This is a genomic window from Candidatus Profftia sp. (ex Adelges kitamiensis) (genome assembly GCF_020342455.1).
GTDB lineage: Bacteria > Pseudomonadota > Gammaproteobacteria > Enterobacterales > Enterobacteriaceae > Profftia.
In genome coordinates this window covers 346,029-403,699 of the sequence record NZ_CP080506.1, presented here as the reverse complement: position 1 = coordinate 403,699, position 57,671 = coordinate 346,029, and the positions used below count along the sequence as shown (strand labels likewise).

Below are 57,671 nucleotides of genomic sequence, written 5' to 3'. Positions count from 1 at the left end.
TTTACATTCAAGTAGTGTCTATAAATAAAATTGATAACGTAAAATATAAAAATTACAAATTAATATTTGTAAAATAGAAAATTTTACTATAAAACTTAAAATTGGTAATAATAAAGATAGAACTTCTATAAAAAATAATACAATACCGCTGAATAAGAATACTCATTATATAATATACTACTATAATCAGTATATATCTAAAATTTAATTTTTTTAATTAAATCTTTTATTTAAAATATATATAAATAATATTATATAGGTACACAAAATTGTACTTCATATTCCTATGATATCCATAATTTTATTTTACTATGCCATCTGCATGATATCTTGATTAAAATAAGACCGTTTAACATTATTTATTAATCCTCTTAGGAGGACTTCTAGTGGAATGAATAGCTCAACTATACATATAAAAATTGCCAATAAAATTCAAGGACGTTCACATATTATGATTGCATTTAGTGGCGGTCTTGATTCTACTGTACTGCTACATTCATTAGTACAGTTGCGTATGCATATTACACCTTATTTGCAATTATACGCAGTACACGTCCATCACGGAATCAGTAGATATGCTGATTTATGGGTTGATCACTGTGAATTAGTATGTCGTAAATTACTAGTAACTTTAAAAATATTACGCGTAAATATTATTTCTAAACATATTGGCATTGAAGCTGCATCTCGCAACGCTCGCTATGGTGCTATTGCCAGTATAATAAGCAGTCAAGAAACATTAGTGACAGCTCAACATCTAGATGATCAATGCGAAACATTTTTACTGGCATTAAAACGTGGCAGTGGTCCCACTGGATTATCTGCTATGGCTAGCCATATGCCTTTTTATAATACCGAACAAATACGTCCACTACTAGATATAAGCCGAGAACAATTAGAGCAATATGCAATGTACTATGATCTAAAATGGGTTGAAGACGATAGTAATAAAGACAAGCGTTTTGATCGCAATTTTCTTCGATTGAAAGTACTTCCTAATCTATGTTATCGTTGGCCACATTTTACTAAAGCTGTTGCTCGAAGCGCTAGTCTATGTGCAGAGCAAGAACAGTTATTAGATGAATTATTACTAAGTTCTCTACAATCACTAATGAGCAAGGATAATTCTCTTAGTATTAATGGATTATTATCAATATCTACAGCTAAAAGATCTGCGCTATTACGTCGTTGGATTGCTCACTTTCAAGTGATGATGCCAACTAGAGAACAACTTCAAAAAATATGGGTAGAGGTTGCTATGGCTAAAAAAGATGCCAATCCGATATTTCAATTAGGCAAAAAGCAGATCCGTCGTTACCGTCAACATCTTTATTTATTACCATTACTATCCTCTTTAAAAGAAAAGATTATATTTTGGCATTCAGGTGTATTTTTACAACTACCTGATGGACTTGGAAATTTACAACTTGATAATCAAAAAAGAGGAATATGTATACGTGCACCAAAGTATAATGAAGTTGTATCGCTTCGTTTTACTGCACGTGGCAAAATACACCTTATTGACCGCCCACGCTCACAAACAATAAAAAAAATATGGCAAGAATACAATATTCCACCATGGAAGAGAGATAGAATTCCTATGATATATTACAATGAAACTCTTATTGCAGCTCTAGGTATTTTTATTACTCAAGATGGGCAAGGTATTAATGGTGAATCATTATGGAATATATACTGGAAAAAAATGTGTACAAATATTTCTAATAAATAAGTAGCAAACTGTTAAATAGTTAATAATAATTTTAAAATCTATTAATTTATTAGATAATAATTAAAATCAGAATGTATTTTAAGATCATTTTATTATATATCCCTTTCAAACTAAATATTATAAATATCTAAAAATACAACTGATCTAATTATATCTCAAGTACAGACATTCATCCCTTAAATAGTAAAATAAAAAGAGATCAATGTCTGTACTATATTATATCCTTTGTACAGGTAATCAGACAAAATTACATAAAAAAATATATCTACATAATTGTGTTATTATACAACCCTAATAATACCAGACATTGTAATTATTTGATTACCCAATTTTTTATATAATTACTGATTAGTAGATTTAATATAGTCAATTGCTGCTTGAACAGTAGTAATCTTTTCTGCTTCTTCATCTGGAATTTCAGTATCAAACTCTTCTTCGAGAGCCATTACCAGTTCAACTGTGTCAAGAGAATCAGCGCCTAGATCGTCAACAAAGTAAGCATCATTCACAACTTCATCTTCCTTAACACCTAACTGTTCAATAATGATTTTCTTAACGCGTTCTTCGATAGTGCTCATGATCTTAAATTTCCTATCAAAAATCGCTTGCGCGATTGTTTTCGTATGTACTGAAAATTGGGTAAGATACACCTTAACTATATAGGATTATCAAACCACAATATTTCATTATTTTACAGTCATTTATTCCACAAAATTTTTTTTATACTTTTTAAATCATATACATACCGCCATTAACATGTACGCTCTCACCGGTAATATAACTAGATTCATCTGAAGCTAAAAATGCAACAGCACTAGCAATTTCTTTTGCATTACCTAAACGATTTATTGGAATCTGCGATAGTATACTGATACGCTGTTCCTTCGTTAATGCGTGTGTCATATCGGTTTCAATAAAACCAGGCACTACGACATTAACAGTAATACCACGAGAAGCAACCTCTCGTGCTAGCGATTTACTAAAGCCAAGTAAACCAGCTTTAGCTGCTGCATAGTTTGATTGTCCTGCATTACCCATAATACCAATAACAGAACCAATAGTAATAATACGGCCGTAACGTTTTTTAATCATATCTCTTAAAACTGCTTTTGATAAATGGAATACAGAAGTTAAATTTGTGTCTAAAATATCATTCCATTCATCCTCTTTCATACGTATTAAAAGGTTATCACGAACAATGCCGGCATTATTAACTAGAATGTCTATTTTACCAAATTTAGAACGAATATCCTTTAAGACTAAATGAATAGACGCTAGATCAGTAACATTTAAATTATATCCTTTACCATTTTCCAGTAAGTAAGTGCTAATATTTGCAGCGCCATGATCACTGGTTGCTGTACCAATAACACATGCACCACGAGATAATAAAATTTCAGCAATAGCTTTACCAATACCCCGGCTAGCACCTGTAACTAATGCAATTTTTCCTTCTAAACTCATTATATTTCTCTTTGTACTTGCGCAAGCGCAAATGATAGTGATGAAGAATCGTTTATTGCTATTGCTGTAGTAGTTGTGATAGTACGCTTAGCTAAGCTAGTTAGAATATTTCCTGGACCAACCTCTAAGATATACTTAACACCTAGACTTGCTATCAATTCTATTGAATCATTCCAGAGAACTGGATTATACATCTGACGAACTAATGCGTTACGAATTTCAGAAGGAGAATAAGATACCTTTACATCTACATTATTAATAACTGCAAACTTTGGTACATTGAATTTTATTTTTTTTAAAGTAATCAATAATTTCTCTGCAGCAGTTTTCATCATAATACAATGAGATGGTACATTTACTGGAAGTCTTATTGCGCGTTTTGCTCCTATAGACATACATAATATACTTGCACGTTCAACAGCATCTCTGTCTCCAGCAATAACAACCTGACTAGGAGAATTAAAATTTACTGGAAAAACCATTTCTTCTGGCATTAACTCTAAGCAAACCTTGATAATTTTTTCTTTATTTAGACCAAGAATTGCAAACATTGCACTGTTTTCTGCAGGAACTGCTTCATTCATTAATTTTCCACGTAACTCAACTAATAGAATAGCCTGTTGGAAATCTAAAACGTTAGCACAAACTAGCGCAGAATATTCACCTAAGCTATGACCAGCAACGATTATAGGTTGTGGTCCATGATGCTGCTGCCATACAGAATAAATAGAGATAGAAGCAGCTAATAGCGCAGGTTGTGTCTTCCATGTTTGATTTAGTTTTTTTGCTGGACCATCCTGTACTAACTTCCAAAGATCATATCCTAATACAATAGAAGCTTCGGAAAAAATATGCTTCACAATAGAAAATTTATTAGCTAAATCGGCCAGCATACCGACAGTCTGAGCACCTTGTCCTGGAAATATCATTGCTACTTTAGGCATGTTTATATTCTTGATATGTTGTATACTAATAAAATATTGAAACTACGTAGATCATGTAACTTTAATTATTTTACCTAATAAATATTAAAAATACTAAAAATTAAAAGCGTAATAAAGCAGCACCCCAAGTAAAACCACCACCAAAAGCTTCAAGAAGAATTAATTGACCACGCTGTATGCGACCATCTCGTACTGCTTCATCTAACGCGCAAGGTACTGAAGCAGCAGAAGTATTACCATGACGATCCAACGTCACCACTACATTATCTAATGTCATACCTAATTTTTTAGTTGTAGCAATAATAATACGTAAATTAGCTTGATGCGGAACTAACCAATCTAAATCACTTAATGTTAAGTCATTAGCATAAAGAGATTCATCCACTATACGAGTTAATTCTTTGACTGCTATTTTAAAGACCTCATTACCAGCCATTGTCAAGTAAGCATGATCTTTTGTACCACGCTGGCAATTTGGTAAAGTTAATAATTCCCCATAGTATCCATCGGCATGAATATGTGTAGATAGAATACCAGCTTTTTTAGAAGCACCTAGCACTACCGCTCCAGCTCCATCACCAAATAAAATTATAGTACTACGATCTTGAGGATCTAACGTACGGCTTAACGTATCAGAACCAATGACCAACGCATATGTGACTGCGCCATTCTTGATATATTGCTCAGCAATACTTAACGCATAAGTAAAACCAGCGCAAGCTGCTGCTACATCAAAAGCCGCACAACCTTTAATTCCCAGCATATGCTGTATTTGGCAAGCAGCACTTGGAAACGCATGAGTGGCAGATGTAGTAGCAACAATGATTAAGTCAATATCATCTTTATCAAGACCAGACATCTCGATTGTATTTTTCGCTGCTTCAAACCCCATCGTTGATACATTTTCATTAAGAGCAGCAATACGGCGTTCACGGATACCAGTACGTGAAATAATCCATTCATTAGAAGTTTTAACCATAAGTTCTAAATCAGCGTTAGTACGTACTTTTACCGGTAAATAGCTACCAGTTCCTAAAATGCTTATATACATGTACGATTATCTATGCCTCTTGAGTATATATCCTCAAGGCGCATAGAAATTCGCTGAGAAATGTGCTTTTGTGCTGCTTGTTTAATAGCGATAGTAAATGCTTTTTGATTAGCTGCGCCGTGGCTTTTAATTACTACACCATTTAATCCTATCAAACATGCTCCATTATAATAATCAGGGTTAAAGAGTCCTAAACGATTTATAATTATTTCTTGAAGCCAGTACCTATATAACATTAACCACCAAGATTTCTTATCCTTATCTATCGGTGATGTTAGAAGAGATAAAAACATACGCACTACCCCTTCCATTGTTTTTAATGTAATATTACCCACAAAACCATCACAAACCAAAACATCTGTTTTGCCGGTTAACAAATCATTTCCCTCTAGATATCCGATATAGTTAATTGTTGGTTTACTTTTAAGTACGGCGGCTGCTTCACGAATATTATCTAAACCCTTATAATCCTCTTCACCAATATTTAGAAGAGCAACACGTGGCATTGTAATACCAAACACTTCTTCTGCTATTATCGAACCCATCACAGCAAACTGAACTAACATAGAGCTACTACTTGTAACATTAGCACCTAAATCTAAGAATATTGTTTTACCTTTTTTCTGATTAGGCAACACCGTCATTAAAGCTGGACGTTCAATACCTTTTAAAGTTTTAAGAATCATTTTTGCTAACCCCATTAAAACTCCGGTATTTCCAGCACTAACAACAGCTTCAGCTGCACCACTGTGAACTAATTCTAGAGCAATACGCATCGATGTTCCTTGACTAGCACGGATAGCTATTGAAGGCTTGATGTCGTTTAGAATAACGTATTCTGCAGGAATTACGCGCAAACGTTTTTGAAGTAACCTATCTGCTTTTATAAGATAAGGTGCAATAGCATCGGGCTGTCCAACAATAAGAAGACGTAGAGATGAAATCGATGCCAGTGCCTGCAATGCAGCAGGAACTGTTATACATGGACCAAAATCCCCACTCATAGCATCTAACGCTAGTGTTAGGCTAGTCAAATTATCTCCTTGTAAGTAACTAGAGTATTTACCTTACAATAATCTTACGACCACGATAGAAACCATCTGAAGTAATATGATGGCGTAAATGAGTTTGACCAGAAACTTTATCACAAGATAAAATCATCATAGTCAACTTATCATGTGACCGTCGCATACCGCGACAAGAACGGGTTTTTTTATTTTGTTGTACGGCCATAATTCTTATTCCTTAATATAATTATATTTTAAATATCAGTAATGTGCAAATGTACTTAATCATCTAATCTATTAAATAATATGTTATATGATATACTACTATAAACATTTTACATTATTTAGATTTATGTATAAAAAGTACTATTAATAATAAATTTAATAAATTATCAAAATAACTAAATTTATAAAACTTTATATAATGTACTTATAAGACGAAGCATAAAATATTATATAAAATTTACTATTTTAACATATGATCAATAATATGCAATATTGATATGGTGTCAAAATAGCTAATGAATAATTATTATTAATAACCTTTAAATAATAAGATTATATAGGGATATACTTTAAGTTAAGTAACAATAGATATATTTTTATTTATTTAATACAAATATACAATAAATAAAAATATCGTAAATATAACATTAATCCTCATTAAATCTCACTAGGTTATAATATAGATACACAACTAATGATATAAATAAGGATGTATTAATAATCTATTATTATAAATACAAATTAAGACAAAAAATAAAAATAAAAAATTCATACTTTCTTTGGTTTATTTTAAAATTTTTTACTACTACTGTTAATACAAATGCTTACCTTGCTTTAATAATATATTAAATAGTTTGAAGTACTTATAAGTAAAATGTATCGTAAGTAAAACTTAATTGATAGATATCTTGTACATAGATGAGATTATACAATTAATATGTATTATTCTCCTATATAAAAATATAAAATACAAAGAGTATATAATTAAAGTTTATTAATCTAAGATAAAATACTTAAATAATTTACATTAAATGTTAAATATCCATTTAAAAACACATTAAAATTTAAATTAAGCAAATAAAATTTAATAATAAATTTCTTAAATTATTTCTTGACTTAAAAAAAAAGGGGTGTATTATACCTACAATAATCAAAGTAAAAAACTATGTTTCAGCTCTCTGCTCTTTAAAAATTTTATTAGACAATCTCTTAAGATTATTATCTTAACCTATTTATATTTTTAGATAAATAAACATAATGCTATTTTTTAAATAGAAACATAATAATCAAAATTTTTAATTTAAATACTAGCTTAAATATTTACAAAAACTAGTATTGTTTATTTTATAAACATAACTGATTACATAAATAAATATACATAACTTAAAATTCCTTTAATATTTAAAATAAAAATTAAAGGTAGTCTGATAAAATACAACAAAATATTTATAAAAATTATTTATCTGGTATTTGCAAAATAAGTAAAAATAATTTACTTCAATAATTATCATCCATACAAACTTTTTTAAAATAAAAGTACTACCCTAGTATATAAAATTTTACTAAAAATATCTTAAAATGTGATTCTAAGATAATTGCTCTTTTAAAAATTTGGAATAAGCTAAAATTTTAAATCAACTTAAGCGACTTGAATTAGGTAAAAGTCTTTCAAGCTAGTTTCTCAATTTTACAATTTTAAAAACTGTCTTTAACTGTTTTATAAGCAGAATAATATATAAGAGACATCTTCGGGTTGTGGGGTTAAGTGACTAAGCGTACACGGTGAATGCCTAGGCAGTCAGAGGCGATGAAGGACGTGCTAATCTGCGATAAGCGTCGGTAAGCTGATATGAAGCACTATTAACCGATGATCTCCGAATGGGGAAACCCAGTGCAATATTGCATTATCATTAAGTGAATAAATAGCTTAATGAAGCGAACCAGAGGAACTGAAACATCTAAGTACTCTGAGGAAAAGAAATCAACCGAGATTCCCTTAGTAGTGGCGAGCGAAAAGGGAACAGCCCAGAACCTTCAGCAAAGCATATGTCAGAGGAAATGTCTGGAAAGACATGCGATACAGGGTGATAGCCCCGTACTTTAAAATATATGCATTGTGAGTTCAATGAGTAGGGCGGGACACGTGATATCCTGTCTGAATACAGGGGGACCATCCTCTAAGGCTAAATACTCCTGACTGACCGATAGTGAACAAGTACCGTGAGGGAAAGGCGAAAAGAACCCCGGTAAGGGGAGTGAAATAGAACCTGAAACCGTGTACGTACAAGCAGTGGGAGCACATTAATAGTGTGACCGCGTACCTTTTGTATAATGGGTCAGCGACTTATATTTTGTAGCAAGGTTAACCGATTAGGGAAGCCGTAGGGAAACCGAGTCTTAACTAGGCGTTTAGTTGCAAGATATAGACCCGAAACCCGGTGATCTAGCCATGAGCAGGTTGAAAGTTAGGTAACACTAACTGGAGGACCGAACCGACTAATGTTGAAAAATTAGCGGATGACTTGTGGCTAGGGGTGAAAGGCCAATCAAACCGGGAGATAGCTGGTTCTCCCCGAAAGCTATTTAGGTAGCGCCTCGTGCATTCATCTTCTGGGGTAGAGCACTGTTTCGACTAGGGGGTCACCCCGACTTACCAACTCGATGCAAACTACGAATACTGAAGAATGTTATCACGGGAGACACACGGCGGGTGCTAACGTCCGTCGTGAAAAGGGAAACAACCCAGACCGCCAGCTAAGGTCCCAAAGTCATAGTTAAGTGGGAAACGATGTGGGAAGGCATAAACAGCCAGGATGTTGGCTTAGAAGCAGCCATCATTTAAAGAAAGCGTAATAGCTCACTGGTCGAGTCGGCCTGCGCGGAAGATATAACGGGGCTAAACTATGCACCGAAGCTGCGGCAACAGCACTTGTGCTGTTGGGTAGGGGAGCGTTCTGTAAGCCTGTGAAGATAAGCTTGTAAAAGCTATTGGAGGTATCAGAAGTGCGAATGCTGACATAAGTAACGATAAAGCGGGTTAAAAACCCGCTCGCCGAAAGACCAAGGTTTCCTGTCCAACGTTAATCGGGGCAGGGTAAGTCGACCCCTAAGGCGAGGCCAAAAGGCGTAGTCGATGGACAACAGGTTAATATTCCTGTACTCAATGTTACTGCGAAGGGGGGACGAAGCAGGCTAGGCTATCCAAGCGACGGTTGTCTTGGTTCAAGCGTGTAGGGGGTTAGAGTTGGCAAATCCGCTCTTTCGTTAACCCTGAGGCGTTATAACGAATTACTTAGGTAATGAAGTAGTTAATGCCACACTTCCAAGAAAAGCCTCTAAGCTCTAAGTAACATAGAATCGTACCCCAAACCGACACAGGTGGTTAGGTAGAGAATACTAAGGCGCTTGAGAAAACTCGGGTGAAGGAACTAGGCAAAATGGTGCCGTAACTTCGGGAAAAGGCATGCTGGCATGTAAGTGAAAATTCCTTGCGAATATAGCTGAAGCCAGTCGAAGATACCAGCTAGCTGCAACTGTTTAATAAAAACACAGCACTGTGCAAACACGAAAGTGGACGTATACGGTGTGACGCCTGCCCGGTGCTGGAAGGTTAATTGATGGGGTTAACCGCAAGGTAAAGCTCTTGATCGAAGCCCCAGTAAACGGCGGCCGTAACTATAACGGTCCTAAGGTAGCGAAATTCCTTGTCGGGTAAGTTCCGACCTGCACGAATGGCGTAATGATGGCTAGACTGTCTCCACCCGAGACTCAGTGAAATTGAAATCGCTGTGAAGATGCAGTGTACCCGCGGCAAGACGGAAAGACCCCGTGAACCTTTACTATAGCTTGATACTGAATATTGAATATTGATGTATAGGATAGGTGGGAGGATTTGAAGTGTGGACGCCAGTCCACATGGAACCAACCTTGAAATACCACCCTTGAATGTTTAATGTTCTAACTCCGATCCCTTAGCGGGATCGAGGACAGTGTCTGGTGGGTAGTTTGACTGGGGCGGTCTCCTCCTAAAGAGTAACGGAGGAGTACTAAGGTTAGCTAATCACGGTCGGACATCGTGAGGTTAGTGCAATGGCATAAGCTAGCTTAACTGCAAGAGTGACTACTCAAGCAGGTACGAAAGTAGGTCATAGTGATCCGGTGGTTCTGAATGGAAGGGCCATCGCTCAACGGATAAAAGGTACTCCGGGGATAACAGGCTAATACCGCCCAAGAGTTCATATCGACGGCGGTGTTTGGCACCTCGATGTCGGCTCATCACATCCTGGGGCTGCAGTAAGTCCCAAGGGTATGGCTGTTCGCCATTTAAAGTGGTACGCGAGCTGGGTTTAGAACGTCGTGAGACAGTTCGGTCCCTATCTGCCGTGGGCGTTGGAAGATTGAGAGGGGCTGCTCCTAGTACGAGAGGACCGGAGTGGACGCATCACTGGTGTTCGGGTTGTCATGCCAATGGCATTGCCCGGTAGCTACATGCGGAAAAGATAAGCGCTGAAAGCATCTAAGCACGAAACTTGCCTCAAGATAAGTCTTCCCGAGACCTTGAGTCTCCTAAAGGAACGTTTAAGACTAAGACGTTGATAGGCTGGATGTGGAAGCGTCGTGATACGTTGAGCTAACCAGTACTAATGATCCGTGAGGCTTAACCTCACAACACCAAAGATGTTTTAATTAAAAAATTGAATAAAATTAGCTTGTTTAATAAATTTAATAAAATAATAAAATGTAGTAAATTAATAATAATTAGCTTGGCGGCAATAGCGCGGTGGTCCCACCTGAACCATGCCGAACTCAGAAGTGAAACATCGTAGCGCCAATGGTAGTGTGGGGTTTCCCCATGCGAGAGTAGGAAACTGCCAAGCCTTAAATTAGTAAGTAGGTGTGGAGCGGTAGTTCAGTTGGTTAGAATACCTGCCTGTCACGCAGGGGGTCGCGGGTTCGAGTCCCGTCCGTTCCGCCACTTATCAAGTTTTATTGGTGATATTACTTCTTGTTTTATGAAAAATACTTCAACTATTAAATACAATGATTTTGTTACATAAATTATTATAAATTATAATTCATAACATAATATCTAATCAAAATCATATGAACTTAATATCTCTTAAAAATATTACGGTAAATTTTAATAACAGTAATATACTCTCTGATATATCACTAAAGCTAAAATATGGGCGTATTATAACTATAATAGGGCCTAATGGTGCTGGAAAATCAACTTTAGTACGCGTAGTATTAGGTTTAATTAAACCTACATCAGGATCAATAATTACCACAGGTAATTTAACTATTGGTTATGTACCACAAAAAATATACTTAAATAACATGCTACCATTAACAGTTAACCGTTTTATTCGACTGCGTCCTGATGTACGTAAACAAGATGTTTTACCTGCTTTAAAACGAGTTGATGCAGCACATCTTTTAAATATACCTATGCAAAAACTATCAGGAGGAGAAAATCAGCGTGTTTTATTAACACGCGCCTTGATTAATAAACCTGCTTTATTGGTATTAGATGAACCAACTACAGGAGTGGATCTTAATGGTCAGCTTGCGCTATATGATTTAATTAATCAATTTAGAAAAGAGGTACGTTGTTCTGTTTTAATAATTTCTCATGATTTACATTTAGTTATGGCTCAAACAGATGAGGTATTATGTCTTAATCAGCATATTTGTTGTTCAGGAACACCTGAAGTGATTTCAATACATCCTGAATTTATTGCTATGTTTGGTCGCTATGGGGCTGATAAACTAGCTATTTATCGTCATCATCATCAGCAATTACCCTTATAATCTATTAATTTGGCTCTTATAACTTAATACGAATGAAAATACTAATACTGAAAATTAATTATATCATTCTAAATAAATTAGCACCTTTTTATTTAGAATGATTATTTAGCTGATGATTAAACCAACTTTCTAAAATAATAGCTGCTGAAATAGAATCTACTTTACCTTTTTTTAGGGTACGATAGCCCTCACTAGCAAAAAGATGTGTATAAGCCTCTACAGTACTAAATCGTTCATCATGTAAAACTACCTGTACTCCAAAACGACCATGAATACAACTAGCAAATTTACGTGCTTGAGTAGTAATAAACTGTTCGGTACCATCTATATTTAATGGTAGTCCTACTATAACTAAATTTATATGCCATTCTTTTAAAATTTTTCCTATTTTAGACCAATCTGGTAATCCCTTTTCAGTTTTAAAAAAATCAAGAGGATGAGCTATACCTATCACTTCTTGCCCTACTGCAACACCAATATTCTTAGTACCAAAATCAAAAGCAATAATATCTCTTCTATTTCTCATTAGGCATGTCCAATTGAAGTAACTATCTGACGAATATCTATACCTATTTTTTTAGATGCATTTATCCAACGCTCTGCAATAGGTGAATAAAAAAATAAATTAGTATATGCTTCAACTGTTAGCCAACAATTATCTAATAACTCTTGTTCTAATTGACCATAATCCCAACTACAATAACCTAAAGAAATAAATATATCTTTTGGTTGATTTTTTGTGCCTAATGTTTCTAATATATCACGAGATGTAGTTAGCATACACTCAGAGGATATCTCTATACTAGAGTTGAAATATAATTGTGGTGTATGTAATACAAAACCTCTATCTTCAGCTAACGGACCACCATACATAACTGGTTTATCCAGGTTAATCTTAAGATCCATTAATCCTGGAATAATATTTAACTTTTGTAAAAATATTGCCAAAGTAAGTTGTTCTATGGGTTTATTAATTACTAAACCCATTGCTCCTTCGCTATTGTGCTTGCATATATATATAACCGTGCGCTTAAAGAGATGATCATGCATAGAAGGCATTGCTATAAGAAAATGATGTGCTAAATTCATTATATGGATTCAACTCACTAGTATTTATTAATATATATAACATTTAGTTTTTTAGAGAGCAGTACTTTTATACTATAATTTGATTATACTTATTTTAAATGGATATTACTAATCAAGTAAAAACGATTTTACTCTAAAATTAATTAGTATTTTAGTAAAAAAAAATTTAAATTAATAACAAGATCAAGATTATCTTACCTGATACTTAATTAAACATAAAAGAATAATAAAATCTTTATAAATATATAATACTACAATATAAAATACTTTTATTGTTTCTATTTCTATTCTTAATAATAAAATATAGATATTTATAACACATTACATCTAAAAGATAACTATACAGAATGATTACTTAATAAACTAAGCACTGTACGTAAACTACATAAATCAGAATAATATTCTCTAAGTAATTTACTCATAAGCAATATAAAACTATATTCGTATTATTAATATGTATTCATGTAATATTAAGAATAGAATTCTATATTTATTATTTAAATTAATATCTTTATTTTATAAAAAATATATAATTTAGTAAATATTTTTATTATATATTATAACTTTATAGTACTGAACTAATTTTAGTGATGTTGATTAAAGCATTATTATATTTTGATATTTAATTTAAAAATATAGATATAGTTAGTTTAACTACCAAAATATTTATAATATTTCTTACATGATTATAATGTAATACAATATTTAATAAAAACTAACTGTAATAAAAAATTATTTAATAAGTAATATTGTATTCTAAGTATATTATTAAACTAAGTATTTTTTATAGTAAAATTTTGAGGTTAATATAAAATTTTTTTAAAACCAGTTAAGGATACTATTACATTAAATAGACATGCAAAAAATTATATTAATATAATAAGTAAAAAGATTCTTACTTCTAGATTATTTAGTAAATTATATAATAATTTAAAGACTATCTTTTAAATAAGAAGATAAAATACTCTATTGATATAGAGTAAAAGATATTAAATATATTTAAATATCATAATATATTAAAATTACTTAAAGAAAGAATTTATAAGGATTTTTTTTGGCGGCATTTTTTAAAGAAATTATCTAATACATTAGTACACTCATTCACCATTGTTCCTGCAGTAATCTCAATCTGATGTGTTATTCCTAAATTATTAAAAATATCAAAAAAATTCTTAGTTGCTCCCATTTTTATATTACTTGCACCATATACTAAACGCTTAATACGACTATGAACTATTGCCCCAGCACACATTATACATGGTTCTAACGTGACATATAACGTAGTATTAATTAAGCGATAATTATGTAATATTTTACCACCCTGTCTTAAAGCTATAATCTCGGCATGTGCAGATGGATCATGATTAGTAATAGGACAATTCCATCCCCACCCTATTACCTTCAAATCTAGAATCAAAACAGCTCCTATAGGAACTTCACCCTGATACAAGGCATTATAAGCCATTAATAAAGCCTGCTGCATCCAGTAAGCATCATTTAATTTACTCATATTATGAATTACCTTATTTGCTCAAAGAGAGTTATTATATTTACTTTAAAATTAGTGTAATTAAATTACAATATATAAGTAAATTTGTTACATTTGTTTGTTAAATTAATAGGAATTAAATTCTATTTTGCAAAAATTCTACGCTGTCTCTCTGTTCTATCACTTAGTATTATCTGACTTACTAAAACTAAAATTAATGATATAGTTAGTAATATAGTTGCTAATGCATTAACAACGGGAGAGACACCTAATTTTACCATTGAATATATTTTCAATGGTAAAATTTCATAACTAGGACTACTCACAAAAGAAGAAATCACCACATCATCAATAGAAAGAGCAAAACTTAATAACCAACCTGCTATCACTGCAGGCATAGTAAGTGGAAAAATTATTTTTTGTAGAATAATAATTTCGCTAGCACCTAAATCTTTAGCCGCTTCTAACATGCGCACATCGAAACATTTTAGACGTGAATATACAGTTACTACTACAAATGGTAAGCAAAAAGTAATATGCGAAAATAGAAGAGACCAGAAACCCAAAGAAACTTCTAGTAGGATAAAAAGTACTAGAAAAGAAATAGCCATAACTATATCCGGTGATACCATTAATACAAATAACATACCACTGATAAATAACTTCCCCCGAAAATGATAACGGAATAAAGCTACTGCCATTAAAGAGCCAATTAATGCAGCAAAAGTTGAAGAAAAAACTGCCATTGTAACAGAATTACTAGCTGCCTGAAGTAGGATTTCATTATTTATTAACTTTCCATACCAATCAAGAGTAAAACCTTTCCAGTTAATACCAAAACGAGAACTATTAAAAGAATTAGCGATCAAAATAATAATAGGAATATATAAATAGGCGTATATTATCAACATAAATGTACTACGCAGTAAAACTCCAATCACTAAAGTCCCACCTTATTACTCATTAAATTACCGACACGGTAATAAATATACATTAACATTCCCATTAATATATTTAACACGATACTAGTTGCTGCACCAAAAGGCCAATTACCAATATTTAAAAATTGATTTTTTATTACATTACCAATCAGTAAATTATGTGCTCCACCAAGAAGATCAGAAACATAGAACATTCCTAAAGAAGATAACATAACCAACATGGAACCTGCAATAATACCCGGTAGTGTTAATGGTATTATAATGCGTATAAATATCTGTATTTTGTTAGCTCCTAAATCACGAGCTGCTTCTATAACCGAATTATCTAGTTTTTGAATACTAGAATAAAGAGGAATAACCATAAATGGTTGTAAAATATAAATCAATCCTAGAATAACTGCTTCTGGTGTGTATATAATTCTTAAGGGTGTATCGATAATTCCCATCCATAAGAGAAATTCATTTAGATATCCTTTAGTACTTAAAAATATCTTTAATCCGTAAATACGTACTAATGAGCTAGTCCATAAAGGCGCTATTAATAAAAATAGTGAAATAAAACGTAATTTGTCGGGCATATGCACTAAAATAAAAGCAAAAGGATATCCACACAATAAACAACAGATTGTAGTAAAGATAGCAATACTTAAAGTATGTAGTAATACTTTAGTATATAATGGATCAAATAAACGTATATAACTATCAAAAGTTAATACCATCTTCACTAAAGTAGTGTCATCTTTAGTCATAAAACTAGTTACAATAATTATTAAATTGGGTATCAAGACAAATAATACTAACCAAAAAAATACAATTAAGATGACTATTTTCTTAAAATACTTATGCATTTTATTCATCAGCAAGTACTACTTCCCAGCGTTCAACCCAAGTTATAGCCATTTTTTGATTCAATAAATAATTTAAATCAGGATCATCTTCGTTAAAGAATTCACTTACTAGAACTATCTTGCCATTTTCTAATTCAACGGTATATTCAAGTGTCATACCTTTGTAGTTACGCTCTCGTATATATCCTATAATTCCATTAACTTTTTGACCGTAATATATTTCCTTTACGCGTATATCTTCTGGGCGTAATAATACATTTAACTTATCTCCTATCACGACCTTTCTTGTTGTACTCATATAAATATTACACTCATAACCCTCAACATTTGCCCGAACACGATAATCATCGATACGATATAAAACCTCAGCATTAAAAATATTAATTTCACCAATAAAACTAGCAACAAATATATTTTTAGGTTCTTCATATATTTCACGAGGAGTACCATCCTGTTCAATGTTTCCTTTTCGCATTACTACTATACGGTCTGATATTGTTAGAGCTTCCTTCTGATCGTGCGTTACAAATATAAAAGTAAACCCTAGCTTACGTTGTAATGCTTTCAGCTCATTTTGCATCTGCTTACGAAGTTTATAATCTAATGCTGATAACGATTCATCTAACAGTAGAACTTTAGGTTTATTAACTACTGCACGCGCAATAGCAACACGCTGTTGCTGACCACCAGATAGTTGGTGAGGACGACATTGTGAAAACTCTTCTAACTGCACCATAGATAGTGCTTCTAAAGCACGGGGTAAAATTTCAGTTTTAGGTCTTTTCTGCATATGTAAACCGAATGCTACATTTTCGATCACACTCATATGTGGAAATAGTGCATAACTTTGAAAAACAGTATTAACATGACGATTTTCTGCTGGATGATTAGTTACATCCTTACCATCTAAAATAATTCTACCATCATCTATTTCTTCTAAACCAGCAATAAGACGTAAAACAGTGGTTTTCCCACAACCAGAAGGACCGATAATAGTTAAAAATTCACCATGATTAATAGTTAGATGAAAATTATTAAGGATATTTTTACCATTAAAAGATTTTCTGACATCTATCAAACTTACTACAGGTTGAGATTTTTTATAAATATTTAATAAGGAGATATTGGTCATTAATTTGCTACTTTATCTAACTACATATTGCAGATAAAACCACAACTAGAAAGAATTTGAGAACAGGTTAACTAACACTGTCATTAAAATACTAAAAACATAAGAAGTTCTCTTGTAAAAGAATATAATAATATTAAATAAATTTATTATATCAAAATTATGTATTGATTTATAATTAGTTTTTATAATTATAAAAAATTAGGTCAATCATTCTAAAATATATTTGAATAACAGTTCAATATAACTTGCTAATTAGTAAAGTATTTTTATTTAATTTTTAATGGGATTTTTATAGTAATAATTTTTTCTTTAGCAAAAATATGTTTGCTAAAATCATACAATTTTATAACATTTTGAATAAGTATCTTGTGATTGAAAGATCATTAAATATCATTATTAATATCAATATAACTTAAAATATTTTATGTAGATAAGAATAGTGAATATATTCTTCCTAACTTAGGATATTATTACTAGTAATAATAAATAATTTTTACTTTTATATTCTCAAATTCAATAAAATATAGTAAAATAATAAACTATTTAGTTTAAATATGAATTTAATAAACTACAATAGTTAGTAATATAACATTAAATACTAACATACCAAGCAATAATAAAAAGTTAATGATTAATTATACCTAAACTTTAGTTATTTTGGGTATGCTAAAATATATAATATTAAAACATAATAAGTATTATAGTATATATCTATAAATATAGAGTTAATATTATTAAAATAATACATATACTACAATTAGCTTTAATTTATACTTTATTTAAAAGGATTAAATTACTAAAAAAATATTTTTTAATAAAATATTTATATGTGAATTACTCATGTAATATAAAAGTACTTGTATATATAATAAATATTAGTATGACTATTATAATAATACTTTTTATCAAAAATCAAAAAAAAGTGTATAAATAAAATTTTAAGTAAAGCACTATTTAAAATAAATAATATTTATTTTACTAATATTAAAATTAGCTTATTTATAAAGATATTACACTCGAATTATACTAATAATCAGAATGAATTTTTTATTAAAATACTACCAATCAATAATTATTTTAAATAGTATTTTATACTATAAATCATAGGTAGTATATATTTATAATAAAACTTATAAAGTAATATAGGTATATTCTCTAATTTCTTTATTTAGTAAATATTTTTTACGATACCTGAAATTTAGCAAAAATAATTTTAGCTATACTAATAAATTATATTTTAATTAAAACAATATCTCTTTGGTAAGATTACATATAAAGAGTCGATAAAAATTTTTACTCACAGAATCAACATAAAAAAATTGAAACTATATTTTATAAGTCCTAATAATTATAAAATAAAACTAGACTAGTTGTAAATTATTTTCTTGGGTTTATATAATTTGTATACATTACTCAATACATAATAAATTAATAATTTTTAACAAGAAAACTCCCTAAATTATCTAAATTTAAAAATGAATATCATCTAAAATATTAATATAGTGAAAGAAATGAAAAGAACTTAATCTGATATATAAATAGTTGAAGATAAAGTCTTATTTATATATGGATTTCTAACATTCCTTTACCCTTAAAAAGATATTATTTCTATAATATAAGAATTTTAGAAGATACAGATATCTTATTAAGATAAATAATCTTCCTAATAATTAGAAACATACATATAGTAGAGTAAAAATAATAAAAGCATTCTTTACTATAATTCTGAATAATAAACAAAAAAAGCAGATAACAAATAACTATTAAAAATACAAAATACTCAGTTAAATAAGTATCTTTAAAACAAGATAGGATTACAATTTTTATATATTATCTTTAGTACAATAAATGTTTAATAACTAAGATAAAAATCTATATTATATATATATTAGTTAATATAATTCATTAACTAAAACAAAAATAAAATAAATTACTTATAACTAATAAATATTTAAATACAATATATCCTTGCACTTTTAATTATTTTAAAATATACAAACTACAAAATTAAAAAAAATATTTAATAAGAAATACTTATTATATACTATAACCACTTGATATACTAAATATATATTTTAATATATTTTTACTATTATCTCTAAAATAATATTTATATTTAATAATAAATATTAACACCTATTATAATTAATATTAAGTTAAAATAAATTATTATTATTTTTATTTAAAAATAATTACTTTAGAGTGAATATTACTAACTTTTAGTTAGATCATGATAAAAAAATTTTTCTTAAAAAATTAGCATAATATAAAATATTTTTAATAAAATTTTATATAGTAGTTAGATTAAATTTTATTAAACCTTACTAATTTATCATTTTATATTTATAAAATATAACACTTATTTATTCAATAATATAATGCATTAATATTAATATAAGATTAGACTATTATAGTCTATAAAGTATTTTTATAATTTTATTAATAAAATATTGGTCATTTCTTTTAAGATATAATACTTATATAAATTTACTAATTAATAAAATTATATGATTAATATAATTTTATTAAAAATGACCTATATAGTTCTAACTATATATTAGATTCCTTAAGAAAAAATTAACTTACTATATTTAGTTATCTACGTGCATATATCTATTAATAGGTAATTATTATGTAAAAATATTCTTAACCAATATTATATATTGTTTAGTAATAAAAAACAATAGTTCTAGTATTTTATACTAAAAATGTTAATTTAAATTATTAATAACAAAGTTTATATATATTTATTTTTATTTCTTATTAAGAGATAGAATTTTTTTAAGTATAATCAGTGATTATAATATTATTTATTAAAATTAAGATAAATTAATACTATTAATTTATAGTTTATTTAAATCTAATATTAAATAGAGACTTCTATTTTTTTTGAGTGCAATAGTTTAAAACTGTTGTTATTTATTATAATCTTATTATCAAATGTATATAAAAACGTAATAAGTAACTATCTGTAGCTGTCCGACATGTTAATTATAAGTCCTTAAAAATATAAGGTAAGTACGCATTTCTCTATAAATTCAGTTATGGTTATAACTTAATTTATATTAATAACTTGATTGTAGAATAATATATGTAGCTGAATGATTGATGAGTTAATCTGTACTGTCATATTTAACATATTAAAGTAATATTTAGTTAATAAAATAGTAAAATCTATATAGATTTTACTATAATAAACCTAGATTATCTATTTTAGATTTTTCATCTATCTATAAAAATTATATCTATATTAACCTTGATAATTTTATTTAAAACTAAATTAATTTAGCTAAATATTGTAGGTGATTTAATGTGCAAGAAATCAATATGTATGAGTTTACGTCTAAAAGGGTGGCGTTGAATAGCCTGAACCTTAACACTATGTTTTTTTTCGTCAATTATTAGAGTAATGACCTCTGCATAAAATTCTTTTTTTTCTTGCATATTCCAGGTAGCATCATGTGCGATTGATACCGATACTGGTTTTGTATTGTTACCATAAACAATAGCAGGTAACTTACCAGAAATACGTAGTCGACGACTAGAGCTTTTACCTTGATCTTTACGTATATTTGCTTTAATAGTTAACATATTTTATATTTTATCTCAAATTTATATTTATTATAGGTAACTTAGCAAAAAGACTGAATTATAAGTACTATCTTAATCAGCAATATAATATAGTTGCATTATATCAGGATATATTTATTATATCAAATAAATATATTTTTATTAGCCTTTATTTTTACAAATAACTAATAAAACATCTTTACCTATAGAATTATAATAAAACTTCAAGAAATATCTTATGTATTAATACAACTATCGTTATAGTGACTCTTAAAAATTATTATTTTCTTTAATATATAAGTAAAAATATATGTAGCAGTATTTCTATATAATCTGTGTAGTATAGTAATATAATGTTCCATTATAAAAATTTATTAAATATTAATATTGTATTAATATTTATCTTAATAACAACTTAATTTATATGCATTCTAGAAACTAGAACTGTATAAAAAATACACGGAAAAACTATTATATAATATAAAAATTTTTATATATTTAGATGACCAGTATATATTTACTATTATAAATATAATATGATTATATTTATACATATTATTATTATATAGCAAATTATAAGAAATGATTGTATCACACTAATACAAGGTTTTTTTAAAATAAGTTAAAACAGTATACTTAAAATTAGTTTAATATAATTTTCTTTATCGATATAATAACAGTGTATTTACAATACTTACCTTCTTTAATAAACTCAAATAATTTAAATATATAATTACTCTTTTATAGTAAAAATTACAGATATGTTAGATTTTATTACTGACTAAATATTATTCTAATATGTTAGAGATTAAAGTATAGATGAATTAATAAATCCAACTATCTAGGTATATTGATCTACTGATAAAGGTATTAATATAAGATATAGTTATAAAATTATAATTTTATTATAAATAAATATATACTTAAAGTTATGTGAAAGAGCTCATAAGTAACATACTAGGAAAACTATAGTTATTAACTATTTAATTATTTTTTTCTAGTTAATACAATTTAGTTGATAAATATAAGTATATAAAAAAACTTATATTTATATATATTTAATAATAGTTTTATAAAAAAGAAATATTTTTAATATATTGCACGCAAAAACATTTTTATTTAATACTGTATTTGAAATAAAAATATAAATTTATTATAAGTTGTATTAATAACAAGAATAAATAATATTATTATAACTGATTATACTTAAGAAAATTATACTACTTAATAGTAATTTCTACTAAAATATCTAATATAGAAATAATAATATTATTGTACTTTTATTAAACAATATAATAATATTAGGTTAGAATATTTTTCGATAGTAATGACTTAACAATAAGTTTATCTACTTAGGTACCTCAAATATAATAAGTTAATTTTTTCTTAAAAAATATGATTCTATTACTAATAATAGTAGTACCACTGATAATTAGTTTATCCTAGTATAAATGATAAAATCATACAATAAAATTTATTATTTAGATATAATTATTAATATAATAAAGTAATAATATCTATTACTCACTAGTATATAATAATTTATTTTATATCACATATAAATAATTTTTATTATTATATTTATTAATGTAAGTAATACTATTATGTATAATTAATTATTTAAAATTTAAAATTTAAAATTTAAAATTGGCTCATGCTACGTGATATTATAAATTAATTAATTTCTAACCTCTATATTAAAGTATAAAAATATTATGAATAATGCAGTCTTACTAAAATATGATAATAACAAAGAAATTATACGACATATTCCAAGTTTTGTACGTCGTCATAGGAAATTAAGTAAAGGACAACAATTTGCATTGGATAATTTATGGCCCTTAATTGGAGTAGATTTTCAACATCTACAGCTTGATCTGATATCTTTATTTGGCCGTGACGCACCTACTGTACTAGAAATTGGTTTTGGTATAGGGTTATCATTGGTTGCTATGGCACAACAGCAACCCCAAAAAAATTTCTTCGGTATAGAAGTTTATCTACCAGGGATTATTGCATGTTTAAAGAGTACACATCAAGCTAATATAACTAATTTGCGTATCATACATCACGATGCTTTTGAAGTAGTAAATAAAATGATTCCAGAAAAATCACTAGAAATAGTTCAGCTATTTTTCCCTGACCCATGGCAAAAAAGTAAACATCATAAGCGCCGCTTAATACAATCTTTATTTGCTAAACAAATACAGAGCAAGTTAAAAATAGGAGGTTTTCTTCATATCGCAACAGATTGGAAAGACTATGCTAGATATATACTAACAGTAATGAATAATATACCAGGTTATCAGAATATATCTAAATATAACACATATATTACTAGGCCAGACTCACGTCCATTAACTAAGTTTGAAATAATTAGTAAAAATTTAGGACATGATACCTGGGACTTAATGTTTAAGAGACTATAGTTAATATTAATTATTTATATTTTCTTAATCACTTAATATAGTTGGATTATAATTAAAATCTAATTTAATAATAATTATTACGATGATAAATATAATTAAAAGATTGCATTAGTAATGCCACTTATAGTAAAATAATATTTATACTCTAAAAACCTAACTTTTAATACTAAAATATAATATTCTTCAATAACATATTAAAAGATTAAATAAAATTTTTAGATGAATATTAAAAATAATAATATAGAAGTGTTAATGTATCTAAATAAAATAAAAACATTAATTCATTAAAAACACAACTTACAAAAACTTTTTTAATAAAAATTTATTAGATTTATCATTTATAAATTATATAAAAAACTTTAACAACTATAAATAAAAAAGTAATTATTAATAATTTTAATACAACATAGTAGTAAATTTATTCTAAAAATAAAACAAGAATAAAACCATTTTATAGTTATATAACTTTATAACCTATAAAATTAACTAAAAATATTACAATATATATTTACAAAATTATTAGTTTTCTTAGTACTAAGGGAAGTATCTTTTGTTATATAAAATAATGTTTATTTTTCAATATTAAGGTGATATCAAATATCTATAGCTCTTAATAATTTACAATTTAAGTTAATAATAAAAAATATAAAGATTATTAATCTATATAATTTTACAGAATGTTATTAACATTCTAGTAATTTCATATCAATCTTTAAATACACTAAACCACTTTTTTAAATTTTAATTACTAACAATAAATTTATATGAAACTTAAATATAATAAAAAATATCTCTATGAAATATTAAATACATAGATAATAATTATTTTTATCGTTATCTTATTATCAGTATAATATAAAATAATCGTAATTTAATATTAAGAGATATCAACCCTAGTTAAATATTTCAAATTATTAATATAACTAAATCAATCAGGTAATAATATTGCATACCTAATACATACTATTTATATCTTTAGTTTTCTAATACTAAGGATTTGTAATACATAATAATATTATTAAGTTTTTATTTAACTACAAAATATCATTTAAGCGTTTACTGTTAATCATTATGTATTATAAATATTTACATTTTTATAATTATATAGTAAATTAGGTAAGAATTATTTATTAGCAATCATCACAATATCTATCTCACCTTAAATATTCTAAATAATATTAATTGATCTTACATATAGTAAATATATTTTTAGTTATATTTCACTAAAGATTGATCACTAAATACTTATTGTTTTTACTTTAAATTTCTGTATTTACATAAGATTTAAATACCGATATATCTTGCATACTAAATAGTATGCATTTAAAATCTAATAACTTTAATAAAAAACATCATACCATTTTAACATATAATTACTACTAATAATAGTATACTTTATAAACTTACATTTAATATAATTTATTAATTATATTAAATTATTATTTTTTTTAAAAGTAAGAAAGTAAAAAAAATAATAATATTAAATTTTTAGTATTAAATACTATACTTGATTATACACTAGAAAATAACTAAATAAAATACTTTTAGTTAAAATATTAATACTTAATCTTGTATTATAGATTATTATCTATAATAGTGTTATGTTCTCTACATTTAATATTAACATGAAAGATTACTCAAATAATATTCACTAAATATACTATTTTAATTTTATAAATCTATCTAATATACGTATAGATATTATCTTTAGTATCTAAAATGTTAAATATATAAATGATATTTTTTTAGAAAAAATTTGAATACTATAATTCCTTATAAGAAAATATTTTAAATATTAGATAGATAAACAGATAATCATTACTAATTATAAATTAATAAAATTTATTTAAAATTTAGGTATTTAAAAACTATTATATCTTTCATATTAAAATTGATCTTATCATATGTTAAAATTTTTATATGGTAGAACTTATATGAATTATAATAAATTTATCCGGTAACTTGTCTAGATGTAATACTATCTATGATGTGTTTAATATACAATATATTACTATACCTATTTAATAATTATTAATGGGGATCTATATTGCTCAATATGAGTTGCAATAAATGCCACAATCACTAATAGAAATAAAAGGCAGTAATTTTACTCTTGCAGTAATTCATTTATATACTTCAAGATCGGAGATCATACATGAAGCTTTAATTAAAAAGAATATACAAAATCCTATATTTTTAAAAAATGCACCAGTTGTTGTTAATATTTCTAAAGTTTATGAAAGCGTAAACTGGAAAAAATTACAACATACTATAACCGAAGCTGGACTTCATGTTATTGGTGTAAGTGGTTGCAAAGATGAAAAACTTAAAACTGATATAACTAATTGCGGTCTACCATTACTAAGTGAAGGTAAGGTCATTAATGAAAATTATTTCATTACATCTCAAAAGCAATATATGCCAGTAAAAACTCGCATAATTAACACACCTATTAGGTCTGGACAACAAATATATGCACGAGACTCCGATTTAATTATTATTAGTAGCGTAAGCGAAGGCGCTGAAGTTATCTCTGATGGCAATATACATATTTATGGTATACTACGTGGACGCGCACTTGCTGGTGCTAGCGGGGATGTATCTAGTCAAATTTTTTGTGCAAACCTTGCTGCTGAACTAGTTTCTATAGCAGGGTATTACTGGATTAGCAATCAGATCCCCAAGTCTTTTTATGGGCAATCTGCTAGGTTTAACCTTAATGATAATGCTTTAACTGTAGAATCTCTATTCTAAGCCTGTAAAAAAGGAATAAATAACATGGCACGCATTATTGTTGTTACATCTGGTAAAGGAGGGGTTGGTAAAACCACCTCTAGCGCAGCTATTGCAACAGGTTTAGCTAAAAAAGGTAAAAAAACTGTTGTTATAGATTTTGATATTGGTTTACGTAATTTAGACCTTATTATGGGTTGTGAACGTCGTGTGGTATATGACTTTGTAAATGTAATTCAGCACGATGCAACCCTAAATCAAGCATTAATAAAAGATAAACGTACAGAAAATCTATATATTCTTCCTGCATCACAAACTCGTGATAAAGACGCCCTGACATATAAAGGTGTAGAAAAGACTTTAAATGATCTAAAAAATATGAGTTTTGATTTTATTGTCTGTGATTCTCCTGCGGGTATTGAAACTGGAGCACTTATGGCGCTTTATTTTGCCGATGAAGCCATTATTACAACTAACCCAGAAGTTTCTTCTGTACGTGACTCCGATAGAATACTTGGTATTTTAGCTTCTAAATCTCGTCGCGCGGAAAAAGGTGAAAAACCAATTAAAGAATATTTATTATTAACTAGATACAATCCTAGTCGCGTGAGTAATGGTGATATGATAAGTGTCAATGATATACTAGATATTTTATGTATTCCATTAATTGGTGTAATTCCTGAGAGTACATCAGTACTACGAGCATCAAACCAAGGTAAATCTGTTATACTAGATGAGAAATCAGACGCAAGTAAATCTTACCAAGATTTAGTAGATCGCTTACTAGGAAAAGAACGTGTATTCCGATTTATTGAAGAAAATAAAAAAAGCTTTCTGAAACGTTTATTAGGAGGATAAAAATGGCATTACTTGATTTCTTCCTATCGCGCAAAAAACAAACAGCTAATATAGCTAAAAAACGTCTACAAATTATCGTTGCAGAGCAACGTCAAGATAATTGTGGCCCACAATATCTACCCCAATTAAAGCGCGATATTTTAGCTGTGATTTGTAACTATGTACAAATTAATCCAGAAATGCTAACAATAGAGTTTGAACAAAAAGAAAATGATATTTCAGTATTAGAACTGAATGTTATTTTATCTCAAATAGAAGAGTCAATTAAATAATTATTTAAGTCTATCCAATAATTCTAAAATAGACAATAAAACCTAATTATTAATTAGAATAAATTTTCTAATTAACTTAATAATATATAAATAAAAATAAATATACATAATAATATACATAACCAGTTTTTATTTTATATAACATGATTAAACATTAATAATGTTTACAAAATAATAACATTATATTTATGAATATTACTTACATTACTATATTTAATAGTACTATAGCATATTTAAAATACTTATTTAAGCAACCCTTAATATAAAGCATAATAATTATAGGCTAAGATAGCGTTCATTTTTTTCTTTATACCTAAGTAATTTATTTAAATTAATATTGATTTATTTTATGAAATTATAGTTCATTATCTATGTTTTGATTATTCTACTATTTCTTTATCCTTGTTATATAAAGGGTACTATAATTATATTATAAAATCCCCTTTAAGTATTATGCAATGAGTAAGTGCGGTAGTTATTAACAAATAATCACAGTTTCTATAGTAAATAAAAGTAAAAAATTAATACCATACTTAATGCGTATTCCTTATTATTAATATTTATAGCTTAGTAAAATAAATAATTGTATCATGCTTCATTTAGTATATGTAAATTATATTACTATTACTATTAGTAATTTATCTTTACTATAGTAAAGATAAATTTTAATAAAATATAATTCTCTTTATTAATTTCATATGTTATAAAATATTTCATTTATATGCATACCAATTATCGTATGATATACGTGGATATTACTACAATCAGTATTGTATAGTTAATTTTTCCAAGTAGTTTAATGGGATATATTGTATCTATTTGATTTGAAAATTTTATTTATTTTATATAGAATAAATAAAAATATTGTTTACCTTATATATTTCCAAACTTCAATAGGAATTTTATCGTATAACTTGTTCATTGTTAATTCAGCTAAACGATGATCAGCTGCAGAATAAAAAGTCTCTAACTCATCATTAGAAAGTTTATACTTATTTTTTTCAATTATACGCTCAAGAGTTCCAAGTGTAGTACACTTACGCAAGCGCATGAGGTAATCATTTTTAGTCATAAAAACCCTAATATAGAAAGTAAAATTAAAAACAGACACTAATTTTTAACTCGGCAAAATAACAAAAATATATTTTTGTAAGTTTTATTATTATAAATTATGCAAAAAAGATTTTTTAAAGCGTAATACTAACGCCAAATAAACTATTATTTACTTATCCATCACTTACCTTTTAAACACTATACTTATTGTGATTATTAAATAGTATAAAATACTAATAGTAACTTCAGTTTAGGTAACTTACTAAATCAGTGTAATATTCTTAATTCCCATATCAAAATATATAATAATGTTTACAACCTTATATCTTATTAGAAAGATAAGTTAATATTTCATTATTGATATAGTTATTTATAAATATTTAATAAGATTATCAATCTTAACCTTACTAATACTATAACTTCTAAATAAGTAGAATAACTATATAAAATTTTACATGTTAGAAGAAAGATACATAGTACGTGCATTGTGTAATATTAGTTATAGAGGATAAAATTTATTAGTTTACTTTATAATATGTGATCTAATTTATTGCAACCTTAATACCGATTTTATTTATTAAAATGCTCTAACTAAAAAAATAATTGATATAGATCAGTTTATTTATTATTATTGTTTATTCATTAACACAACTTGTAACATCTTCAGTATTAATAAAATATTGTTATTAACGTAACTATATTATTACCTAATATACAGATTAAAATATAATTATTATTGATGAATGAAATAAATTACTTACATATATAATTATTTTATGCTTTGTTAAGTAACAATTACTTATTAATTTATCAAAAAAATTTTAATAACTGTATTTTACATTGATTTAATATTATATTAGAATAATACAATCTAATATTACTACACCGATTTACTATAGATCATTATAACTAGTTATATTAGTAATAGTACTATAATATAGTTCCCATAAAATAGGAAAATAATTTACTATATCTAATATATTAATTTCATTAATCTTAAATATATAAAATTAAAGAAGATAGTTGTCTGAATCCTTTAAAATATTAATACCATAGATTAATTAAATTGTATTATTCTTATTAAGAATAATACGTTAAGTAAGTTTAGCTACATAATGAAAGAGTTTTGCTAAATTATTTTTTATAAATCTATAAAAACACTGCTTATATTTTACTCAAAAAAATATATATTAACAATAATAATATAAAATCATAAAAATAAAATTACATAAAATATGCTATTAATTACTTAATATTTCTTATGAAATAAGAATTAAATATATTCTATAAATCAATTAATAATATACTAACATATCGAGGTAATAATACTACAAAGCTAAACTATAATATCTTTTTACAGTCCTTTTACTATCCTCAAGTAACTTTTGTACATGGTATTTACTATTATTACTATACTTTCTAGATTCGCTATATTAAAATAAATACTAAATTACCACTAAGTATTAAGAAAAAACATTGAAATATATTGTATACAACTAAGATTTTTCTACTATTTTATTAAAAAAATAACTATAAAATAGGTTTTATCTAATAAAACAATTCTTTAATTATTTTTAATATTTTTTAGTAGATTAAAATAGTCTTAAATATTTTTAATAAACTTATTCAGTATACTTTGGTATACTATCCTTTACAAGATTAGTAGAGAAACTAATCAATTTTATTTATAATTTTTATTACAGTTTTTTACTTGACTAGTAATAATAAAATATATTACTGATACTGATACTGAGTATTAGTCATGTATTAAATTATTTTTATTAGTAGTATCATAACTTATATTAATTAATACTTAATTATCTAAATTTTTTTGTAAATTTTATATTATTAAAAATATATATAACATATTCACTATTTATATAATTAAATTTATATTAATATTTATTGATACCTTTATTCTATAATGTATATTAATATGAATAACAAATTTCCTTGAGTATATTATAAGCAAATAAGTAAAGTATAGCTAAAACTATTAAACAGAATACACAAAATATATCAGATAGATTATAAGAACTCTTAAGAACTATTTTTAAATATAATAAAATTATATTTCCCTTTAATAAAAATAGTCATTATAAAATAAAAAAGAAAGTAATCTTAAATACATTGTGGTAATATACATGGATATAATCCTAAATAAAGATTATTCGATATTAAATATTATAAACTTTTATATAATCGAAATATCTCAGATAATAAATAATTAAACTATAATATATTCTTACCATATGTTATACATCACTACAAGATCCTGGAATACATAGATAATAATATTAATATTATTATTAATTATATGTATACTTTGTTTATCTTCATCAAATTAATCTCTTCATTATATTTTACTTATAAATAAAATATTTTATTTATTGATAATATATTATTATATAATATATAGCATTTCTAGAAAGATTCTATCAATATTCTATGAAAGTTATTTACAAAATAACAATATAATTTGATATATAACGTATTTATAAGGTTAATAAGATAGTTCATCTCAACATAAAATATTAAATAAAAGTATAATAATTAGTTAAATTTTAATAAAACTATTCTAATTATAGGTAGTATAGAATGGAAAGAAGAAATGTAATATTAATACATTGCTGAAAAAAGATATATAAACTTTAATAATTTATAGTAATCTTTAAATACTTATCACCTTATTTAATATTCTATATGATTAATATCATAACTTACTCATAAACAAAATAAAGCTTAAAATTGATATACTATAAATAAGTCTCACGTGCTGTACTAGATAAATGTTAATATTTTACATGATAAATATTATATTCAATCAGTAAAATACTATAAGATGTAATAAAAGCATAAAGAAATAAATAAATAAATAAAAATACTAAATTAGTCTCAATAAAGTTAGAAGGTAATTTGGGTATAATTATTTAATTTTATTTTTTAAGGTATCACTTTAGTATATCTATAATAATAAATATAATAATATTATATAAATATTATAAATTGTTAAAATATTAAATTGAGTACGATCATTGGATGCTACTATATAGTAAATATTAATATTTTATTAAAAATATATCTTTACTCTATATGATATCTTAATTAATTTTATTAAATATTATTAACAATGTGTTATAACTAATATATCGTTATTATTTTTACATATAGTATATAGATATTCTATCTATAACAAAACTTTTTTAGGTAATTATCATTTTTTTTATTAAAATATCCTTATTATAAAATGTAATAATTAACAGTTAAAATATTTTATATATTATAAGTCTTAGATACAATTAAATATATAAATATTTATTTATATTAGGATGTTAAGATTTTTTTACAATATTTTACGCATTGAAATATTATCTCTAATAATTTCATAAAAATTATTAAAAGTTATAAACTTGTTTATAATTTATATAATAAATAAATACTAAAGATTAATATAATTTGTTAAATACTTTACTTTAAGTATAATATGATGTTTATGGGGGGTAGTAAAGATATGTCATCTAAGTTTAATATTTTACTTTTAAATGGTCCTAACCTTAATTTACTAGGAACTCGCGAACCAAAGCAATATGGTATTAAAACATTAAAAGAGATAGTGAAACTCCTAAAACAAACTACTAGTCAAATGAATGTTTTTCTTACTCATTTACAATCTAATATTGAATATGAACTTATTGAACGCATTCATGATGCAAAAGATAAAATGGATTTTATTTTGATTAATCCAGCGGCATTAACACATACTAGTATAGCAATACGAGATGCACTACTGGCTGTTAATATCCCTTTTATTGAAATTCATTTATCAAATATATACGCTCGCGAGTCTTTCCGTCATCACTCATATTTATCTGATATTGCTGTTGGTGTAATATGTGGTTTAGGTGTTGATGGATATATATTTGCATTACAGGCGGCAGTAAATTTTCTGCAAATAACTAAGGATATTTAACTCCCCTGAAAGTCACTGACTAATATAACTTGGGAGGTTAAATAAATATAAGCTAAAATGCTTATTTTTTAAATTAAAATGTACTAGTAAAGATAAAATTATCTAAATATTATGATAGATAATTTAATTTCACTGAGGTTAATGAGCTAAGATATTAAATAAGATAGTTAATTAAAAATTATTTTAATAATTTCAAAGTATTCTAAAATATCAACATTTTTATATGGCAAGATCTCTTATTATTTAAGAAAGCTTGACCATCAACTATTCTATGCAATAATAGAGTACGGAATTATAGATGGATATTCGTAAAATTAAAAAACTCATCAAACTAGTAGAATCATCTAGCATCTTTGAATTAGAAATATCTGAAGGTCAAGAATCAGTACGCATTAGTAACACTAAAATAACTAATAGCATACCAATGCTACAACCTTACTATACAGCAGAATCTGTAGCAGAAAATCTAGTAAAAAGTAATAGCAGTCATATTGTACGTTCTCCTATGGTAGGTATTTTCTATCGTACTCCGCATCCGGATGCTAAATCATTCATTGAAATTGGTCAAAAAGTAGATATAGGAGATCCACTGTGTATTGTAGAGGCAATGAAAATGATGAACTATATTGAAGCCGATAAATCAGGTGTAGTTAAAGAGATTATGGTTGAAAATGGTCAACCAGTTGAATTTGATGAACCACTAATTGCCATCGAATAAATGAGGTAAATCGTGCTAGATAAAATTGTTATTGCAAACCGAGGTGAAATTGCATTACGTATATTACGAGCTTGTAAAGAACTAGGTATTAAGACTGTTGCAATACACTCTACAGTTGATCGCGATCTCAAACATGTGTTATTAGCAGATGAAACTGTCTGTATTGGTCCTGCACCTTCAACTCAAAGCTATTTAAATATTCCTGAAATTATATCTGCAGCAGCAATTACTGGCGCGGTAGCTATTCATCCAGGTTATGGATTTTTATCTGAGAATGCTGATTTTGCTGAGCAAATAGAACGTTCAGGCTTTATCTTTATCGGACCACGAGCTGAAACTATACGCCTTATGGGTGATAAAGTTTCAGCTATTAGTACAATGAAAAAAGCAGGCATACCATGTATTGCAGGGTCCGATGGACCACTAGAAAATAATATATTAAAAAACCAAGCTCTTGCTCAGATGATTGGATATCCAGTAATGATTAAAGCTTCTAGAGGCGGCGGAGGGCGCGGTATTTGTGTTGTATATAGCAACAAAAATCTAGAACAGTCTATTATCACAACTAGAGCACAAGCTAAAATAGCTTTTAGTAATGATATTGTTTATATGGAGAAGTATCTAGAAAACCCACGTCATATTGAAGTACAAGTATTAGCAGATGGTCAAGGAAATGCGATTTATCTATCTGAACGTGACTGCTCTATGCAGCGTCGGCACCAAAAAATTGTAGAAGAAGCACCTCCTGGAATTACGCCAGAGCTAAGTAGCTATATTGGTGAACGTTGCGCTCAAGCATGTATAGATATTGGCTATCGTAGTGCAGGTACTTTTGAATTCTTGTTTGAAAAAGGCAAATTTTATTTTATTGAAATGAACACACGAATTCAAGTTGAGCACCCAGTAACAGAAATGATCACTGGTATTGACATAATAAAAGAACAATTACGTATAGCAGCTGGTCATTCTCTATCTATTAAGCAACATGAAGTTCAAGTGCGTGGACATGCAGTAGAATGTCGCATTAATGCAGAAGATTCTGATACCTTATTACCAAGCCCAGGTCAAATAACACGTTTTCATGCACCTGGTGGCTTTGGTGTTCGTTGGGAATCTCATATATACGCAGGTTATACGATATCTTCATATTATGATTCAATGATAGGTAAGCTTATATGCTATGGTGAAACTCGTGAAGTAGCTATTGCTCGTATGAAAAATGCTTTATCAGAACTTATTATAGACGGCATAAAAACTAATATTGAGCTGCAACAAAATATTATGAATGATAAGAAATTTCAATGTGGTGGTACAAATATTCATTATCTAGAACAAAAATTAAATTTACAGACAAAATAACTAGGTACTATTATTTTATGATTGATATTAGTATAAAACAATTATGAATAGCTAATTATTACTATATATTAACACTTAAAGCAAGTTAATATGTATACCTTAATTAATATAAGAATAAATATAGATAAATATTTAATATAAAATTGATATTATATCCTTTAATACTGTAAATATTAGATTATAATATAACTATTAGATTCATGTCTCTAACTTAAATATTTATTTAAATATATAAGATACTTTGTTGTTATAAAAATAGTAATTAAATAATTAGCTATAATACATAAGTATTTTTAGCAAAAAAAATACTGGGTATAATGGTAATTAATATTTTACATAGTAAATGTATTAAAAATATTAAAATTTATAATAAATAAAAGGTATATTTTACTTAAACTCATTTAAATAATGTGTTTTCTATAAATACTAATATACAAAACAACAAGTACTGTATTTCCCCTATGTTAGCTTACGCAACTATTAATCATTAATCATTAATCATTAATCATTAATCATTAATTATTTACTATGTTACATGTATTATTTTAAATTATATTAATATATTGTATTATTTGATGTGCATCAAAAAGATTTAAAATAATACTTAATGAAATATATATTCTTTATTAAAGTATTATTTTTATAAGATAAAAGAGTTAGATGTTATGCGCTATAAATTAAAATTCATTATCGTGATAAATGTTATTACCTGTACTAGAATATTTCTTTATTATATATAGTTTATAAAATATTAAATATAATAATAAAGGGGGGTGTAATAAGCAATTATTAAATATATTTTAAATGATAGATAAGTGTTTTATTTATACTACTCATTGATACATTAATTAAACAAGTCAGAATGGTATAAATGAGTAATAAATATTAATATAGAAGTAATAATTGATATGTTTATTATTTATTTGAATAAAGGTGTTAAGTAACTAAAAATAAATAGATAATTTATATCTATACTTTAATACCATATATATTAATTACAATATATATGTAAAAAATGATACACAATATGTATCTATCTTAAATTTTTTATTAATTATTAATAAATGACACTTTTTTTATCTAAGCAACATAAATTGTATATAATTTAACACTTAAATAATCTTATTTTAATAACGTTTTAAAAATATTCTAATGTTATTACTTTGAGGTAAAATGTAAAAAATAAACTATTTGTCTTAATACTGAAGAGTATAATACTAAATAAATATTTATAAAGAATATAATAAGTTAATAATAAATTAATTATAAAATATGAATTTTGTAATATAAAAATATAATTTCTATGACGTTTATTAAAAATGATAAAATTTATTTACTTTTACTTTTACTTTTACTTTTGTTAAAATATAGCCCTAATATATTATTATATAATTATCGGTGAGTAAATTGATGAATAGTATAAAAATATTTTTAATATTTCTAGAACAAACGAAACAACTGATACGATAGATGGTATTAATACAATAGTAAAAATATTTCCCTAAATTATTCACTTGATATCCCCTTTCACTTAAATCAAACTTTATGTTAAGTTATATTACATCAAAATTTTTTTCAAAAAAACATTAATAATAATAAAAAATATAACTTAGTACATTAAGAATAAAAAAATTTATATTTAGATTATTTGGGAAAATCTATAAGATAGAATATATATTATTATAATAATATCTTTTTATAGCTAACTATACTACTAACATTATAAAATGTTAAAGTATATACTTTACTCTAGTATGGAGTATTTAAAAATAAATAATTTTATAAATCATTATACTAATTTATAGATTGGTTATTATTAAAAATAATATTTACATAAACTTTGATATTTGTATATCATTACAAAATACATATTGAATACCAATTAAATGATTTTAAATATAGTTAAATAATTAAATTAATTGTTTTTACTTTAATACTATATAGTATATAGAATACTGTAATAAATACAACTACACCTATAATCACATACTCCTAAAAATTAATAAATATTTTTACTATAAATTATCATATATAAGTAAAAATACTGACATAATAATCTATTATAAATGGTATAAAATGTGACAATTAAGCTCATTGTAGGTCTTGCAAATCCTGGAGTGCAATACGCAAAAAATCGTCATAATGTAGGTTCATGGTTCATCAATAAATTAGCTCAGCAGAACGGAAAAGTTCTAAAAGAAAAAAGTAAATTTTATGGATATACTACATACTTAAATTTAGCAGATACAGACATACACTTACTAATACCAAAAACTTTTATTAACTTAAGTGGAAAGGCTGTTGCTGCATTAACTACTTTTTATCATATTCAACCTAATGAAATTTTAGTAGCTCATGATGACCTCAACCTTCCACCAAGTGTTGCTAAATTTAAAATAGGAGGAAATGGTGGTCATAACGGATTAAAAGACATTCAGATTAAACTTGGTAATAGTAATCAGTTTTATCGTTTACGCATTGGTATTGGACATCCTGGAGATAAGAATAAGGTTATTAATTTTGTACTTAGTAATCCCTTAATTAGTGAACAACTACTTATTTATGCTTCTATAGAAGAAGCACTTATATGTACTACATTACTACTTAAAAAAGGCATTCATTGCGCAATGACTCGAATGAATAGTTTTAAAGCTATACTATAAATAATATATTATTTCTTTAAAAAATACGTATAGTAATTCTTGATTATATAATTAATTTAGGTGATAGAACGAATGAAATTAAAATGTGGTATTGTAGGTCTACCAAACGTTGGAAAATCTACTCTCTTTAATGCTATGACTAAAGCTAACATAGAAACAGCTAATTTTCCCTTCTGTACTATTGAACAAAATATCGGTATTGTTTATGTACCTGATGATCGTCTATATAAAATATCTGATATCGTTAAATCAAAAAGAGTCCTACCAGCTATAATGGAATTTATTGATATAGCAGGTTTAGTAAAAGGGGCCTCTAAAGGAGAGGGTCTGGGAAATAAATTCCTAAATAATATAAGAGATACCCAAGCGATTAGTCATGTTGTACGCTGCTTTGAAAACGACAGTATTATACATGTTAATAATAAAATAAATCCTATAGAAGATATTGATATTATTAATACTGAACTAGCACTATCAGATTTATATACATGTGAACGTGCATTAAACCGCATACAGAAAAAAATAAAAGGCAGCCATAAAGATATTAAATATGAATTATATATACTTGAAAAATGTCTAAAACAGTTAGAAAAAGATGGTATGATGCTGCGTGCATTAAATTTATCAGAAAAAGAACAAGAAGTAATAAGATATTTAAATTTTCTAACTTTAAAACCGACTATGTATATAGCTAATATCAACGAAGAAGGTTTGAAAAATAACTCATATTTAGATGATGTACGTAAAATAGCTACTAAAGATGGTTCTATAGTAGTAGCATTATGTGCTAAAGTTGAGTCTGATATAGCGTATTGTTGCAATGAAGAAGAAAAATATGAATTTATTACTGATATGGGTCTAGAAGAGTATGGTTTAAATCGTGTTATTAATGCTAGTTATAAAATGCTAAAACTTCAAACCTATTTTACTGCAGGGATAAAAGAAGTTCGTGCGTGGACTATACCTATTGGCACTACAGCACCAAAAGCTGCCGGTAAAATACATAAGGATTTAGAGAAAGGTTTTATCCGTGCACAGACTATATCATATAGTGACTTCATTACCTATAAAGGTGAGCAGGGAGCAAGAGAAGCCGGTAAAATACATTCAGAAGGAAAAAACTATATTGTTAAAGATGGTGATATAATACATTTCTTATTTAAATCTTAATTTTTAATTTATAAATATAACAAAAATATTACTTAATAATAAATATATTTTTATTCAAAAAATTTAAATATTGTATTTAAAACTATCATTATTTGTATATATTTTGCAGCAATTATTTATTATTCAATTATTATTAAAATAACTTAATTATTTATTAAATGTGAGCATAAAATAAAATATCGTTAAATAATTTATATGTAAGTAATAATAGGTTATAGAAACCTAAAGTAATAATTAATAATTAATAATTTATGATTATAATCAAGAACATTTATACAAATAATAAGACATGGTCACTAAAAACAAGGTAAGGAATTCTACTTTTAAACTAATATAAAAAATATTATCATACAATCTCTAAATACTTTGATTTATAAGAATCAAATATTCAACTCAAATACCCAGAAGAAAAAACTGAATAAAGTTATTAATATATAACAACTAGTCTATAGATCATAGTGATAGTAAAATCAGTAGAAAATAATCTAATTGTCTTAGACTACAATATCAAGTATTTATTATGATATTAATCACTAAAAGTGAGGATTATAGTATATATAATAATTTAATTTATCTATTAATAACCAAATAAAACATATTTAGTTTTAAACTTTGCTTGAAATTATAAAATAAACTTAAAATTTAATTTTAAAATCAAAGAGTATCCCTAATAGGGCAGTATCTCTCTATTATAGATATTGTATCGAGACATCAAAAACTTATCCTAATAAAATACTATCACATAAAATTTAGAATATACATACATAAATTACATACATATAGATTGTTGTAAAATAATACATACTATACCTATATTTTATACGTAGATATAAAATGTCTTCCTAAGACACTTAAATCTTACAATTATAAACTCAGTTCAATAAATATTTACATTTATCTGGTATAAATAATCTATTAATTATATAAGAAATGATTGTAGCAATATAGTAGTGATGACTTATTATATTAATATGATAATCATCATACTGCATATATTTTATTAAATTTATAAGTATTAATAAATAAGATATATAATCATTACATACGATGTAATCGTAATTAACTTGTCTGAGTATTAGAATAAAGAGTATAAATAGAAGATATTTACTGATCTAGTAAATAACTTATTCATAATAATAACTTACTAGTGAATAACTACTCTATATTTTTTACTACAAAAACTACGTGATTATACCAAAATAATAAACAAATTATTATCTAGAATTTACTGGATATAATCCACGTTGATGGTGACTAGAATTGAATTATTAAATACCTGTTTATTTTCTATTTTATATAGTTAATATTATTGGTAATAATACCTTGATCATGTATCATATATATCTTTTTTAATAAAAAACAAATAAAAATAGATTAATTTTATTAAAATTCATTAAAATTATTTTATTTTTATATTTTCAGAGATTATTAGTATTATAAGTCTTTAATGAATGAATTAAAATAATTTTTAATAAATATCTTGTAATAAAAATACAATACCTTGCATGTAAAATAGTATTCATAATTAATGATTAATTATGAATACGTCTTATGAAAGATATTATATCTAATATAACCTAGATTATGTTGTATCTTTTTCAATAAATATAATTTAGTATTTAAAAAATTGAAAAAATATTTTATTTTTATTAGATTTTAATTGTTAATCTCAATAATTTTCTTAAATCTATTACTTTATTGTAGATACAACTTATATTATAATATATTTGTTATTTCTTATATATTTTTATTAATATAGATATAATATATTTCATATTACTATTAATAAATATTGATTAGTTATAGATACTGCAATACAAACTAATAATATATTATTATTAATTAGTAATTATTTCATCTAAAACATTGAAAAAATCATTTATGGTATTATTGCAGGTATTATATTATCCAGATAAACGACTCCGCACTAAGGCGCAGCTGGTAAAAAAAATCACACCTAAAATTCAGCTCATCATTGATAACATGTTGCATACTATGTACGCAGAAGAAGGTATTGGTTTAGCTGCGACTCAAGTAGATATTCATTATAGAATAATTGTAATTGATATATCTCACCAAAAAGACCAACATTTAATCCTGATAAATCCCAAGTTACTGACACATAATGGTATAATAAGAATAAAAGAAAGCTGCCTGTCAATCCCAGAATATCATGTACTAATTCCTCGTGCTGCAAGAATAAGAGTGAGGGCATTAGATCGTAATGGAAAAACATTTGAACTAGATGCTAATGATCTATTAGCGATTTGTATACAGCATGAAATGGATCATTTACTTGGCAAGTTAATAATAGATTATCTCTCCCCTCTTAAACGTCAACTTATACATAAAAAGTTACAAAAAATATATAAACAACAAGCTAATAGTTAATTTATTTATCATTACTAGGAAACAATATTGTCTAATTCTTTACGTATTATTTTCGCAGGAACTCCCGATTTTGCAGCCCACCATTTAAGAGCGATTTTATCTTCAAAATACAGAGTAATTGGTGTATTAACCCAACCTGATAGACCTTCAGGTCGTGGTCATAATTTAATATCTAGTCCAGTAAAAATTTTAGCTAAACAGCACCATGTACCTCTATTACAACCGGTATCACTCAATTTAATAGATAATCAAATATGGATTTCTAATTTGAATGCCGATATAATAGTGGTAGTAGCATATGGATTAATACTACCTAAAAAAATATTAAATACACCACGTTTAGGATGTATTAACGTACATGGTTCCTTACTTCCTCGCTGGCGTGGTGCAGCTCCTATTCAACGTGCATTGTGGGCTGGCGATACCACAACAGGTGTAACCACGATAAAAATGGATATAGGATTAGATACTGGTGAGATACTGAATCAAGTTACTTGCCCAATAACCACTCAAGATACCAGTGCAACACTGTATAAAAAACTTGCAGCTATAGGTCCTCAAATATTAATTAACACTATTACTCAACTATCTAATGGTACTATAACTCCTAAGTTTCAGGATGAAAGTCTTGTAACTTACGCTCACAAGCTAAGCAAAAAAGAAGCTTTATTAGACTGGTATCTTCCTGCTATAAACCTTGAACGTTACGTACGCTCTTTTAATCCATGGCCTGTTAGTTTCTTTATAATACATAATCAACCTATAAAAGTATGGGAATCCAGGGCTTATCTTGATAATTATGGGCAAAGTCCAGGTACTATTATAAGTGCTAACAAGCATGGTATTGCGGTTGCTACCGCCAAAGGAGTGCTAATTATAACTAAGCTACAGCTTCCAGGTAAAAGAATTATTTCTGCATGTGATTTGCTAAATTCTCGTAGCAAATTATTCATTCCTGGTATTATTTTAGATTCAATAAAATAGATAGTAACTTCATATAAATAATAATTAATCTTATTATATTAAGTTAAAAGTATGATATTATAACTAATATTTGAATAAGTAATTTTTAATTTTTTTATGTATTAAATAATATTTAGTACTTTAAAATAAGTTTTAATAATTTTATATTAAAAAAATCAGCTTATATATAATAACATATATATATTTATATTACTTTAGTCTTATTAAGACATTGATCTTCAATATTCTAGTGATATTTTAAATAATTATTTATAATTATTATGTCTCACTCCTAATAGTATTAAATAATTACTCAAATCTAGATATTATTTTATATCTGTTGAATAAGTAATTACAAAGTGTATAAAATATATTGTATATACATATTTATTGTAAAATACATTCTAGTATTTTAAAGGTATTAATAGATTTAAAATCACCGCTCATATCTCAATGTTAATCTTATATATAATATTTATAAATCATAAAGTTAATTTTTATATGTACTCCTTTGTATTTAATACTAATATGATATTGATCAGTATCATATAATTATTATAGTATGTATTACCACACTTAATTCTATAATTTATATATTTGATCTGGAAATATATTTTTTAATACATTAAAAATTATTTTTATTAATGCTTATACTTAGTAAGTATAATAAAACTATTTATAAGATATTAATTTAGTTATAAAAGTATCAAATATATCTTTGTATAAATTTCTTTATAAACTATAAATAATTAAATATTTAAATAAAACTATCTAATATTCAAACAGAACTGAATCTTATGATATTTATCATACTTTTTATTAATTTATATTTTTATAACTAATCAAAGTTTTTAGCATACAATACTAAAAGTATGTTTCACCCATATAGTAAATAAATAAGATATATGCAGTAACTATATTTTAAAATAGTGTAACTATTCATACGGCAGTACTCTTTATGTTATTTAGAAGTAAAATACAAGATATAGTAAATATTAATAGTATTAAAAATATAAATATAGTGGATCTACAATATTATACCTGTTTGATAAAAAACAAAATAATAATAAACTATTAAAATAAATCTATTATAAATGGAATTTATGATAATAATAAAATTATATAATTGATTTTTAATCACATTTTTAAAATTATCTCTAAGATTAAATTACCTTGCTATATGAGGGAGGTTGTAAAGAGAATAATCAAATAAAAGAATAAATTAAATGATAACCTTATAAAATAAAAATTTATTTTTTCTTTACTAAAAAATTAAAAAAGAAATATAATGCTAAAAATACAAAAATATTTTTATAAAAAATAAATATTAAATAAATAAGCTGCTACGATCTTAAGATCGTAGGGAATAAAATCAATAACTCACTGCTATTTTATTTGATTAATAATCGGTAGTATACTACAGGATAATTTTCTTAATTAGCAATTAAAAGATTAAATACATTCTAGCTTAGGTGAATAAAATAATATTGTATAAATAATACGTTTGATAAATTAATATTATTCATAGTTACTATTAAATAGTATTTTTTTAATAAAATATTATAACAATATATACATATAATTTATATGAACTTACTCTATGATCTTATTTTAATACATTTTGAATCAAATTATCAATAGTTTCTATATAGGATTACTGAGTAATTTTACCATCGGGGGTTATAATATTAGTAAAATAAAAATAAGGGAGAAAGATTAATTTATAATTATAGAGTGCGCATTTTGAATTTACATTAAATACTATCAATATCTAGCATTAATTTATAGCTAAAAAGTTAGTAGAACTCTTATTATACCAGCAAAGTTTCAATTATTATGACTAATATTATCATTTAATATTATTAAATTATTATAAACATCCGTATAATTTAGGAATAAAAATGAGTGAGACTAAAAAAAATCAAAATAATTTTATACGACAAATCATAGATAAGGATCTAGCATCTGGTAAATGTTCTACAGTTCATACCCGATTTCCGCCAGAACCAAATGGATATTTACATATTGGCCATGCAAAATCTATTTACCTAAACTTTAGTTTAGCTAAAGATTATCATGGTCAATGCTATTTACGTTTTGATGATACTAATCCAACCAAAGAAAATATTGAATATATTGAATCAATTAAACACGATATAAAATGGCTAGGATTTACGTGGGATGGAAAAGTGCGCTATTCTTCAAACTACTTTAAACAACTATACCAGTATGCTAGAGAATTAATCTCTAAAGGTTTAGCTTATGTCGATGAGTTAAATCCAGATAAAATTCGCCAATATCGTGGAACCCTAACTACACCAGGCAAAAATAGTCCATATCGTAATCGTAATATTGAGGATAATTTAGTTCTTTTTGAAAAAATGCGTAATAGAGAGTTTGCTGAAGGTACCTTGTGCCTTCGCGCTAAAATAGATATGAATTCTCCATTAATGATAATGCGCGATCCCGTGTTATATCGTATAAAGTTTGCTATACATCACAATACAGGTAATCAGTGGTGTATTTATCCTATGTATGACTTTACTCATTGTATTGCCGATGCTCTAGAGGGGATAACACACTCAATTTGTACACTAGAGTTTCAAGAAAATCGCCGCCTATATGATTGGATATTAAATAATATTAGTATCCAAAAACATCCCTGTCAATATGAGTTCTCTCGTCTAAATCTTGAATATACAATTATATCAAAACGTAAGCTAAAACAGCTAGTTATCAAACATATAGTAGAAGGTTGGGATGATCCACGTATGCCAACAATTTCTGGATTACGTCGCCGTGGATATACCCCGGCTTCTATCCGTGAATTTTGTCTACGCATTGGAGTAACAAGGCAAGAAAATAATATAGCAATGGCTGTTTTAGAATCTTGTGTAAGAGATGATCTTAATAAGATAGCACCACGCGCTATGGCTGTTTTAAATCCTGTAAAAGTCGTAATTGAAAATATGCCTGAAAATAGCATAGAAATGATCTCAATGTTAAATCATCCAAACAAACCCGAGAATGGTATACGTAAGGTACCATTTAGTCGTGAGCTATATATTGATCACGCCGACTTTAGTGAAAAACCTAGTAAGAGTTATAAACGCTTAGTAATAGGTAGAAAAGTACGTCTCCGTAGTGCATACATCATTCAAGCGGAAAGAGTTAAAAAAAATAATGTAGGTGAAATTACTACAATTTATTGCACTTATAATCCAGATACATTAAATAAAAACCCCACTGATGGTAGTAAAATAAAAAGTGTTATTCACTGGGTTTCCAGAAGTCACGCATTACCAGCTCATTTCCATCTGTACGATCGCTTATTTAGCGTAGCTAATCCAAATACAGAAGAGAATTTCTTATCACTTATTAATAAAGAATCTTTAATTATATGTAGAGGGTTTGTAGAACCAAGCCTAAATACAGCAACCCCTGAAATAACTTACCAGTTTGAACGTGAAGGTTATTTTTGTAAAGATTATGTACAATCTACACCTGACAATTTAGTTTTTAATCGTACAGTTACTCTGCGTGAGACCTGGAATAAAATAAGAATATAATACATATGAAATAATTATTAAATATATTAATATAATACAACTCACTTCAATAATAAGTAAAACAATAAAAAAAGTAGATCACGAATCTAATATAACTTTTATCTAATATATAGAAAATATAGTGTATTGAAGTATTCTAATAATATATTTATACAAGATATCTACAAATACTAATGTAGTACATTTTACTAGTTTATAAAACTATTAACAAATAATACAAATAAATACTACTTTAATTAAATTTAATTAAAGTAGTATTTATTCTCTGAATACCTGTATCTAGAGAATATTGTTAAATACAAAAATATTTATACGTATAATAATAAAAGAAGAATTAAATATAATTTATTAAAGTCAATATATATTAAAGTTATATATATTGACTTTAATAAATTATATTAATAAATATTCACTACTATTGTAGTATTGCAATATTTGTTAAAAACAATATAACTATTATTAAGATAAAAATTAATGAATATATCTCATAATAACAATCTTTGATCTGGTTATTATAATCCCCAACTATAATTAACTAATCTATTTTCAAGTAAAAGTAGATTAGTAACAATTCTATAAATAGAAGATAAGTATCTTAATAAATTAATTTTGAATTTAATACTAATCAAAATATAATTATTTCACACTAAATATAATATATAAATTATATTATAAGGATATAAATCCTATACTTAGTAATTATATATAATAGTTATTTTTTTTATAAAATACATTATTATATGTAATATATAGAAAAATTATTAATGTTTTATTGATTTTGTCATCATACCCTATTTTAATAAAAATTATTTACTATCTTTAATAATATAAACAATATATATAAAATACTCTTTAATTTTTATTAAATAAAATAATTTATTACACTATAAAGATCCCCATTCTTATTTAAGATAATATTATTTAAATTTAGTTATTAAATTACATAGTTTATTGCATAACAAATAATGCATGTTATTATTTATTATAAGCATGCCATCATATATAATCTATTATTAGACACATAATGGCATTATTAACTTTAACCTTTATTAGGTTTGTTATAAATTATTTTATTCATTAAGGTATGGAAAATTATAAAATGACAGATAAACTCACTTCACTAAAAAAACTAACTACTGTTGTAGCTGATACTAGTGATATTAATGCAATTCAATTATATTGCCCCCAAGATGCAACTACTAATCCTTCTTTAATTTTGCATGCAGCACAAAATTCCGAATACCATCAAATATTAGATAAAACTATTAATTGGGCATCCCACCAGAGCCAAGACAAGGATCAACAAATTATTGATGCATCAGATAAACTAGCAGTCAATATCGGTTTAGAAATTTTAAAGATAATTCCTGGTCGCATATCAACCGAAGTTGACGCACGTATGTCCTATGATAAAGAAGCTAGCATTATTAAAGCTAGGCGTCTTGTAATGATGTATAACGACGCTGGCATAAATAATGACCGTATCCTAATAAAATTAGCTTCTACTTGGCAAGGTATTTGTGCAGCAGAGCAATTAGAAAAGGAAGGCATAAACTGTAACTTAACTTTATTATTCTCATTTGCTCAGGCGCGTGCTTGTGCAGAAGCAGGTGTATATTTAATTTCTCCTTTTATTGGTCGTATCTTAGATTGGTACAAGAATAACACTAATAAAAAAATATACAAACCACATGAAGATCCAGGTATCATTGCTGTAACAAAAATATATAAATATTATAAACAACATGGATATAAAACAATTATTATGGGAGCAAGCTTCCGTAACATTGAGGAGATTATAGAGTTAGCAGGATGTGATCGTCTCACTATTAGTCCATTATTATTGAAGGAATTATCTGAAAAAATAGGCAAGATTGAACCCAAGCTAAAATATACTGGTAAAATAAAACCCTATTCAAGACGACTTAGCGAGGCTGAATTTTACTGGTATCACAACCAGGATCCAATGGCAGTTGACAAGCTATCTGATGGTATCCGTCAGTTTGCTACAGATCAAGATAAACTGGAAAAAATGATTGCTAATCTTATGTGATTTAGTTACTAAAAAACTCAAAAATATTTTAGGATAACTTTTGTATATATAGAATATTTCTTTTAATTATATAAGTTTTTTTCTTATTTTATGACAATATATTTAAAATATCTTCTCTAAAGACCACATTTCTATAAAAATAACTATATAAGTATCTAACTTCTTAATTATAAACATATATACCTTTAATTAAGAAGTTAGCTAGGTAAGAAATAACTATATTTTATAATAATTTTTTCACTTTCTATTAATAAAGTGTCTTTAATAATACTAACACAACTATATTTTAGTATTTAACTATCTATATATACTTACTAAAAGTATGGTAATCCATGAAAATATATAAATTATATTAATGATAATTAATAACAATATTGTTAATAACATTACAAAATTATGGTAAATATTTTAACTTTTAAGATAATTAAGTAAGGTTCATTAAAAGTAACAAGATGATATTATTTTATTTCTATCTATATCGGTAATATATAAAAGAGCTTTCTTTTATTAATCTTCACGTATATTTATAATATATGCATAAATATTACGTTATTTTATAAGTTAATTAATTGTATACTTATACAAATTTATAGACTAAATTATAAGAGTAAGTGATGATAATCTCACAATATTAATAAATATTATTAGTCATTTTTACTTGTATTAATTATTATTTATTTAAAAATATTTTATTAAAAGTACTAACATTTAATGTGCAAACAATAAAAAATTTTAATATCAATACTAATATTCACTATATTGTATTTAATATAGTGAATATTGATGATAGTCTAATAACAGACTAACCCTAAAATTTATATAAATAAAAATAATAAAGAAAAAAATAGGAGGTTAAATATTATGTTTTACTGTAATTAAATTAATGTTAAGTTTATCCAATACAAACTGTAAAAAATCTCATAATAAAGAATAAATTCTTATTAATTAAAACATTACATATGACTGAAATAACCAATCATCTGAATACATTAAGCGCCAGATTTCGTGGATTCTACCCTATTGTAATTGATCTAGAAACTGCAGGGTTTGATGCTAACATAAATGCTTTACTTGAAATAGCATCAATTACATTACGCATGACTGAGGATGGATGGTTAAAACTAGATAAAACACTACACTTTCATATTAAACCTTTTGTTGGTTCAGTTCTTGTCCCAGAGGCTTTAGCATTTAATGGTATAGATCCAGGTAACCCATTAAGGGGGGCAGTTAGCGAATATGAGGCACTATATACTATCTTTCAAGCAGTACATGAAGGAATTAAAAGACATTACTGCAATCGTGCAATTATAGTAGCACATAATGCTCATTTTGATCATTCTTTTGTAATGGCAGCAGCTGATCGTGTTGGATTAAAGCGTAATCCTTTTCATCCCTTTGCCACATTTGATACTGCCGCATTAAGTGGATTGGTTTTAGGACAAACTGTATTAGCCAAAGCATGTATTGCAGCTAATATTCCTTTCGATAATACACAAGCACACTCTGCTCTTTATGATACTAAACAAACAGCAGTACTATTTTGTGAGCTTGTTAATCGATGGAAACGTATGGGGGGTTGGCCACTCACTATGCAGTACTAAAATATCAAATTAAATCGTTAATAAGTTATGTTTAAAAAGTATTTTACTTCAATTTAAATAATATAAATTTTATAAAAATAAATTATTTTATTTTATATTAATAAATTTATTTTACAGAATGACAATAATGGATATTATCCAAAGACAAAATAAAATTTTAACTTATTTTAAATATAAAAAATAGTACTATACTTATAGTATCAATAATAATAGTGTTAATTATATTAGAAGTGCAAATTTATACTAAATAAATTAGTACTAAACGCTATTTCTTTAAATATTATTAATAAATAAATATATTTAATTTATCGTACTATATACTAAAGGAGACATAAAAACATAAAAAATTATATTTTATTTATAACTAAGTCAATAGATAAAAATTAAGAGTAAAGAAAAAATATAAGATTACTATATCTTGTATATGGTACAAAATACTATATTAAAAATTTTAAATTAAAGTATTCAAGAATTTTATAAAAATAATATTTATAAACATAAAAACTAATACTTAGTTAACTCTAATTAGCTAAGTAACTTATCAAGTAATTAGTACTAAGATTAATAATAAAATATTTTATTTTAACATTTGCAATCTTAATAATATTATTATATAATAATATTATAATATCAAGAAAAATTAAAATACTATGCTATTTATTAGTATAATAATAACTTAAATAGAAAAAAACACCTTACTATTTATATAACTATAAACATATTTTTGTAAAAACTTAAATAAAGATATACATTATCTTCTTCCATAAAGGTATATATAAGAGAATACTCCCGAGTTATTACAATAAATACAAAGTATATTTTTTATTGTATGGTATAATTATGTCACATAAAACTATTTTTAAATAGATCATACTCTCATAAATAATTATTTTAGAATATATGTAGTAGTATATAAAGTGATAATCATCTATTAATATATTAATATTATTAAATACAGAGAAAAACTTCTATATTATATTAATTTTATTATTTGAATAAGATGAATTAAATATAATTTAAATAAAATGACTTCTAAATTAGAAATAAGATAATCTTACTCAGATAAAAATATTTTTATCTTTATATCTAAAATACCTATAGTATATAAAATACATAATAAAATGAATATAAAAATTATATTTTTTAAAAAAGTTTTTACTATAACATGATCTTGTAAGTATGCAATATATCTCACTTCATAATAAATAAAAATTGGATCTTTATTATAAAATATGATGTATAATCAGGCGATATCTCATGAAAACTTTTATAGCTAAGCCAAAAACAGTAAAACATAAATGGTATATAGTTGATGCAACAGGTAAAAATTTAGGAAGATTATCCACTGAACTGGCGCGCCGACTACGTGGTAAACATAAAGTAGAGTATACCCCACATGTTGATACAGGTGATTATATTATTGTTCTAAATGCAGGTAAAGTTACCGTGACAGGTAACAAGAGTTCCGATAAAATATATTACCATCATACTGGTTATATTGGTGGTATAAAACAAACAACTTTTGCAGAGTTAATTAATTGTCATCCTGAACATATTATTAAACACGCTGTTAAAGGTATGCTACCTAAAGGTATATTAGGAGATTCTATGTACCGTAAACTAAAAGTTTATGCTAGTAACAAGCACAATCATGCGGCACAGCAACCGCAAATTCTTGAAATTTAATCGAGATTATAACAATGCCTGAAGTTCAATACTACGGTACTGGTCGCCGTAAAAGTTCCTCAGCTCGTGTTTTTATAAAACAGGGTAGTGGTAATATTTTAATTAATCAACGTAAATTAGAGCAGTACTTTAATCGCGAAACTGCTCATATGATAGTTCGTCAACCGCTAGAACTTGTGGATATGGTTGATAATTTTGACTTATATATAACTGTTAAAGGTGGCGGCATTTCTGGCCAAGCTGGTGCAATCCGTCACGGTATTACTCGTGCACTTATAAAATATGACACTATATTTCAGAGTAAATTGCGTAAAGTAGGATTTGTAACACGGGATGCTCGCCAAGTTGAACGTAAGAAAGTAGGACTTCGTAAAGCACGCCGTCGTCCTCAGTTTTCTAAGCGTTAATTTTTTATTTCCTAAAAATAAGACTTACATTTATATCGTCTTTTTAAATATAAGTATAACGATGTTAATACTTATTACTATATAAACTATATAATGCGGTAATTTATTTATACTCATTAAACTACTCTTGACTATAAGAGTAGCTAAATATAATAAGATATTTTATATATATCAGGTATTATATATCTAATGTTGAGAATCAATATTCTTTTACTATAAAAACTAACATAAAATTCAAGAATCATATTATAATTTTGTCTTTATATATTTTAATCGTACTGCAATAAAATTTGATAATTTATTTAAATTTAATAACATTTAAATGCGTAAATAAAATATTAGTAAAATTCCTAAATAAAATTACATTACTCAATGAGTATAATATAGATAAAATATCTATTATAAATTTTTATAATATCTCGTAATAATAGTATACTTAACATTATAATATTTAGTATTAAGATACTATAATAAATTTAATTGTATACATAATTTATTTGCACACTAATAAAGATATGTTGTTATAAATTATATTACTAATTGCTTTTTAGTTTTTAAAATAAAAAATAGTTTAAAAATTATTATTTAATATTACGTATAGTAATAATTAAAGACTATAAACAATTTAAATTAATGTATTTAACTAATATATAAAACTTGTATATTGTAAGAGTTACAAAATATTTCTATAAGATTTATTTATATCACTTAATTTATTAAATATTCTCTATATAATTCTTATATAGAATATAATATATAAAGACTTATTATAGTAAGTATTTATGTCATACAACTAGATTCTAATAATATATAAAATATAATATTATTATTTTTTGTATTTTTTTAAAACAAAGTCATTATTCTTTTAAAATTTATTACAGAATCAGAATAAAAATAAGAATTAACACTGCAGCGTAATAATAACACTACTGTATTTATAATTAATAAAAATCTTTTATACAAAGTATACTTAATTAAGTTTTATTAAATTTTATATAAAAAATCATAGAAATATTTCTAACTAATAAACAAGAATACATCAAAATAAAAATAAATTTATTATAATAAGATGTAGCTAAAAGGTTTATTATTTTTTGTGTAATGAATATAAAAAATCAAAATTTTTGATACTAGCTATTAGCTTGTAATATTTAAAATATTTTTAGAAAAATATCCTCCTTTTCTGTTCTTGGGGTATTTTATTAATATATTTATATTAATGTAGGTTAAATTAACAATAAACAATATATTTATTAGAATAAATAGTAAATTTATTCATTATATAAATTTCTTTATCAAAGATTAAAGACTGTATTATTAAAAATATCATATGTATTTCATTAAATATTTAGTGTTTTTAGTTTTACTGTATTCATTTCAAAACTATAAAAAATTTTCTTTAGTAAAAATAAAAATGAAATATTATTAAAGTGTTAATAGTATTAAATCTAATAACTATATTTATTAAATAATTCAATAAAAACTCTAATAGAGTTTAACTCTATTAGAGTTTTGTGTATTTAAATTTTTAATAAATAACACTACATATTAACTAATTAAGTTAATATGTAGTGTTATACTAAGCTAGTAATATGCTCAGTATAATCATTAAATTAGTTTGCTTAAATTTATTTCTTATGAAGAATACCCCATATTATCGGATAATATGGGGTATAAATATGATTTAAATACTATTTAAAATTTTAATATTTATTTTTGTTAATATAATTTTATTAGATATTAAGATTGAGATATACCATTATAAATGGATAATTTTTAATAAAAATATACACTAAAATATTGACTCATTAAGAAAATCTTAATATTATTAAAATAATAAAAGTTTTATGTATTTACAATGACAGCTATAGAAATTTTCTAATAATTTAAAAAACAATATTAACATACCTTGTATAAATAAATTGACTAAATATATAGCTTATATAGTGTATTTTAACTAAAATCGCTTTTAGAAAATAATTTATATATAGCTATAATAAATAGCTTGACAATAAAAATATTCTTTAGTATTATGCTACAATAATTCTTTATTATAAAATATTTAATATTATATAGTAATATATAAACTAAAAAATATTATATGTACTTTTAAGAAAAAAATTTCAATAAAATATTAAATTATTCGCAATTATCTTAGATATTAATGTATTAATTTAAATTAATGATTAATCTAAATTTAAACATCTACTTATGGAGTAGCTGTTGGTTCTCTTGCAATACTAACCTGTAAACCTGGTCAGATCCGGAAGGAAGCAGCCGAAACAGGCATCGTGTGTGCCGTGATGTAGCTAACAGCCACTCCTCCTACTTGATTTATATTTCTTAGATATTTTTATACATATAATTTACCATCCAATAATTAAACAATAAACATTAAGTGAATTTAAATAAAAATTTTATATTTTAATAAAAATATAGGTTTATAAAATTAAACTTCCACGTTATTATACTTAATATAATGATTATTTTATATATATTCTATATAAATTTTTGCACTATAATATAATGCTCATTTAGTTTAATGATGAAATTACCCTTTTGTCTACTTAAATAATATTAATGTCTTTATTTAAATACTAAATATTTTTTATGTAGATAAAATAATTATATTTTTAGTTTATATAATCCTTATAGATTACTTGTATTTTTATATACAATGATTTAGTTTTATTCCCACTAAAATACAAAAATATTTAATTTATATATAAACCAAGTATCACTACACTCTTAATTGAATTAGTAATATCTTTATTCAAAAATGAAGAACCTAAAGTAGGTTAATAAAAAAAACATCCTTGTACTTATTTTATATACTATAACTTAAATAATTATATTAAATATTAAAAGTTTATTATAGATAATTCTATTAGTCTATAAATTTTATTAAAAAACTATAAAGATACTATTAATATAGATATAAAATATCTAACCAAATATTGTCTATTACAGTTAAATATATTTTATATATAAAATTATATATTTTTATAATATAAAAATTCAAAAAATAGTAAAATATTTATACGTTATCATAATAATATTTATTAAATAATTTAATATTGAGTTAAATTAAATATTTAAATGTAATATATTCAAAAATATCATGTAAAATTGAGAAATAATTAAACTTTTTATTTTTAATATTTTATGTTTTGATGCTTTATTTGAAAAATTGGCTTATTTTTGCTTTTAAAATATCTATAGCAATACGGTTTTTACCACCACGAGGTACAATAATATCAACATATTGTTTAGATGGCTCAATAAACTGTAAGAACATTGGGCGAACTGTTTTTTGGTATTGAATCATAACAGAATCCATAGAACGTCCACGTTCATTTACATCACGTCTTATACGACGCATTAGACATATATCTGGTGGTGTATCAATAAATATTGAGAAATTAAGTATATTACGTAAACGGGAATCGGTTAGTAATAAAATACCCTCTAGAATTATTACTTTTTTTGGTTTTAGATGAATAGTACCTTCTTTACGTGTATGTTTTGTGTAGCTATACTGCGGAAGTTCAATAGATTTACCTATTTTTAGCATTTGTAAATGCGTAAATAATAGAGTATGATCCATAGCATTAGGGTGATCATAGTTAGTTTTTATACGTTCTTGCATTGTTAGATTAGTCTGATCTTTATAGTAACAATCTTCTGGAATTACACCAATATTTTCCTCACCTACTTGTTCACGCAATTCAAGATATAATGTATTAGCTATCAAACTTTTACCTGAGGCAGATGCGCCTGTGATACCAATAATAACGCAATTATAAGTATTATCAGTCATATAATTTAATACCTAATTAATAATTAATTAAATTATCTTAAGTAAGATAGTATCTACTGTATGCAGGAAATATTATTCCTATAGATAAGTATTTATTAAATTCAATATATTATAGATGCATAATAAGTTATACTATAATAAGATTATGAATCTATGTATTTTCTTAAATATCTATCGTTAGTGTTCTAACAAGATTTTAACGTATCTATCAAAGATGTTTATTTTTTGTTTAATAATAAAAAAATTCATATCATGCTCTATCAAAAATTTCTACTAATCAAAACGCATTTTTTATTCTTATTTAAGAAAATATTGATTATAAAATTATCAATAAGTTAATTGATAATTTTATAATCAATATTTTTTCATTCATCTATATAGAAATTTAAATTTAAATAAAAAACTCATATAGTAAATATATAATATTAAAGATTAAAGAATTATTACGTATATACCACATATCTTGATATAAAGGAGAGTATACATTAAGAATACTAACTCTGATAAGTTGACATTGTCAATATATAAATTTTATATTACTTATAGATTTAAAATAATATAAATAAAGTAAGAAGATAAAATATAACACATTATTTATTTTAAAATCCATAATGATTTTTATATATAACAATTTTTAATGACTAAAAAATAATATCGTATCCTTTAATAAAACGTATTTATTTTATTTAAAAAAATGTTATAATCTCAATCTAGATATTATCTCATTATTTTATCATTAGTCATATAGCTAATACTATATGTGATAATTAAATCAAAAACCTCTAATATGTGTAAGTAAAAATTATTATCTAAATAAAAAAAACATTTAAACATAAAGCAAAGAATAATAGTTTTATATTAAAAATATAAAATTTTAAGTAGATTGATGTTTTTTTAGGTATTATATTATTTTTTTAATCTATAAAAAGATAGAATAGTTATTGAAGTTTATTAAATGACGTTAAAATATCCTAAAACTGAATATATATTTTAAAAGTTATTTTAATATAATTTATAATAAAATATTAAATAATATTACATTTTAAAATATATCTAATGATATAAATCATTATTTTATTTAAATAAAAAATACATTTATTAATTAAAATTATATTTAAAATTAAAATATAATTATTTTTTTATATAAAAATTTTCATATTTTTTATAAAACTAGCATAAATTAGATATTATTCTTATATATTATATAGGGATAATAATTAAAAGAATTATTCACCTAACTATATACCATGACAACATACTATGTTTACAAATTATAAGATAATAATATTTTTTAGAAGTTATAAAATAACTTAATAAATTTTTTTTTGATATATAATAAAGGATTATATATCAAATATATCTCCATATCTATACTATTTCATAGACTAATATATTAGTTAATTAATAAAAAAAATAATATATATCAATCTAAAATATCATAATTTATCAATAATTTAATTAGCATAAAAAATTATAAAAGATTTAATAAATGATAAAATATAGGATCAGATAAGATCTTATCTATAACAAATAACCAAGAAATTTAGTAACATAATTTATAAATTTTAGCAAAATAGTTACTACCTAGTAGGGATAATAAAATATGCAATACTATTGCATATCATTTTATTTATCATTACTAAAATATCTATTTTAGAGTTCTTTAAGAAGAAAATATTGTAAATATAATAAAGATTATTATATTCTATGAATATATTATCTATACATAAAGTTACATATTTTATAAAAATATTTTCTTCCCTTGATATATATTATCGTATATAAATATAATATTATTATAATGTTATTTATAATAAGTATAAAATTTATTTTAATTAAAATAGCTCTAATAAAATATCAGAAGTGTATCTATACTATAAGTATTAAAATATTTTATCAAGTAATATAAAAAATTTTGTTGTAAATAATTTATAAACTAATCTTAGTTATTTTAGTAAAGCTATAATTTGTATTATTTATACCTAAATAAAATTATTTACAGGAAAAATAGTAAATAGGATAATAATAACTTATTATGTATTAATAAATATTTTACTAAACTTAGTATAAAATAGTAACTAAAGGGATGAAAATTTTTTTTTAAAAAACTAAGTGAATTCTATAAAATTAACTTCATTAAATTATACAAGATATCCTTATAAAATAAGGATATCTTGTATAAGATATATTAAATATACAATTAGCAAATAATAAATCAAATATTAATTTTTATACATACTATTGTAAATTAACTCTACCTTTTTGTAAGGTACACAATTATATCACGGGATACAACGCATTATCCACGCCTACGTACAGCCTCAAATAGACATATACCAGTTGCTACTGAAACATTTAAAGAGGAAACACTACCATTCATAGGTATACTTACAAGTTCATTGCAATGTTCACGAGTTAAACGACGCATGCCATTGCCTTCGGATCCCATAACAAATGCCAATCCCATTTGGTTTGTTATATTACTTTGATAAAGATCATAGTCAGCATTTATCATGGTACCGACAATCCATACATTTTTATCTTGAAGTAAACGCATAGTACGAGTTAAATTAGTTACACTAATTACTGGAACTGTTGCAGCTGCACCACAAGCTACTTTTTGTACAGTTGCATTTAACTGTACAGATCTATTACGGGGGATAATTACTATATGTATTCCTGCGGCATCAGCACTACGTAAACATGCTCCTAGATTATGAGGATCAGTTACACCATCAAGAATCAATAAAAATGGTGGTTTTTTTAGGTTTTCTAAAATTTTAGGTAAATCTTTTTCTTGATAATGGTTTCTTATGTGTATATGAGCTACTATTCCCTGATGTACAGCGCTATTTACTTTTACGTT

The 57,671-nt window shown here is 25.3% G+C and carries 34 protein-coding genes, 1 tRNA gene, 2 rRNA genes and 1 other RNA gene (1 of these 38 only partly in view); 22 read left to right on the top strand and 16 right to left on the bottom strand.

Annotated elements, in window-relative coordinates; all coding sequences use genetic code 11:
• Nucleotides 1-391: 391 nt before the first annotated feature.
• A complete protein-coding gene (gene tilS, locus K0T98_RS00990; protein WP_225639553.1) occupies nt 392-1,732 on the top strand; it encodes a tRNA lysidine(34) synthetase TilS in 1,341 nt (446 codons plus the stop codon).
• Nucleotides 1,733-2,073: 341 nt separating this feature from the next.
• Here tilS and acpP read toward each other — a convergent pair whose 3' ends face one another.
• The 6 genes from acpP to rpmF form a co-directional block, all read right to left on the bottom strand.
• Complete coding sequence (gene acpP, locus K0T98_RS00985; RefSeq protein WP_225639552.1) at nt 2,074-2,310, bottom strand: acyl carrier protein; 237 nt, start codon at nt 2,308-2,310, stop codon at nt 2,074-2,076.
• A gap of 151 nt (nt 2,311-2,461) precedes the next feature.
• Nucleotides 2,462-3,196 (bottom strand): 3-oxoacyl-ACP reductase FabG, encoded by a 735-nt coding sequence (gene fabG / locus K0T98_RS00980; protein ID WP_225639551.1) that lies wholly within the window; start codon nt 3,194-3,196, stop codon nt 2,462-2,464.
• Nucleotides 3,196-4,140, bottom strand: coding sequence for an ACP S-malonyltransferase (gene fabD / locus K0T98_RS00975; protein ID WP_225639550.1), 945 nt, complete (start codon nt 4,138-4,140; stop codon nt 3,196-3,198). The genes fabG and fabD overlap by 1 nt, the downstream gene beginning before the upstream one ends.
• 100 nt (nt 4,141-4,240) lie before the next feature.
• Nucleotides 4,241-5,191: a beta-ketoacyl-ACP synthase III gene (locus K0T98_RS00970; RefSeq protein WP_225639549.1), complete on the bottom strand. Its 951-nt coding sequence runs from the start codon at nt 5,189-5,191 to the stop codon at nt 4,241-4,243.
• Nucleotides 5,182-6,225: a phosphate acyltransferase PlsX gene (gene plsX / locus K0T98_RS00965; protein WP_225639548.1), complete on the bottom strand. Its 1,044-nt coding sequence runs from the start codon at nt 6,223-6,225 to the stop codon at nt 5,182-5,184. The genes K0T98_RS00970 and plsX overlap by 10 nt, the downstream gene beginning before the upstream one ends.
• Before the next feature lie 28 nt (nt 6,226-6,253).
• Nucleotides 6,254-6,424, bottom strand: a complete 171-nt coding sequence (rpmF, locus tag K0T98_RS00960; RefSeq protein WP_225639547.1) for a 50S ribosomal protein L32 — start codon at nt 6,422-6,424, stop codon at nt 6,254-6,256.
• A 1,539-nt stretch (nt 6,425-7,963) separates the two neighbouring features.
• Here rpmF and K0T98_RS00955 point away from each other — a divergent pair.
• From K0T98_RS00955 to znuC, 4 genes are all read left to right on the top strand, one after another.
• A 23S ribosomal RNA gene (locus K0T98_RS00955) occupies nt 7,964-10,869 on the top strand.
• 97 nt (nt 10,870-10,966) lie between these two features.
• Nucleotides 10,967-11,081: ribosomal RNA gene (gene rrf, locus K0T98_RS00950) — 5S ribosomal RNA — on the top strand.
• A 21-nt stretch (nt 11,082-11,102) separates the two neighbouring features.
• Nucleotides 11,103-11,179, top strand: a tRNA-Asp gene (locus K0T98_RS00945).
• A gap of 128 nt (nt 11,180-11,307) precedes the next feature.
• Nucleotides 11,308-12,018 carry a zinc ABC transporter ATP-binding protein ZnuC gene (znuC, locus tag K0T98_RS00940; protein ID WP_225639546.1) on the top strand — a complete coding sequence of 237 codons (711 nt, stop codon included), beginning with the start codon at nt 11,308-11,310 and terminating at the stop codon, nt 12,016-12,018.
• A gap of 88 nt (nt 12,019-12,106) precedes the next feature.
• On the opposite strand, the gene ruvX is transcribed toward znuC, so the two are convergent.
• The 7 genes from ruvX to rplY all read right to left on the bottom strand — a co-directional run bounded on the left by ruvX (nt 12,107) and on the right by rplY (nt 21,108).
• The gene (ruvX, locus tag K0T98_RS00935) at nt 12,107-12,544 is read right to left on the bottom strand and encodes a Holliday junction resolvase RuvX (RefSeq protein WP_225639545.1); all 438 of its coding nucleotides are present in this window, start codon (nt 12,542-12,544) and stop codon (nt 12,107-12,109) included.
• Nucleotides 12,544-13,107 carry a YqgE/AlgH family protein gene (locus K0T98_RS00930; protein ID WP_225639544.1) on the bottom strand — a complete coding sequence of 188 codons (564 nt, stop codon included), beginning with the start codon at nt 13,105-13,107 and terminating at the stop codon, nt 12,544-12,546. The genes ruvX and K0T98_RS00930 overlap by 1 nt, the downstream gene beginning before the upstream one ends.
• A 1,039-nt stretch (nt 13,108-14,146) precedes the next feature.
• Nucleotides 14,147-14,617, bottom strand: coding sequence for a tRNA adenosine(34) deaminase TadA (gene tadA, locus K0T98_RS00925; RefSeq protein WP_225639543.1), 471 nt, complete (start codon nt 14,615-14,617; stop codon nt 14,147-14,149).
• Between the two features lie 122 nt (nt 14,618-14,739).
• Nucleotides 14,740-15,537 carry a spermidine/putrescine ABC transporter permease PotC gene (gene potC / locus K0T98_RS00920; RefSeq protein WP_225639542.1) on the bottom strand — a complete coding sequence of 266 codons (798 nt, stop codon included), beginning with the start codon at nt 15,535-15,537 and terminating at the stop codon, nt 14,740-14,742.
• Nucleotides 15,537-16,394 carry a spermidine/putrescine ABC transporter permease PotB gene (gene potB, locus K0T98_RS00915; RefSeq protein WP_225639541.1) on the bottom strand — a complete coding sequence of 286 codons (858 nt, stop codon included), beginning with the start codon at nt 16,392-16,394 and terminating at the stop codon, nt 15,537-15,539. Before potB ends, potC begins: the two co-directional genes overlap by 1 nt.
• The gene (gene potA / locus K0T98_RS00910) at nt 16,387-17,517 is read right to left on the bottom strand and encodes a spermidine/putrescine ABC transporter ATP-binding protein PotA (RefSeq protein WP_225639540.1); all 1,131 of its coding nucleotides are present in this window, start codon (nt 17,515-17,517) and stop codon (nt 16,387-16,389) included. Before potA ends, potB begins: the two co-directional genes overlap by 8 nt.
• A gap of 3,285 nt (nt 17,518-20,802) precedes the next feature.
• On the bottom strand, nt 20,803-21,108 hold the full coding sequence (gene rplY / locus K0T98_RS00905) for a 50S ribosomal protein L25 (RefSeq protein WP_225639539.1): 306 nt from the start codon (nt 21,106-21,108) through the stop codon (nt 20,803-20,805).
• Between the two features lie 1,691 nt (nt 21,109-22,799).
• Between rplY and trmB the strand changes: the two genes are divergently transcribed.
• From trmB to minE, 4 genes are all read left to right on the top strand, one after another.
• Nucleotides 22,800-23,516, top strand: a complete 717-nt coding sequence (gene trmB, locus K0T98_RS00900) for a tRNA (guanosine(46)-N7)-methyltransferase TrmB (protein WP_225639656.1) — start codon at nt 22,800-22,802, stop codon at nt 23,514-23,516.
• Nucleotides 23,517-25,586: 2,070 nt separating this feature from the next.
• Entirely contained in the window at nt 25,587-26,270 is a 684-nt protein-coding gene (gene minC / locus K0T98_RS00895; RefSeq protein ID WP_225639538.1) for a septum site-determining protein MinC, read from the top strand.
• Between the two features lie 24 nt (nt 26,271-26,294).
• Nucleotides 26,295-27,107: a septum site-determining protein MinD gene (gene minD, locus K0T98_RS00890; protein WP_225639537.1), complete on the top strand. Its 813-nt coding sequence runs from the start codon at nt 26,295-26,297 to the stop codon at nt 27,105-27,107.
• A 2-nt stretch (nt 27,108-27,109) separates the two neighbouring features.
• On the top strand, nt 27,110-27,379 hold the full coding sequence (gene minE / locus K0T98_RS00885; RefSeq protein WP_225639536.1) for a cell division topological specificity factor MinE: 270 nt from the start codon (nt 27,110-27,112) through the stop codon (nt 27,377-27,379).
• Nucleotides 27,380-28,247: 868 nt separating this feature from the next.
• Here the strand turns inward: minE and hha are convergent.
• The gene (hha, locus tag K0T98_RS00880) at nt 28,248-28,451 is read right to left on the bottom strand and encodes a hemolysin expression modulator Hha (protein WP_225639535.1); all 204 of its coding nucleotides are present in this window, start codon (nt 28,449-28,451) and stop codon (nt 28,248-28,250) included.
• 3,492 nt (nt 28,452-31,943) lie between these two features.
• On the opposite strand from hha, the gene aroQ reads away from it, so the two are divergent.
• The 13 genes from aroQ to ffs all read left to right on the top strand — a co-directional run bounded on the left by aroQ (nt 31,944) and on the right by ffs (nt 53,303).
• On the top strand, nt 31,944-32,402 hold the full coding sequence (gene aroQ, locus K0T98_RS00875) for a type II 3-dehydroquinate dehydratase (RefSeq protein ID WP_225639534.1): 459 nt from the start codon (nt 31,944-31,946) through the stop codon (nt 32,400-32,402).
• A gap of 298 nt (nt 32,403-32,700) precedes the next feature.
• Nucleotides 32,701-33,120: an acetyl-CoA carboxylase biotin carboxyl carrier protein gene (gene accB / locus K0T98_RS00870; protein WP_225639533.1), complete on the top strand. Its 420-nt coding sequence runs from the start codon at nt 32,701-32,703 to the stop codon at nt 33,118-33,120.
• 12 nt (nt 33,121-33,132) lie between these two features.
• Entirely contained in the window at nt 33,133-34,479 is a 1,347-nt protein-coding gene (gene accC / locus K0T98_RS00865; RefSeq protein WP_225639532.1) for an acetyl-CoA carboxylase biotin carboxylase subunit, read from the top strand.
• Between the two features lie 2,078 nt (nt 34,480-36,557).
• Nucleotides 36,558-37,142, top strand: a complete 585-nt coding sequence (pth, locus tag K0T98_RS00860; RefSeq protein ID WP_225639531.1) for an aminoacyl-tRNA hydrolase — start codon at nt 36,558-36,560, stop codon at nt 37,140-37,142.
• Between the two features lie 72 nt (nt 37,143-37,214).
• The gene (gene ychF / locus K0T98_RS00855; protein ID WP_225639530.1) at nt 37,215-38,312 is read left to right on the top strand and encodes a redox-regulated ATPase YchF; all 1,098 of its coding nucleotides are present in this window, start codon (nt 37,215-37,217) and stop codon (nt 38,310-38,312) included.
• 1,881 nt (nt 38,313-40,193) lie between these two features.
• On the top strand, nt 40,194-40,703 hold the full coding sequence (gene def / locus K0T98_RS00850) for a peptide deformylase (RefSeq protein WP_225639529.1): 510 nt from the start codon (nt 40,194-40,196) through the stop codon (nt 40,701-40,703).
• A 27-nt stretch (nt 40,704-40,730) separates the two neighbouring features.
• Nucleotides 40,731-41,687 (top strand): methionyl-tRNA formyltransferase, encoded by a 957-nt coding sequence (gene fmt / locus K0T98_RS00845; protein WP_225639528.1) that lies wholly within the window; start codon nt 40,731-40,733, stop codon nt 41,685-41,687.
• A 1,880-nt stretch (nt 41,688-43,567) separates the two neighbouring features.
• Nucleotides 43,568-45,235 carry a glutamine--tRNA ligase gene (glnS, locus tag K0T98_RS00840; RefSeq protein ID WP_225639527.1) on the top strand — a complete coding sequence of 556 codons (1,668 nt, stop codon included), beginning with the start codon at nt 43,568-43,570 and terminating at the stop codon, nt 45,233-45,235.
• Nucleotides 45,236-46,334: 1,099 nt separating this feature from the next.
• Nucleotides 46,335-47,288: a transaldolase gene (gene tal, locus K0T98_RS00835; protein ID WP_225639526.1), complete on the top strand. Its 954-nt coding sequence runs from the start codon at nt 46,335-46,337 to the stop codon at nt 47,286-47,288.
• Between the two features lie 959 nt (nt 47,289-48,247).
• Nucleotides 48,248-48,892, top strand: a complete 645-nt coding sequence (rnt, locus tag K0T98_RS00830) for a ribonuclease T (RefSeq protein WP_225639525.1) — start codon at nt 48,248-48,250, stop codon at nt 48,890-48,892.
• A 1,257-nt stretch (nt 48,893-50,149) separates the two neighbouring features.
• Complete coding sequence (gene rplM / locus K0T98_RS00825; protein WP_225639524.1) at nt 50,150-50,578, top strand: 50S ribosomal protein L13; 429 nt, start codon at nt 50,150-50,152, stop codon at nt 50,576-50,578.
• A 14-nt stretch (nt 50,579-50,592) separates the two neighbouring features.
• Nucleotides 50,593-50,985 carry a 30S ribosomal protein S9 gene (rpsI, locus tag K0T98_RS00820; RefSeq protein ID WP_225639523.1) on the top strand — a complete coding sequence of 131 codons (393 nt, stop codon included), beginning with the start codon at nt 50,593-50,595 and terminating at the stop codon, nt 50,983-50,985.
• A 2,221-nt stretch (nt 50,986-53,206) separates the two neighbouring features.
• Nucleotides 53,207-53,303: signal recognition particle sRNA small type (gene ffs / locus K0T98_RS00815), an RNA gene on the top strand.
• Between the two features lie 860 nt (nt 53,304-54,163).
• Here ffs and udk read toward each other — a convergent pair.
• Complete coding sequence (gene udk, locus K0T98_RS00810; protein ID WP_225639522.1) at nt 54,164-54,805, bottom strand: uridine kinase; 642 nt, start codon at nt 54,803-54,805, stop codon at nt 54,164-54,166.
• Nucleotides 54,806-57,104: 2,299 nt separating this feature from the next.
• Nucleotides 57,105-57,671, bottom strand: the 3' portion of a protein-coding gene (gene rlmB / locus K0T98_RS00805; RefSeq protein WP_225639521.1) for a 23S rRNA (guanosine(2251)-2'-O)-methyltransferase RlmB. The gene runs 174 nt beyond the window's last position; 567 of the gene's 741 nt are visible here — the last part of the coding sequence; the start codon falls outside the window, past its right edge — the gene reads right to left on this strand; it ends in the stop codon at nt 57,105-57,107.

Bases quoted from the DNA above. Each gene is read 5' to 3' on its own strand.
- tilS (WP_225639553.1), top strand. From the start codon at position 392: ATGAATAGCTCAACTATACATATAAAAATTGCCAATAAAATTCAAGGA.
- acpP (WP_225639552.1), bottom strand. From the start codon at position 2,310: ATGAGCACTATCGAAGAACGCGTTAAGAAAATCATTATTGAACAGTTA.
- fabG (WP_225639551.1), bottom strand. From the start codon at position 3,196: ATGAGTTTAGAAGGAAAAATTGCATTAGTTACAGGTGCTAGCCGGGGT.
- fabD (WP_225639550.1), bottom strand. From the start codon at position 4,140: ATGCCTAAAGTAGCAATGATATTTCCAGGACAAGGTGCTCAGACTGTC.
- K0T98_RS00970 (WP_225639549.1), bottom strand. From the start codon at position 5,191: ATGTATATAAGCATTTTAGGAACTGGTAGCTATTTACCGGTAAAAGTA.
- rpmF (WP_225639547.1), bottom strand. From the start codon at position 6,424: ATGGCCGTACAACAAAATAAAAAAACCCGTTCTTGTCGCGGTATGCGA.
- znuC (WP_225639546.1), top strand. From the start codon at position 11,308: ATGAACTTAATATCTCTTAAAAATATTACGGTAAATTTTAATAACAGT.
- ruvX (WP_225639545.1), bottom strand. From the start codon at position 12,544: ATGAGAAATAGAAGAGATATTATTGCTTTTGATTTTGGTACTAAGAAT.
- K0T98_RS00930 (WP_225639544.1), bottom strand. From the start codon at position 13,107: ATGAATTTAGCACATCATTTTCTTATAGCAATGCCTTCTATGCATGAT.
- tadA (WP_225639543.1), bottom strand. From the start codon at position 14,617: ATGAGTAAATTAAATGATGCTTACTGGATGCAGCAGGCTTTATTAATG.
- potB (WP_225639541.1), bottom strand. From the start codon at position 16,394: ATGAATAAAATGCATAAGTATTTTAAGAAAATAGTCATCTTAATTGTA.
- potA (WP_225639540.1), bottom strand. From the start codon at position 17,517: ATGACCAATATCTCCTTATTAAATATTTATAAAAAATCTCAACCTGTA.
- rplY (WP_225639539.1), bottom strand. From the start codon at position 21,108: ATGTTAACTATTAAAGCAAATATACGTAAAGATCAAGGTAAAAGCTCT.
- minC (WP_225639538.1), top strand. From the start codon at position 25,587: ATGCCACAATCACTAATAGAAATAAAAGGCAGTAATTTTACTCTTGCA.
- minD (WP_225639537.1), top strand. From the start codon at position 26,295: ATGGCACGCATTATTGTTGTTACATCTGGTAAAGGAGGGGTTGGTAAA.
- minE (WP_225639536.1), top strand. From the start codon at position 27,110: ATGGCATTACTTGATTTCTTCCTATCGCGCAAAAAACAAACAGCTAAT.
- hha (WP_225639535.1), bottom strand. From the start codon at position 28,451: ATGACTAAAAATGATTACCTCATGCGCTTGCGTAAGTGTACTACACTT.
- aroQ (WP_225639534.1), top strand. From the start codon at position 31,944: ATGTCATCTAAGTTTAATATTTTACTTTTAAATGGTCCTAACCTTAAT.
- accB (WP_225639533.1), top strand. From the start codon at position 32,701: ATGGATATTCGTAAAATTAAAAAACTCATCAAACTAGTAGAATCATCT.
- ychF (WP_225639530.1), top strand. From the start codon at position 37,215: ATGAAATTAAAATGTGGTATTGTAGGTCTACCAAACGTTGGAAAATCT.
- def (WP_225639529.1), top strand. From the start codon at position 40,194: ATGGTATTATTGCAGGTATTATATTATCCAGATAAACGACTCCGCACT.
- glnS (WP_225639527.1), top strand. From the start codon at position 43,568: ATGAGTGAGACTAAAAAAAATCAAAATAATTTTATACGACAAATCATA.
- tal (WP_225639526.1), top strand. From the start codon at position 46,335: ATGACAGATAAACTCACTTCACTAAAAAAACTAACTACTGTTGTAGCT.
- rnt (WP_225639525.1), top strand. From the start codon at position 48,248: ATGACTGAAATAACCAATCATCTGAATACATTAAGCGCCAGATTTCGT.
- rplM (WP_225639524.1), top strand. From the start codon at position 50,150: ATGAAAACTTTTATAGCTAAGCCAAAAACAGTAAAACATAAATGGTAT.
- rpsI (WP_225639523.1), top strand. From the start codon at position 50,593: ATGCCTGAAGTTCAATACTACGGTACTGGTCGCCGTAAAAGTTCCTCA.
- udk (WP_225639522.1), bottom strand. From the start codon at position 54,805: ATGACTGATAATACTTATAATTGCGTTATTATTGGTATCACAGGCGCA.